The following is a 57,671-nucleotide window of genomic DNA, read 5'->3' as shown; positions in this document are numbered from 1 at the left end:
ATGGTGCTGCTGTAGTACGGCACATAGCTGCCTACCAGGGTCTTGTCCGTGACTTTATACGCGTCCAGGTAGCTTGGCACGATACCGTTCTGCAAGTTCAGCGCATGCCAGATGGGGTTGCCGCCGCCTGGCGTGGGCTTGCCTTGCGAATCGAGGTCGAACCACACGTTGTCGATGCCGGTGGCGCCCGTGCCGCACGTCTTGGTGCCGGCACAGGTGACGGTAGAGCTGATCAGTGGCGTCGTGCCCCACAAGCCGTTGGTGCCGCCCGTCACATCCTTCCAGCCCCGCGTGTAGAACGGCACGCCGATATTGATGCGTCCCGCCTGCATGGCACCACGGTAGTAGCGATAGGCCCAGTCCGTATTCAGGTAGCCGATGTTCTGATACTGGTAAGCATTGCCGGCCCGCAGCTCGCCATCGTTGCCGTCGTCAAACAGCGCCGCGTTCGGCCCCACATACTGGTTCCACGCACCGTGCAAGTCGTAACTCATCAGGCTGGCGTAATCGAGGTATTTCAACCCGGACATGTTTTCCTCGCCACGCAAGACCCAGCCCGAGGCGGAACCGGCGATGGTCAGCAGATAGTATTTATTGTCTTGCACGGCCGCTTCGTCGAGCTTCTGGCGCAGCACTTTCAGCAGCACGTTGTAGCTCGTCATCAAGCCCGCCAGCCGTGGTTTCGAGACGGCGAAGTCGTTCGGATTGCCCGCTTCATTGTTGGTGGTCGGGTGTTCGTAATCGACATCGACGCCATCGAAGAAGTTGTACTGGCGCACGAACGCCACCATGGAATCGGCCAGGGTATTGATGCCGGCCGTGTTGATGCTGCCGTCCGCATTCGTCGTGGCCGTGTAGAAGCCGCCGCTGCCGGCCCAGCCGCCCACGGAAATCATCAGTTTCACGCCCGGATACTTCTTCTTGTATTGCGCCAGCAAGTTGAAGTGGCCCTTGTACGGCAGGGACGGGTCCATGGCGGCGGCCGGCACGTTCGGCCACGTGAGGCCTGTGTCAGGATTAGCCGCACCGCTGCCGATGGCGATTTTTGACGTGGCCGGGTCAACGGAAGCAAACGCATAGTTCAGGTGCGTGATCTTATCCCACGGCAAGTTGTTCACCAGGTAAGTGGGACTGCCATCGACACCCGTGCGCCAGCTGGCGAAATAGCCGACGATGCGCCGGTTCAAGCCATTGCCCAGCACTTCGCGGCCATTCGCGTCATACACCTTGCAATACGGCACATTCGGCACGGCCGAGATCAAGCCGTCGGGACGGCAGGCCGTTGGCGTGGGCGTTGGCGTTGGTGTTGGTGTCGGGGTCGGCGTTGGCGTCGGCGTCGGCGTCGGCGTTGGGGTCGGTGTCGGGGTATCCGTCACGGCCCACGGGCCCCATTGGTCGGTGGCGCTGGGGACATTGCCCTGCGTCCACCATTTGGCCTTGTAGGTGACGCCCTGGTAAAGCACGCACTGGCCGCCCGTGTAGACGGTGGCGGCATCCCAGACGGCGCACGCCTCGACGGCAGCGAGCAAGGTGTTTGGGGTGGCGGTCGTGCCTTCCTGGCCGCCGCCGCAAGCGACGAGCACGCCGCTGAGCAAGGCCATCAATAATGCATTCGATTTCATGTGGTGTCTGTCTCCATTATGGTTATACAGCTTGTACATTGTGAGCTTGTTGCAGGCCCCTCGAGGGGCTCTTGTCAACTGTTATCCCTGGCCGGCTAGTCCTGCATTGACTGCTACTGCAACTTCACATTCCAGTTGGCTTCCACGCATTTCACGTAGTTCCCCGCCTGCAAAGCACTGTACGGGGTTTGATAGCTGACCAGCTGGCATTGATTGTCGCCACCGGCGCTCCAGTTCTTTTCCCAATAGATGTTGTAGGAAGCGGAACTGGCCGGGGTGAAGCGTTGCATATTGGCGCACGACAATTGTTCGGCGGAATAATCCCAGCCCATGTCGGCGGCAAATTGCTTGTAGTAATCGATGCGGTTTTGCGCGGCCTGTTTTTCCGTGCCCTGCCCGCATTCGGCATTGATGATCATGATGGTGGTGGCAAAATTATTGCCCGCGCCGGCCGTCGTATCGGCCGCGTTCGGTACCCAAGTGCCGTCGAGCACATGCAACATCGACGGTTTCGGCGGTTGCGGATAGACAAAGAAAAACGTGGCCGACGCCAGGTTCAGCCAGGTCGATGCCACCAGGTCCGGATTCTTCAGCAGCACGGACTGGTCGCCGTCATGCATGGCTTGCGAGAAGGGACCGTAGTTGTAGTTGTACGACAGTTGCTTGGCGCCGCGGCCGAAATACTTCTTGAAGCTGCCATCGGCGTTCTTGCCGCACGTCCACACCTTGTTGAAGACGGGGTCGGCGCATTCGATGTTATAGCCGCAGCCAGCGCCCGTCTCGTCGCAGCCCAGCTCGCGCAAATACTTCAAGCCCTGGCGCCATTGCGGCAGCGGGCTGCTGGCGTTATGGTCGCCCGTCTCTTGCCCGAAGTGGGCAAACATGGTCGCCAGGCTGTGGCGGCAGATGGCATCCGCATTGCGCCCATCGCCATAGTCATCGCACACGGCGGGGAACTTGGCCACGGCTTGCAGGAAGCGCTGGTAGGTGTAGCTGGCGTCGCGCGCGGCAAAATAGTAATCCCACTTCGCCGCCGGCAACAGGCGCTCGACGCGCTTGACGTTGAGCGGATTGCTGGCCAGGCCAGGCTGCACGGCCTCGACGGCCGTATTGCCCAGGGTTCGGATCGAGGCCTTGACCTTGCGGAAGAAATCATTGTTCGTCAGCGCCGCCTCGTTCGCCTCGGCCTGGGCCTTGGTGGGAATGCCGGGCGTGGGCGTTGGGGTCGGGGTCGGTGTTGGGGTCGGCGTGGGGGTCGGCGTTGGGGTCGGTGTGGTGGTATCCAGGCTCCACGGTCCCCACTGGTCATGGTTCGGCGCCGTACCCTGCACCCACCATTTGGCGCGGTAGACCTTGCCGTCGTAGACGGCGCACTGCCCTGCCGTGTAGACGGCGCTGGCGCTCCAAGCCGCGCAACTGTCGCTTGCGGTGGTCGCGGCCAGCAGGGTCGATGGGGGTTCGGTGGTGGAATTGCCGCCGCAAGCGAGCAGCGCGCTGCCCAGCAGGCCAGCCATGAATGGCGTAGCCAGCCGGCTTGATTGCCGTGTCTTCACATTGTCTCCTGAACGTTATACGAAAACTATCGAAGTAGCTTTTTATGTTGTACGTAAAGAAAGCACAGCGAAGCGTCGGCTTTCTGCACAGAGAATGCGACGCTAAAAATTGGTAGTCAAGTGGTTTTATATAGTGGTGTTTTTAACAATACCAGTGTTGGCGATCACTGCATAGTCAAGCGATGCGGCGGCGAATGAGGGAAGTAAAAAAAAGACCGCTGCAGCATGGCAGCGGGCAATACCGCACAGGGCTCGCGGTGGCAAGTGGTATTACGGGGTTGCCGCATCAGCGACACTGAGCTGGCTGAACCGAGGCATGGGCACGGGCGCTTATTTGCCGACGCCGCCGCTGCGGATGTTGGCTACCACGGCAGCGACACCGTCTTTGCCCTTGTCCCACCGTCAAACGACACGGTCACTTCGCTGATGCCATGGCCGCTGTCGAAGGCGATGCCGCGCAAGCGCTGGTCGCGCCCCGCTTTTACCTGCGCGCCATCTTGCACGCTGGCAATGAAGGAGCGCACGTTGAGGCGGCTGATGGGCGTCGTCTTGCCCACAGGCGCGCCTGGCTCGATGAAACCGGAGCCGGCGTCGGGAATGCGCTAGCCCGTGCTCCGCTGGTCAGCAGGATCAGCGGGCGCTTTTGCGGAAAGGCCACCAGTTCGCGCTCGCCATTTTCAACCGGCAAAGTGATGGAGGCGCTCAGCGCCGACCGGCGGGCAAGAAGATCGTGTCAGACATGTTTGAGCTCCACTTTGGTGTCGGCCGCTTCACCGCCGTTGCGGTCATCGTTGACCAGCTTCTTGATGTAGTACATGACGCTCATGATGACCACGCTCAACAGGCCGAACCAGAACGACACACGCTGTTCCGTATCGGACGACACGCTCATGGCGCCCAGGATCACCAGCATGGCGATGATGGTGAAATACGTCAGGTAGGGGAACAGCCACATGCGCACCTTGATGCGTTCCGGACATTCACATTCCAGGCGGCGGCGCAGGCGCAATTGAGATATCGCAATCAGCAAGTACACAAACAGGATCAGGATGCCGTAGGAATTGACGATGAAGGGGAACACCAGGTCGGCCGACACATACGAGACGGCAATGGCGAAATAGGCGAACAAGGTGCTGAACAAAATGGCGCGAATGGGCACGCCGTTCTTGCTCAACTTGACCAGGCCCGTGGGGGCATCGCCGCGGCGCGTCAGGGCAAAAATCATGCGCGACGAGGCGTACAGGCTGGAATTCAAGGCCGACAGCACGGCCGTCAGGATGATGGCGTTCATGATGTGGGCCGCGTACGGAATGTTCATGACGGTCAAGGCGCTGACGAAAGGCGTGGCGATGGCCGGCGAATCCCAGGGCACGATGCAGACGACGACAAACATGGAACCCACATAAAACATCAGCACGCGCGTGATGACGGAATTGGTGGCGCGGGCAATGGCCTTGGCCGGGTCCGAGGTTTCGGCGGCCGCGATGGTGACGATTTCAGCGCCCGAATAAAAGGCCGTGGCGGCGACGGCGCCACTCAGTACCGGTCCCCAGCCGTGCGGCATGAAGCCGCCGTTGCTGGTCAAGAAACCCAGGGTCGGGATGCTGTTGGGCAAGCTGCCCGTGATGAACAGGGCACCGACAAACAGGAAAACGACGATGGCGACCACCTTGATCGAGGCGAACCAGAATTCGAATTCACCGAAGGCCTTGACGGAGAACAGGTTGAGCACGGTCATGGACACGAGCAGCACCAGGCTGATCGACCACGACGGCACGTCGGGCAGCCAGAAGTTGACCAGCTTGGCGCCGGCGATGGCTTCCAGCGCCACGACGACAACCCAGAAATACCAGTACATCCAGCCGCTCATGAAGCCGAGGAATTTCGATACTTTCGGCTTGTCGTCGAAAGCCAGGCGCGCATATTCGTAAAAGGAGCCGACCACGGGCAGGGATGAAGCCAGCTCGCCCAGCATGCGCATGATCAGAACGACCAGGCCGCCCGTGAGCAAGAAGGAAAGGATGGCTGCCGGGCCGGCGGCCTTGGCGATGACGCCGCTGCCGACAAAGAGGCCGGCGCCGATCACGCCGCCAATGGCGATCATGCTCATGTGGCGTTGCTTCAGCGAGTGCTGCAAGCCGGTACTGTTATGCGATTCGCTAATCATGTTTTGTCTCCTGAAAATCTCTGAAGCTCGGTGCGCCCTGGCCTGCTGCGGCGGGTTTCTGCCGCACGGCTTTGTTTTATTTGGGCAACACCGTCAAGCAGCATCGATACATCATCAAATCAGTCTGGTTGGCTGCAAGCCATAAGTCAATCTGGAAATGCAGCGGCCCGGCGCGGCGGCCATGGGGCAAGCGCGCTGGAGGATACGTACGGGGTATGGCGGTTAAAAAGAGGAGCGGCGGCAACACTTGTGGCACCGGCGCCACTCCCGGGAACGTCTTACACCTTGCCCTTCCATGGCACGAGGGTACGTTCGAGGTAGCGCATCATCAAATCAAACAGGAAAGCAAAGAAGCCGATCACGATGATGCCCATGATCACCACATCGCTGGCCAGGAACTCGGAGGCGCTCAGCACCATGTAGCCGAGGCCGCGCGTGGCCGCCACCATTTCGCCAGCCACCAGGGTGGTCCAGCCCACGCCGATGCCGATGCGCATGCCGGTGAGGATTTCCGGAATCGCGGCGCGCAGAATCACGTGCACAATCACCTGGAAGCGCGTGGCGCCCATCGAATAGGCCGCGTGGATTTGCTCCAGCGACACCGAGCTGACGCCGGCGCGGGCGGCAATCGCCATCGGCGCGAAGATGGCCAGGAAGATCAGGTAGACCTTCGAAAATTCGCCGATGCCGAACCAGATGATGACCAGTGGCAAGTAAGCGAGCGGCGGCAACGGGCGGTAGAACTCGATCAAGGGATCGAAGATGCCGCGTGCCACGCGATTGACGCCCATCATCACGCCGATGGGAATGGCCAACAGGCAGGCCAGGCCAAAGGCGCCGAACACGCGCACCAGGCTGGCCACCGTGTGTTCCCACAGGGTGGCGCCGCCGAAACCGGTCGTGGCCGCCATGATGAATTTCTCGTACACGGCTTGCGGCGACGGCAGGAACAGCGGTTTGACCATGCCGCTGGCCGTCACGGCTAACCACAGCAAGAGCACGGCGATGACGGTGACCGTGGCGATGCGGCTGGAATTGCCCTGTCCCGGCGCGCCGAACGCTTCGCCGGGCATGGCGCAGCGGGGAGCGAACAGGCGCGCAAAAAAGCCGGCGCGCTTGGCGGTGGTGGGAGGAAATCCCACGATGGATGGGCTATGCATGGGACACCTCCAGCTCTTTATTGACTGCGCGCTCTTGGTTCATTGCGCGCTCGTCGCCATAAATGATGTTGAGCACCGTTTCGCGCATCTTGATGAAGTCAGGGCTCGATTTCACGGCGCGCGCATCGCGGCACTCGAGGAAGCGCTTGTTGAAATCGAGTTCATACGTGTGCGTGATGCGGCCCGGACGGGGCGACATGACGATCAGCCGGTTCGCCAGGAACAGCGCCTCGTCGACGCTGTGGGTAATGAAGAAGAACATGGTGCTGGACTTGGCCCAGATATCGAGCAGCAATTCCTGGATGGTTTCGCGGGTCAGCGCATCGAGCGCCGCCATCGGTTCATCCATCAGCAGCATGGCGGGATTGCTGGTCAGGGCACGGGCAATGCCGACCCTTTGCTGCATGCCGCCCGACAATTGATAAATCATATTGTCGTGAAAGTCCTTCAAGCCGACCAGCGCCAGATTCTTGGCCGCCTGTTCGCGCCGCACGGCTTTCGGCACGCCTTGCAGCTTCAAGCCGAATTCCACGTTTTCCATCACGTTTAGCCACGGCAGTAAGGCATGTTTCTGGAACACCACGCCACGGTCGGCGCCCGGCCCTTCCACTTTATTGTCGCCGAGCATGATTTCGCCCTTGGACGGGGCAATAAAGCCCGCCATCAGGCTCAGCAAGGTTGTCTTGCCGCAACCAGAGGCGCCCAGCGCGACGACGAAGTCGCCGCTATTGATGGTCAGGTTGATATTATTTAAGGCATGTACGCGTTCACCGGCCGTCTTGCCCGGATAAATCACGCTGACATCCTTGACGTACAGATTTTCCATGATGTCCCCGCATAGGTAGTACTTCAGTTCAACGCATCTGTTCAGTCAGCGCGCCCGTAGGCGCGCCATCGCACAACGTTTACTTCAGCAGGCCAGCGGCCTGTGCATACCTGGGTGTCACATACTTGGCGTAATCGCTTGCCAGGGTGTCGATCTTGCCTTCGCCCTTTAAAAATTGCGCCGTGGCCAGCAAGGCTTGCGCCACGCCGCCCTTCGCGCCGCCACCGAGCCAGGCCGGCGACGCCTGCTCCTGCAAGGAAGGATAGGCGTACAGGGCCACGGAAGCGGCCACGTCCTTGGCGGCCGCACCCGAATGCTTGACGTTGGCTTTCACTTGCGGCGAATCGACGGTCCAGGCCTTGGGATTGGCGCGGTAGTCGGCGTCGGCAGCGGCCATCACCTTGACGAACTTGGCCATAAAGTCCGCGTTCGCTTCGCCCCAGGCGCGCTCGACGGCCATGCCATCAAACGTGGCCTTGCCCTTCTTGCTCAGTTCACCGGAAGTCACCAGCACCTTGCCGTTTTGCTTGAGTTTGCTCAAGGCCGGGTCCCAAACGAAGGCGGCATCGATATCGCCCCGCTCCCAGGCGGCGGCGATCTGGTTCGGCTGCATGTTCAGCAATTTCACTTCCGTGGGCTTGATGCCCCACGTTTCCAGCGCGAACATGGTGTGGAAGTGCGTGGTGGAAACGAAAGGCACGGCGATCTTCTTGCCGCGCAAGTCGGTGGGCTTGGTGATGCCGGCGCCATTGCGGGCCACCATCGCTTCGGCTTCATTGATGTCGTCGATGATCCAGAACAGCTGCAGGTCGACGCCGCGGCTGACGGCCGCCGTCAGGGGGCTGGACCCGATGACGCCGATCTGCACGTCGCCGGACGCCATGCCGGTGGCCACCTTGGCGCCCGAGTCGAACTTGCGCCAGTTGATTTTATAACCGGTGGTTTTCTCGACTTCGCCGCTGGCAATCGCCACCAGGAAGGGACCGTTGATTTCCTGGTAGGCTATGGTCACTTCCTTGCTTTGCGCAAAAGCCGTAGCGCTGAAGGCCAGGGTAACGCCCAGCACCAGGGTGCCGAGGACGGCGCGGCGCATCGTTGAAAAAACCGCGTTTTTGCTCGGGGTTTTGCTCGTAATTGTGTTCATGTCTCACTCCAAGATTTATTGTTATGTGTGAACGTGCGGGCAGTAACATCCTTGCGGATGGCGCCGCTGGCCGGTCTGATGCCAGCTCATGCGGCGACTTGAACTACAGTGCTGCTTTTAGAAAACTTCATCCTTCAAGTGATACCAGCGGTACAGGAAGCGCTGGCCCAGGCGGCGGAACGGCGCGAACGCTTGTGACTCGACCAGTTCCATCATGTTGGGATACGGCAGTTGCGAATTGAAGATCGGCAAGCCCGTGTCGCTGGCCTTGCCGGCGATGCGCTCGGCCATGCGCCGCCCCGCCTGCGCCGAGTACATGACGCCGTTGCCGCCGTAACCGAGTGAATAAAAAATCGATTGCTTGGGGTCCGGTTGCACGATGCGCGGCATCATGTCGTGGCTGACGTCGACCCAGCCCCACCACGAGTAATCGATGGCGATGCCCGTCAGCGCGGGGAACTTGCGGTGCAGATCGTTGATCAAAGACTGTTTGTATTTGTCTTCCGGTGCGTCGGCGCCCGTGATGGCGCTGCGGCTGCCGATCTGCACGCGCTTATCCGGCATCAAGCGGTAGTAGTGGCGCAGGATGCGCGTATCCGTGATCACCTGATGGGTGCGGAAGTTGCACGCCTCGATTTCCGCCGGGGTCAATGGACGCGTGACAAGCGAGTTCGACAAAATCGGCAGCAGGCGGTTCTTCACTTGCGGATGCAGATGGGGCGAGGTGTAGCCGCCCGTGGCCACGGCCACGGATCGGGCACGCACCACGCCGCCCGGCGTTTGCAGATAATGCACGCCGTTGCGCGTTTCCCAGCCCATCACGGGACTCGATGGATGTACCTTGGCGCCCAGCGCGCGCGCCTTGCGCAGGTAGCCGAAAGCCAGCTTGCCCGCATGGATGCCGATGCCTTCCGGCTCGTGCAGCGCGCCGGCCGCTTCCTTGTCATCGACAAATTCGCGCTTGACGGTGTCGGCGTCGAGGATGCGGGCGTCGTACTGGAAGATCTCGCGCATCACCTTGGCTTCTTTTTCCAGCGCAGGCATGGCTTTCGCCTTGTGAGCGATATACAGGTGGCCGCCCGGCTGCGGGTCGCAATCGATGTCGGCCGTGATCTTCTTGAACGTTTCCATCGCGTCGCACACTTCCGCGTGCAGTTTCAGGGCCGTGTCCAGCCCATAGCGGTCTATCCACTGCGAGCGCTTCAGGCGACCCGTCGTGCATTGGGCCTGGCCGCCGTTGCGCGTGCTGCAGCCCCAGCTGACACGGTTCGCTTCCAGCACGGTGGCCTTGATGCCGTGTTCCTGGGCCAGGAAGATGGCGCAGCTCAGGCCAGTGAAGCCGGAACCGATGATGGCCACGTCGACGTCGATGTCATGCGTGATGGGGCCGTCGTCGGCAGGCGGTTCGCCGGCCGTGCCGATCCAGTAGGTGGGCGCGTAGGCATTGCCGTGGCCGGGACGCTGGGCCACCAGAGGATCGAAGGCGGGATCGTAGGGCGTGCGGGCGGCGGTGCTGTTGCTGCCCATTACGCCAGGCGGGGTGTCGACAGGTTTGTTCATGGTCATTCCTGGTGAACGTGCTGGCTTAGGCGGCTTTGTTGGCGGTAGCTACGGGTGGGCGATCCTTGCGGAAGGCATTCTTCACGGCGATCTTGCCGTCGCGGAAAGTGAAGATGTCGACCATGCGCGCTTCGATGCGCGTGCCGTCCGCCTTGGTGCCAGCAAAGGTCGACTCCGTCACGCCGCGCTCGCCGCTGACAAAATGCACGGGGTTGTGCCAGGCGGCATCGGGGAAGGTTTGCCAGGCCAGCTCGAAACCGGCGCGCACGGCGTCGCGGCCAATAAAACTCTTGCCCAGCAAGTCAGGACCGGCCACGGCGTGGAATTCGCAGTCGTCGGCCATGGCGCCCATCAGGGCCTCGATATCGTGGCGGTTCCAGGCATCGCCGTACGCTTGCAGGAAATCAGTAGTAACGGCGTCGGTGTGCGGTACAGGGTGGTTCATGGTTGTCTCCGTAAATCGTTTTTGATACGCTACGTTCCGTTTTTTGTCTTTTATTGAATTTAAGCCTTAAGCATGGCCTTGTCAAATCAAATAATCCAAAAAACGGGACGCCTTGTATTCTTTAATGAAATTATGATGTTTTCGTGACAATCTGTGAGAATTTGGTCACAGCCCACCCTCACAGGCTGGCTGACTTATACGTAGTCTTTGTACTTGTCCAGGTGACGGATCGGTTTGCTCAGCGCATCGCGGCGGAACGGGTCGCCCAGTTCGCGCGTGCACATGATTTCGATGATGGTGGTCTTGCCTTCATTCATCTGCATGGCTATGGCCTTTTTCAGCGCGGGACCCACATCTTCCAGCTTGTCGACCGTGATGCCTTCGGCGCCCATGGCCCGCGCGATTTCCGCGAAGCTCTGGTTGTCGAGTTCACCGGCCACGAAGCGGCGGTTGTAGAAATCCACCTGGTTTTTCTTTTCCGCGCCCCACTGGCGGTTGTGGAACACCACGGCCGTCACGGGAATGTTGTGGCGCACGCAGGTCATCGTTTCCATCAGGCTCATGCCCCAGGCGCCGTCGCCCGCATACGACACGGCAGGACGGTGTGGTGCGGCCACTTTCGCGCCGATGATGGTCGGAAACGCATAGCCGCAGTTGCCAAAGCTCATCGCCGCAAAGAAGCTGCGCGGTTTTTCAAAGCGCAAGTAGCTGTTTGCCACCGAGTTGATGTTGCCGATGTCGGTCGACACCATCACGTCTTCCGGCATGGCTTTTTCCAGCTCGCGCAAGACCTGGCGCGGGTGCAGATAGCTGCCCGGTTCTTTCTTTTGCTCTTCGATCATGTCCAGGCTGAACGCATCTTTTTCATGGGTCCAGTTCGTCAATTCCTCTTCCCACGCGGTCTTTTCCGCTTGCACGGTGGCATAGCGCTCGTCGCGCGTGGCATCGCAATCGAGCGTCTTGCCATCCAGGCGCGCCAGGATGGCTTTCGCGGCTGCCTTGGCGTCGCCGCAGATGCCCACCGAAATCTTTTTCACCAGGCCCAGCATCTTGTTGTCCGCATCGATCTGGATGATCTTGGCGTTTTTCGGCCAGTAATCCATGCCGTGCTGCGGCAAGGTACCGAACGGTCCCAGGCGCGAACCGAGGGCCACGACGACGTCGGCCTGGGCGATCAGTTTCATGGCCGCTTTCGAACCCTGGTAACCGAGCGGGCCGCACCACAGCGGATGGCTGGCGGGGAAGGAGTCGTTATGCAGGTAGCTGTTGACGACGGGCGCGCCGAGGCGCTCGGCCAGCGCCTTGCACTCGTCGATCGCTTCGCCCATGACGACGCCGCCGCCCGAAATGATCACGGGGAACTTGGCTTTCGCCAGCAACTCGGCCGCATCGTTGAGGCTTTGCTCGCCGCCGGCGCCACGGTCCAGGCGGTTCGGTTTGGGGATTTCCGCCTTGATTTCGCCATAGAAATAGTCGCGCGGAATATTCAATTGCGTCGGTCCCATTTCCGACATGGCACGGTCGAAGCAGCGGCCCGTAAATTCGGCCATGCGGGCTGGATGGGTGACGTGGCCTTGATACTTCGTAAATTCTTCGAACATCGGCAACTGGTTCGCTTCCTGGAAGCCGCCCAGGCCCATGCTCATCGTGCCGGTCTCAGGCGTGATGATCACGACCGGGGTATGCGCCCAGTAGGCGGCGGCGATGGCGGTGACGCAATTGCTGATGCCGGGGCCGTTCTGGCCGATGACCACGCCGTGGCGGCCCGAGACGCGGGCATAGCCGTCGGCCATGTGGCCGGCGCCCTGCTCGTGCACGACGGGAATCAAACGGATGCCGGCGGGCGCAAAGATATCCATCGGGTCCATGAAGGCCGAGCCCATGATGCCGAACATGTCGGTCACGCCATTGGCGGCCAGGGTTTCCACGAACGCTTCGGAAGGCGTCATCTTTTGCGGGCCGGTGGGAATGGCCGCTGCGGCGGCTTTTTGCTCGGTCATGTCATTCATGGGTGTCTCCTGGTCTGTGGTGATGAATTGCTGTGAAATTATCAGAAATCGGTATATTTTGTTCCGAAATTTGATATACAATTCAATTTAAGCGTTCGGGAATCAAAAGTCAAACAGATTTTCAAGGAAACGGTACAATTTGAGTTCGAAAATGAAATAAGCTGAAGTAACACTCATCGCTACCCAACCGAGGCCACCATGGACATGATTTCATCCCCAAAACTTGAGCCGGAAAAACTGGAAGGCGACACGCCCACGATGCGTTTGTTTGCCTTGCTGGAAGTGATTGCCGAGAAAGACCAGTTGCTGTCGCTGCAAGCGCTGGTGGAAGAAACGGGCCTGCCCAAGCCCACTTTGCACCGCATGCTGCAACAACTGGAAAGCGTGGGCGTGCTGCAGCGCGAAAGCGATGGCCGCCACTACAGCACAGGCGTGCGCCTGCGCCGCCTGGCGTCGAACCTGCTGATTAACAACACTTTCCATGGTGCCCGCCGCATGGTCTTGCGCCAGCTGGTCGAGGAAGTGGGCGAAAGCTGCAACCTGACGGCCTTCAGCGGCAGCGAAGTGGTGTACCTGGACCGGGTGGAAACGGCGGCCCCGCTGCGCTTCTATCTGCATCCCGGCTCGCGCGTGCCGGCCCACTGCTCGTCGAGCGGCAAGCTGTTCCTGGCGCAAATGACGCCCGTGCAACGGCGCCGCCTGCTGGGCCACATGGAATTGACGCGCTTTACGGACAAGACGGAGACCGACCCCGTCAAGCTGGAACGCGAACTGGAATTGGTGCGCCGCAACGGCTATGCGCTGGACGACGAGGAATTCCTGCCCGGCCTGCTATGCGTCGCCGTGCTGGTGCCGAACCCGAACGGCCGCTCGAACCTGGCCGTGGCGATCCAGGCGCCCATCATCCGTTTGACGCACGACAAGGCTTTACATTTCTTGCCAGCATTGCAGCGCGCCGCACAAGCCCTGGCCGCCATCGAATCGGAAACCATGCCGACGACGGGCGGGGACGACGACGCAGCATTACAAGCCGCGCATTCAGCCGGTAATTCATAACCACCGTGGCGCCCATGCTGCGGTTTCACAGGAGAACAAGGTGCCAGATTCACGCCAACATCCCCCCGCCGCAGCGGCGCAAACCTTGCAGTCCGTGCGCAGCCTGTTCAATATCGACAGTGACCTGCTCGTGCCCGTCTTCACGGAACGCGACGCGCACGTGCCCGACATCGACCCCGCCTACCGCTTCAACCAGGACGTGACCCTGGCGATACTCGCCGGCTTCACACACAACCGCCGCGTGATGGTGCAAGGCTTGCATGGCACGGGCAAGTCCACACATATCGAGCAGGTGGCGGCACGCCTGAACTGGCCTTGCGTGCGCGTCAACCTCGATGGCCACATCAGCCGCCTGGACCTGGTGGGCAAGGACGCCATCGTGCTGCGCGAACAGCAGCAGGTGACGCAATTCCAGGAAGGCATCGTGCCCTGGTCGCTGCAAAGGCCCGTGGCGCTGATCTTCGACGAGTACGACGCGGGCCGCCCCGACGTGATGTTCGTCATCCAGCGCATCCTCGAGCGCGACGGCAAGTTCACCCTGCTCGACCAGAACCGCGTCATCACGCCGCATCCCCATTTTCGTTTGTTCGCCACCTCGAATACGGTGGGCCTCGGTAACTTGAACGGCATGTACCACGGCACGCAAGTGCTGAATCACGCGCAGATCGACCGCTGGAATATCGTTGCTAGCCTGAACTACTTGCCACAGGCGGAAGAAATGGAAATCGTGCTGGCGCGCGTCCCGGCCATGAACGACGAGGCGGGCCGCCAATTGGCGAGCAGCATGGTGGCCGTGGCCAGCCTCACGCGCCACGGCTATGCGGCGGGCGACCTATCTTGTTTGATGTCGCCACGCACCGTCATCACCTGGGCGGAAAATTGCCAGATCTTCCGCGACCCGGCCTTGGCCTTCCGCCTATCCTTCCTCAACAAATGCGACGAGGCCGAGCGGCCCATGGTGGCCGAATACTACCAGCGCTGTTTCAATGAGGAATTGCTGGCGAGCCAGGCATGAGTACGGAAGCGACCGCGCCAGCCCCCTACACGCGCGAGCAGCAGGAAACGGATGAGCTGTGCGCGGGCGCCATCCGCGCGCTGAGTGGGGTTTCCAGCATCCGTTACCGGGGCCGGCGCCTGCACGACGGCCACCGTCCCCTGTCCATCCACGCAGCCCATCTGCAGCCCGATGCAGCGCTGCAAGACTTGCCATCGCTGCGCGGCGCGGCCGACAGCGTGGCCTTGCGTTTGCTGCACACGGACGCGGCCCTGCACAAGTCGCTGTGTCCGGTCGAGCCCGTGGCGCGTCTGGTGTTCGAGCTGCTGGAGCAATTGCGGGTAGAAACGCTTGCGCCTGATCAACATGCCGGTGTGATCAACAACCTGCGCCACCGCTTTACGGCCTGGTCGCACGCGTTTTACGATTCCGGCCTGGCCGAAGGCGCTTCCGGCTTGCTGCTGTACACGGTATTCCAGATGTGCTGGTCGCGCCTGACGGCCAGGCCCGTGCTGGAAAAGACAGAAGATTTCATCGAAGCCACGCGCTGGTCGGTTTCCTCCGCGCTGAGCGGCGACCTGGCGGGTCTGCGCCGCCACCGATTGGCCCAGGCTGCGTTTGCGCGCCACGCGCTGGCCATCGCCCACGCCGTCGATGGCATGCTGAAAGAGGCGCAGGCGGCGCAGGATGACCAGCAAAACGCGGCCGACGACGCGAAAGCCCAGGCAGTCTTCAAGCTGCTGCTCGATTTCGACAGCGACAACGACCATCTGCCCGATGCGGCTCCCTTGGGCGAAAGCCGCGCCTTCAGCGATGGCGATGGTGCCTACCGGACTTACAGCACGGCGTATGACCGCGAAGAAAACGCGGGCGAACTGGTGCGCCGCGCCCTGCTGCTCGAATACCGTGAGCGCATGGATGCGCGCATCGCCAGCCTGGGCATCAACACGGCCCGCCTGGCGCGGCACTTTACGCAACGGCTGGCCGCGCCACAGCGCGATGGCTGGTCGTTCGGCGAGGAAGAAGGCACTATCGACGGGCGCCGCCTGGCGCAGCTGATCAGCTCGCCTTCCGAGCGCAGGCTGTTTCGCAAGGAACAATTCCTGCCCCAGGCCGATTGCCTGGTCACCTTTCTCGTCGATTGCTCCGGTTCCATGAAGACGCATGCGGAATCCGTGGCCGTGCTGCTCGACATTCTGCTGCGCGCGCTGGACCAGGCGGGCATCACCACGGAGTTGCTGGGTTTTACGACGGGCGCCTGGAATGGGGGAAGAGTCAGACGCGACTGGATGCGCGCACGCTCTCCGGCGCAGCCAGGCCGTTTGAACGAACTCGTGCACATGCTCTTCAAGGATGGCGATACCAGCTGGCGCCGCGCGCGGCCCGACATCGCCGCCCTGCTGAAAGCGGACTTGTACCGCGAAGGCGTCGATAGCGAAGCCGTGGATTGGGCCTGCCAGCGCATGCTGGCGCGCCCGGAACGGCGGCGCATCCTGCTCGTCGTGTCTGACGGTTGCCCGATGGATACGGCCACGAATCTGGCCAACGACGAGTTTTACCTGGCGCAACATCTGAAACAAGTGGTGGCGCGCCGCGAAGCGCAGGGCGCCGTGGAAATCTGCGGGCTGGGACTTGGCCTGGACCTGGGCGCCTACTACAGCCGCAGCCTGGCCACCACCCTGCCCGCCTCGCTGAACAATGCGCTATTCAGCGAGATCGCGCAGCTGCTCGCCGGACGCGGGAACCGCTGATCACACCGTAGACTTGCGGCGGCGCGTCATCACGCCGGCCAGCGCCAGGCCTGTCAGCAGCATCACATAGGTTTCCGGTTCCGGCACGGCGCTGATGTATTCATACGTCACTGCCACGCGGCCGGAAGCGGCCGTCTGGAACTGGGTCAGCAAATTACCGGAACCGCTGCCCGTCGAGGAACCGATGGCGTTCAGGCCCAGCTGGATCAAGCCACCACCCTCCGAGGAAAACAGCGCGAAGTCGCTGGCACTGCCGCTTGTGTAGGAGTTGGCGCCCGTGCTCGACCGGGGTCCCGTATTGGCGCCCGAGGTGCCGGCAAAGTCGATGCTGCCATCGAAGGCGCTCAGAGCAAACGTCTGCGTGAACAGCGGGTTGGCCACCAGCAAGGTGGAATTATCGGGACGGTATAAGGTCAGCAGCGACGCCAGGCTCAGGGTCACGTCGGATGCGCTTGCATCGAGGCTTTCCGCTTTGCCAGCGCCCTGTACGGCGCCTTCCAGGTGGAACTTGATCGACGTCAATGTCCCCAGTTTGCTATCGAACTTTCCTAATCCCAAAGTGTCGGTCCAGTTGGTGGCGCCCAGCGCGCGGTCGGCGCTGAAAGTGATGGTCTGGGTGGCCGCCTGAGCGGAAGACGCAGCGCCAATGCCAAGCAAGGCGGCTGCAGCCAGTGCGATGAGAGATTTTTGCATCGGTGACTCCTATTCATTCAATGAGGAAGAGTGGATCACGCAGTGATTCACACAAGAAACGCGAGGGAGGGCCCTCGCGCCACAGCCTGGCCATTCAGCTACCCAAGCAATTCATTGTAATAAATGAAAGAGTCGCAATATACTCAGTTTGTTGCAATTTTTAAAATAAAAATTATTATTTTGATTGCTTATGCGCGCATAAAAAACAGCGAACAAGCCGCTTTCCACAGTACTTCAATCGACACAGTAACGCACGGCATGCGCTTCCATCGGCAAGGGGATTTCCCAGTTCCACAGCATCGCTTGCAGCTTCTTGTTACTGAGCGAGGTATCGCGCTGGCCGTTGCGCCGGAGTAACTCCTTGCGCGGCTGCTCCAGGTACACGAGTTCCACCTGTGCGTGGTATTTGTACAGCAGGTTGAGCGTCTTTTCGCGCATCAGTTTTGACAGATGCGTGGCGTTCCACACGAATGATTCGCCCTTGCGCAACAGTTCGCGCGCCCGCTCTTCCGCGTAGTCGCCCACCTGCCCCTCGTTCTTGCCATGCTTCAAGCCCAAGGCCGTACGCGCATCGTCGAAGGAGACGACGGGCAGGCGCGGATGGTGCTTGTCCACCCACGTATTCTTGCCCGACGCGGGCAAGCCCGACATGACAATCACGTGCGATCCCGGTTCCTGGAACAGGGAGTAATCGGGATGCGCCTCGGCGCCGCGAAAGTATTTCACGCGCGTGTGATCGTCGACAAAAACCCTGCGCTGGCCATAGCAGCCTTCCTCGCGCGCCAGTTCACGGAACAGCTCGATGGCATCGAGTATGCGCTGCGGGTCCGGGCAGATGCGTCCACGGATGTCGGCCTCGGCCAGCATGGCCAGCAGGCGGATATCGACCTGCCACGACAGTTCGCGCACGGTAAATTCGGGCGTGACGCCGCGCCGCGAGGTTTCCAGCGCGAAGAACGGCACCTGGTGCACATTGATCAGGCGGCAGATTTCCTCGCGCGCGGCAAACGGCACGTCGCAATCCCACAAGGCGATGCGCGCATCGAGCGCACCCTTGCGCGAATGGCCGGGCTGGCCGATGGCGCCCGTTGCCGGGTCGATCACCGTGGTGCTGCACTTGGCCACGTCGTGCAGCAGGGCTGCCAGGAACACAATTTCCTGTTCCGCCCGCGTGGCCTGCTGATAGTCGGGCATGGCCAGCAGGGATGCCACCACCATCATCGTATGCGTCCACACATCGCCTTCCGCGTGGTAAACGGGGTTTTGCGGCGTCGTCTTGGCCAGTTCCAGCTGCGGAAAAGCGGCCAGGCAGGCGCTGAAATCGGGCGACTGGCCCACTTGCGGCACCAGTTGTTGCAGGGTTTTCCAGTGCATCATTTTGTACTCCTTGTTGTGTTCCCTGAGCGTGCTGCCAGTTCATCGAGCGACTCGCAGGTATGCAAGCCCAGGCTTTCCCATGTGACCAGCGGCTGCGGCGCGTACAGGTCGACGCCCTCGGCCAGCTGGTTGGGGATCAGGGGCCGCGTGCTGTGGTGCGAACCGCTGTCGAGGATGGTTTGCGTAAAGTCATGCCGCACCAGCTTGTAGCGGGCCAGCACTTGCTCGTCGTCTTCCACTTTCAGGTACAGGCCTTCCGCGTGGTCGGACTTGTCCGTCTGTTGCCAGCACAGGTCCAGCGGCAAGCGTTCGCGCGCCACCACGCCCTCGAATGCGTCGCGCCACAGCCGGGACTTGGCCAGCGAATGGCGCAGCAGCTGCCACAACAGTTTCGGCGACGTGGGCATCAAACCCGCATACAGCACGGGCACGGACAGCACGGGCGAGCCGGCCAACATGGCGTGGCGGCGCGCCGTCGACAAAAACATTTGGCTGCGGCGGCAATACACGTCGAACTCGTTGAAGTAATGGGGCAGGCGGTCGTAAAACACGGAATGCTTGCTGTAAGACCATTCGCCAAACAGCACAAATTGATCTTCCAGCAGATGCAGCAAGGCGTGTTCATGCGCATGCGCCCACGGTTTGAGCAAGTTGAACTGGCGTTCGCTGCCGCCGCCCGCCAGGTAATGGCCGCGCGACTGCAGCAGCACCTCGCCCGCATCGCTGAACGACACGGCGGAGTTGGCGCCATCGATTTTTTCCTCGATGACGACGTACTGGCCGGCCAGCTTCTTCAGGGGCATCTGGTCGGAACCGTCGTCGCCATCCTGCAGGCGCGAGCCTTCCAGGTGCGGCGTACGCGGGTATTTGAATAAGGGTAAAGATTGTAAAAACATAGCGTCCCACGCCGCGTTCACCGGTGCGTGTCCATACAGGGTCAGGGGTGCTGACGACGTATTCGGGCGTGGACGATCGAGACTAGCGTCACGGATGCGTGTGCGGAAAGAGCAGTGCCGCAGCAATCGGGGGCGTCAACGCGCCGAACGATGCTGCAAAGAGCATTTCGTCAGCGTTAGCAGGTGATGGCGAAGTAGCGAGGCACTTTTGACTCCAATAAGGAAGAGGTTCGAGAAAGAACGGGGAATATAAAGGCTTTTTGCATATTTTGCAAGTGGCGCTGAGGGTGTAAATGACCATGTGGAAGAGGCGTCAACGCTGAACGGTCAATCCTGAGAATCAGCCTCGTTTTGGAGCCGATCGGTGACGCCGTTTAGACATGTAATAAGGGGTTGAAACTCCACATCTTGCAACGCGGTACCAAAACTGACCACAGTATCTAACCGCTGGCTTTTGTATCTTGTTGCGAACTGGATGCGTTCGCCGTTAGCCATCCCAAGCAGAATGTCGTAAGTTTTTACGAGGTCCGCTCCAGCTAGAATATAGCCAGGGGTATCAACAGGGATAATCTTCTGTAGCCTGAGAGCGCTTCCTTCAGCTTCTTTTGCAATCCAGAAGTTAATAGGAGCAGGCTGGACAGCAGTCGGCAGCGATTTGTTCACCAACATTTCTTTTGTAGATGTCTGCATCTTCCCAGCTTTGATTAATCCCACATGCATATTTGCGCGGATATTAATGGAAAAATCATAAACCTCCACACTTTGGCCTTGGATATTGAGTACAACGGCATGGATACCACATGTCGAGTAGCCTTTATCATCTCGACCAATTTGAGGCTGGAGCTTGGCGGAAGCCGCCTGCACAACGATTTGTGCCAGCACAGATTGGCTTACCCCTCCAAGTGAGAAGGCGCAAACCATCAGATAAATTATCTTTTTCATAAAATATTGTATATCGGAATGCCGCTTCTGAGCATCAGCGAAATGCCGATGGCGGTCAGCACGGCAAACGCGATGCGGCGCATGCCGCGCTGTGCGATAGGCGGCGGGTAGCGCTTGCCGGCCATCGTGGCCAGCACGCCGACGGGCAAGGCCAACATGCACAGCAGCAAGACTTTCGCGTCCAGCTGGCCCTGGCTGCCCGCCATCAGCGAGCGTCCACCCGCGCTGATGGCAAACAAAAAGATCAGGCTGTAGCGGATGGTGGTCAGGCTCATTTCCTGGCGGTAAAACTGGTACACGAGCGGTGGCCCGGCCAGTGAAAACAGGCCCGAGAACAGGCCGCCGCATACGCCGCTGATGAAAAAGCTGCGTTTATCGGCCGCGCCCGGTCCCGGCGGCGCCTGCAGCAGGATGCTGACGCCGCCATACACGATGGCCGCGCCCAGCAAGAGTTTCAGGACGGGCGCATACGCCTGGTCCAGATATCCCAATAGCAAGACGCCGGCCGCCATGGCTGGTAGCAAGCCGATGCTGGCGGCGCGGATGGCGCGCCAGTCCAGGTGGTGCAAGGCACCCGGCAAGGCCACCAGGCAATTTGCCAGGGACAGCAAGCTGACGAGGGCCGCCAGCGCAGGCACGGGCGCCAGGCCCAGTCCGCTGGCCACGCCCATGACGATCATGCCCAGGCCAAAGCCCGTGACGGTCTGGAAATACGTGCCCGCCGCCACCACGCCCAGCAGCGCCAGCACGGGCAGGCTGAACAACTCAGCGCCCACCCTGGGCCTGCACGGCCGTGACCGCAATGACGTTGTACACATCCATCGCGCTGCAACCGCGCGACAAATCATTGGCCGGCTTGTTCAAGCCTTGCAGCAGTGGGCCGATAGCGACGGCGCCGCCCATGCGCTCGGCCAATTTATAGCCGATATTGCCCGCATCGAGGTTCGGAAACACCAGCACATTCGCGCGGCCGTTGACGACTGAATCCTTGACCTTGCGCTGCGAAATCTCGGCCACGATGGCCGCGTCGAGCTGCACGTCGCCATCGATGGCCAGCAACGGACGCTGGGCCTTGACCCGGTCCGTGGCCGCATGCACCTTGTCGACGGCCGCGTGATGGGCGCTGCCGCTGGTGGAAAACGACAGCATGGCTACCCGGGGTTCTTCCATCAGCAAGGCTTGCGCGCTGTCGGCGGCTGCCATGGCGATGTCGGCCAGCTCGTCCGCTTTCGGATCGACGACGAGGGCGCAGTCGGAAAAAATGAAGCCGCCCTTCAGGCTGTGGAAAGGTTCGCACAGCATCATCAGGAAAAAACTCGACACCAGCTTGAAGGCGGGATCGACGCCGATGATCTGGATGGCGCTGCGCACCACGTCGGCCGTCGTGTGCACGGCCCCCGCCACGCAGCCGTCGGCGTCGCCCAAACGCACCATCAGGTTGGCGTAGCACAAGGGGTCTTGCACGGCGAGCCTGGCCTGCTCCACCGTCATGCCCTTGGCTTGACGCAGCACAAACAATTGCTGGGCGTAATGTTCCGACTCGCTTGACTCTGCCGGGTCGACCAGGCGCACGGCGTCCAGGTCCAGCGCATGTTCGCGCGCCAGCGCCAGGATGACGACCGGCTTGCCGACGATGATGATGTGCGCCAAACCTTCGCTTGCCGCGCGCGCGGCCGCCTGCAGCACGCGCACATCGTCGCCCTCGCACAAGACGATATTTTTCGGCACGGTGCAGGCTTGCGCAATGATGCGGTGCAGGGCTTTCATGACGACTCCAATTCGGTAAAAAAGTGCCGGAACCATGGAAGCATGCAGATGATTCTGGCACATAAAACCCGGCAAGCCGGGGTCATACAAGGATAGCGCTGACTGATTACACGTAGTCTTTGTACTTGTCCAGATGACGCACAGGCTTGCTCAGCGCATCGCGGCGGAACGGGTCGCCCAGCTCGCGCGTGCACATGATTTCGATGATGGTGGTCTTGCCTTCATTCATCTGCATGGCGATGGCTTTTTTCAAGGCCGGCCCCACGTCTTCCAGCTTGTCGACCGTGATGCCTTCGGCGCCCATGGCGCGCGCAATTTCCGCGAAGCTCTGGTTGTCGAGTTCACCGGCCACGAAGCGGCGGTTATAGAAATCGACCTGGTTTTTCTTTTCCGCGCCCCACTGGCGGTTGTGGAACACCACCGCCGTCACGGGAATGTTGTGGCGCACGCAAGTCATCGTTTCCATCAAGCTCATGCCCCAGGCGCCGTCACCCGCATACGACACGGCCGGACGATGCGGTGCGGCAACCTTGGCGCCGATGATGGTCGGAAACGCATAGCCGCAGTTGCCAAAGCTCATCGCCGCAAAGAAGCTGCGCGGTTTTTCAAAGCGCAAGTAGCTGTTTGCCACCGAGTTGATGTTGCCGATGTCGGTCGACACCATCACGTCTTCCGGCATGGCTTTTTCCAGCTCGCGCAAGACCTGGCGCGGGTGCAGATAGCTGCCCGGCTCTTTCTTTTGCTCTTCAATCATGTCCAGGCTGTACGCATCCTTTTCATGCGTCCAGTTCGTCAGCTCCTCTTCCCACGCCGCCTTCTCCGCTTGCACCGTGGCATAGCGCTCGTCGCGCGTGGCGTCGCAATCGAGGTTCTTGCCGTCCAGGCGGGCCAGGATGGCTTTCGCGGCCGCCTTGGCGTCGCCGCAGATGCCCACCGAGATTTTCTTGACCAGGCCCAACATCTTGTTGTCCGCATCGATCTGGATGATCTTGGCGTTTTTCGGCCAGTAATCCATGCCGTGCTGCGGCAAGGTGCCGAACGGTCCCAAACGCGAACCGAGGGCGACGACAACGTCGGCCTGGGCGATCAGTTTCATGGCCGCTTTCGAACCCTGGTAACCGAGCGGGCCGCACCACAGCGGGTGGCTGGCAGGGAAGGAGTCGTTATGCAGGTAGCTGTTGACGACGGGCGCACCGAGGCGCTCGGCCAGCGCCTTGCACTCGTCGATCGCTTCGCCCATGACGACGCCGCCGCCCGAGATGATGACGGGGAACTTGGCTTTCGCCAGCAGTTCCGCCGCATCGTTGAGGCTTTGCTCGCCGCCGGCGCCACGGTCCAGGCGGTTCGGTTTGGGGATTTCCGCCTTGATTTCGCCATAGAAATAGTCGCGCGGGATATTCAATTGCGTCGGTCCCATTTCCGACATGGCGCGGTCAAAGCAGCGCCCCGTGTATTCGGCCATGCGGGCAGGATGGGTGACGTGGCCTTGATATTTCGTAAATTCTTCGAACATCGGCAACTGGTTCGCTTCCTGGAAACCGCCCAGGCCCATGCTCATGGTGCCGGTCTCAGGCGTGATGATCACGACGGGCGTATGCGCCCAGTAGGCGGCGGCGATGGCGGTGACGCAATTGCTGATGCCGGGGCCGTTCTGGCCGATGACCACGCCGTGGCGTCCCGAGACGCGGGCATAGCCGTCAGCCATGTGGCCGGCGCCCTGCTCGTGCACGACGGGGATCAAACGGATGCCGGCGGGCGCAAAGATATCCATCGGGTCCATGAAGGCCGAGCCCATGATGCCGAACATGTCGGTCACGCCATTGGCGGCCAAGGTTTCCACGAACGCTTCGGAAGGCGTCATCTTTTGCGGGCCTACAGAAGCGGGAGGATTCACTGCGGCAGCGGCGGCGGCTTTTTGGTCGGACAAATCGGTCATGGCTCAGTCTCCTTACGGTTTTATAAAAAATCGGTATATTTTGTTCCGATATTTGAAATACGCATTCAATTTAACGGTTGCGAAATGCGCTGTCAATAAAAATTCATGAAAAATCGGACTGTTTCATTCCTGAATCCGGAATCCGTGACTTTGCGCCATTCCTGAAACAACAATGGCGGGCTATCCGCAACAGACAGCCCGCCATCGATACCTCCTGCGCTGCGTCCTAGAACTTCAGGCGCATGCCGGCCGTGAAGGCGCTCGAGTTATGGCCTGGCAAGGGCACGCTGCCGCCGCTCGATGCGTCGCCGACAAAGTTGGTGCCCGCGCCATCGTTGTTGATGCGCCCGTACGAGGTGTACAGATTCGTGCGCTTGGACAAGGCATAGGTGTAGCCGATGGCAAGCTGGCGACCGCCGCGGCGCGCGTTCGTGCGGTCATCCTTGCGGATGTACGACGCCATCACGCTGCCCGCCGCGCCCACGGGGGCCGATACGCCCAGCATGTAGTCGCGGAAATCCGTGCCCGCATCGTCCTTGTCCGTCTCATAGGCGGCGTGCAACTTGGCGGGGCCGAAGTCGTAGGTGCCACCCAGCAAGGTCACTTTTGCCGTGTTCAGCGGCGTGTCCTTGCGCTTGTCGTGCGCCAGGGTCAGCACCAGCGGGCCGTTGGCGTAATCGATGGAAAAATCGATGGTGCGGCCCAGGGTGTTGCTGTCCGGCTTTTCACCGAGGCCAACCATGACGGCAGCCGACAAGCCGTTCACCTTCGGCGTTTCGTACATGATGGAGTTTTTCGTGCGCAAGCTGGCCACGCTCATCAGGTTGATCGAGGCGCCCGTCATGCCGGTCTCGAAGGGGTCGATATTGTCCAGCGCGGTAAACAGCGGATTGTGTTGCAAGCCCAGGTTCACGGCGCCAAACCCGCCGGACAGGCCCACATACGCCTTGCGCCCGAACAGGGCGCCCTGGCGGTTGGCGCCCGTATCGAGGTCGAGGCCATTTTCCAGCAAGAAGTTGGCCTTTAAATTATTGCCCAGGTCTTCTGTGCCCTTGAAGCCGATGCGGCTGCCCGACTGCACGCCGGTGGCCAGCTTGGTGACGGAACCGTCCGCGCCGCCGTGTTCGGACGTCAGGCCCGCGTCGAGCAAGCCGTACACGGTGACGGACGATTGGGCGCTGGCGCTGCCGGCGAAGAAGGAGGCCAGGATGGCTGCCGCTACGAGTGTGTGTTTCATGTCATCTCCAGGTATTGTGGTTTTTATGGGTGCGTTCTTCAAGAAAAAAATCAACAGAAATAAACAGAAATAAACAGAAATAAACAACGGTGCTGCACATTGCTGCAAATGCGGCGGCTCAGGCGATCAGCCCGGCCATCGGCGACGAGGGCGTAGCGCTCATGGCGCTCGCTCTCCGGGGCATGCGTCCGGCCAGGTAAGCCTCGCGTCCGCCCTGCACTGCCAGTTTCATGGCGCGCGCCATGCGTATCGGTTCGCGCGCCGCCGCGATGGCGGTATTCATCAAGATGCCGTCGCAGCCGAGTTCCATGGCGATGGCCGCGTCCGACGCCGTGCCCACGCCGGCATCGACCAGCACGGGCACCGTGGCTTGCTCGATGATCAGCGACAGATTCCACGGATTCAAAATGCCCATGCCCGAGCCGATCAGTGACGCCAGCGGCATGACGGCGATGCAGCCGATCTCTTCCAGCATGCGCGCCTGGATGGGGTCGTCGCTGCAATACACCATCACCTGGAAGCCGTCGCGCACCAGCTCCCCGGCCGCTTTTAACGTTTCCGGCATGTTCGGGAACAAGGTCTTTTCGTCGCCGAGCACTTCCAGCTTGCATAGCTGGTGCCCGCCCAGCAGCTCGCGCGCCAGTTGCAGGGTGTAGACGGCGTCGCGCGCGTTATAGCAGCCGCCCGTGTTGGGCAGAATCGTGTATTTCGACGGCGGGATGAAGTCGAGCAGATTCGGCTCGCCCTTTTCCTGGCCGATATTCACGCGCCGGATGGTGACCGTGACGATCTCGGCGCCGCTTTCCTCGATGGCCAGGCGCGTTTCCTCGAAATCCTTGTACTTGCCCGTGCCCACCAGCAGGCGCGATTGGTAGGTGGTGCCTGCCAGGGTCAGGCCGGTCGGTGCTTGGCTGGGGGTGGTGGCGTCTCTCATCGTGGTGCTCTCCTAAGTTGAACCAAAGCGGCCTCTTGCCGGGAGGATTCGCCGCAAAACGCAAAATCGACGTCGGGTCGCCGCCCCGACACGAAGTCGGCGATTGCCCGGCCCGCGCCGCAGCCCATGGTCCAGCCCAGGGTGCCGTGGCCTGTGTTCAGATAGAGCTGACGGTAGCGCGTGGCGCCGATGTACGGCACGTTCGAGGGGGTCAGCGGACGCAGGCCGGCCCAGTAGACGGGGTCGCTGTAATCGCAGGCGTGGGGAAACAGGGCTTGCACGCGGCGCGTGATGGCGGCGCAGCGCACGGGGTTCAGTTCGCGCGTATAGCCGTTCAACTCGCACGTACCCGCCACGCGCAGGCGCTCGCCCAGGCGTGAAAACACCAGTTTATGGCCATCGTCCGTCAGTGACACGGAAGGCGCGCTGACGGGGTCGACAATCGGATAGGTGGCCGAATACCCCTTGCCCGGATACAGCATCAGGCGGATGCCCAGCGGCTGCAGCAGCGGTGCCGAAAAGCTGCCCATGGCCACCACCACGGCGTCCGCATGCTCCAGGCGGTGACGGCCCTGCGCATCGATGCATTCCACGCCCGTGATGCGTTCTCCATCCGCCAGCAGACGCGACACCGTCGTGCCAAAGCGAAAATCCACGCCGGCTGCGGCGGCGCGCGCGGCCAGCGCCTTGGTAAACAAATGCACGTCGCCCGACTCGTCGCTGGCCGTGAAGTCGCCGCCCACGATGCGGCTGCGCGCGGAGGCCAGGGCTGGCTCGATGCGGATCACTTCGTCGGCGCTGACCGTGTTGCGCGGGCAGCCCAGTTCGCGCAAGAGCGCGCAGCCCGTTTGCGATTGTTCAAATTCCTGCTGGTCCGTATAGAAATGCAAGATGCCCCGCTCCAGGTGGTCGTAGGCTATGCCCGTCTCGCGGCGCAAGGCTTGCAAGCTCTGCCGGCTGTAGTCGGCCAGCGCAACGATCTGACGCATATTGCGCGACACCCTCGACGGCAAACATTCGCGCAGGTAGTGCAGCACCCATTGCCATTGCAGCGGGTCCAGGCGGGGGCGGAACAGCAGCGGCGCGTCGTCCTTGCCCAGCCACGTGAGCACCTTGCGCAGGGTGGCGGGATTCGCCCACGGCTCCGCGTGCGAGACGGAAATCTGCCCGCCGTTAGCAAAGCTGGTTTCCTGCGCGACGCCCGCCTGGCGCTCAAGTACGCGCACATCGTGGCCAGCCTGGCGCAAGTACCAGGCCGATGCCGTGCCGACCACGCCGGCGCCGAGGACAAGGATCTTCATGGCGGACGATGGCGGCTTAACGCGTCAGCAGCACGGCGATGGCGACGAAGGCGGCGATCCACACCGTTTCCATCACCAGCATGATGACGGGACGCCAGCCCAGCGAGGCCAGCGACTGGAACGACGTTTTCACGCCCAGCGCGGCAATGGCGATGACGAGACAGGCGCGCGAGGCATGGTTGATCCAGCCATTCACTTCCTGCGGAATCAGACCCAGGCTATTGGTAATGACGAGCCAGACAAAGCCAATCAGGAAGAAGGGCACCAGCGGCGGCGCGTCGACCTCGCTCTTGCCATCCTTGCGCTTGAACATGATCGACAGGCCCAGCACGACGGGCACGAGGCAAGCGACACGCGTCAGTTTCACGAAGGTGGCCACGTCACCCGTATGGTTGCTCACCAGATAGCCGGCACCCACCACTTGCGCCACGTCATGGATGGTGCCACCGATGAACACGCCCGCCTCGGTGGGGTCAAAGCCCAGCAGCTTGACCAGCAGCGGGTAGACGATCATGGCCAGGGTCGATAGCGACGTCACGCCCACCACCGTCAGCAGGGTGAATTTTTCGTTTTCCTTGGTTTGCGGCAGTACGGCCGAGATGGCCAGTGCGGCCGAGGCGCCGCAGATGGCCACGGAGCCGCCCGACAAAATGCCTTCCGTGAGGGGCCGCTTGAGCCACCTGGCCAGCAGGTAGCCGAAGCCCAAAGTCGCCACCAGGCCGCCGACGACGATCAGCAGGGGCGTCACGCCAACCGAGGCGATCTGGTTGAAGGTAATGCGCGCCCCCAGCAGCGCCACGCCCATGCGCAGCAACACCTTACTGCAAAACTCGATGCCGGGCTTGCAGGTGGGGTCGGACGCAAGGAAGTGGAAGGCCAGGCCGAAGAACAATGCGTACAGCAGTTGCGGACCGCCGTAATTACTGGAGATAAAGGTGGCCGACAGGGCGATTACCAGCGCGATGGCCACGCCGGGCCAGCTGCGCAGCACGGCGCGGGGGCGCCAGATGGCAACGGCGGATGACAAGTAGGGAATGTTCTTGTCGACAACGCGTGTTATCGCTGAGGAGTTGGTTTTCATGCGGGTCCGCTCATAATGTTTTAAAAACTGGGACATTTCATCTCGTTTTTTAATAATACACGATGAGCTAGCGAAGTCCATGCTTTTCCATTAAAATCGAAACCGGATGTTCCGGAAACTGACGTTTTAAGGTTGATACTGGCGTAAACGATAAGCGGCGCGGCCCTCTGCAGGGACGCGCCGCTCAAGTGACGTTGTAAATATCTATTTCTTGCTGAGGCGAGTGATCAGGCTCGACGTGTCATAACGGTTGCCGCCTGCCTGCTGCACTTCGCCATAGAACTGGTCCGTCAAGGTCGTCACGGGCAAATCGCTGCCGTTGCGCTTGGCTTCGGCGAGGCAGATGCCCAGGTCCTTGCGCATCAGATCGACGGCGAAACCGAAGTCGAACTTGCGCGCTATCATGGTCTTGCCCCGGTTTTCCAGCTGCCACGACTGCGCCGCGCCCTTGGAAATCACGTCGACCACCAGGGCCGCGTCCAGGCCCGCGTTTTCCGCAAAGGCAATGCCTTCGCTGAGCGCTTGCACCAGGCCCGCGATGCAGATCTGGTTGACCATTTTCGTCAGCTGGCCCGAACCGGACGCGCCCATGTAGGTGACGGCGCGCGCGAACAGGGCGATGACAGGTTCGGCGCGTGCATAAGCTTCCGCATCGCCGCCCACCATCACCGTCAGCTTGCCGTTTTCCGCGCCCGCCTGGCCGCCGGACACGGGCGCGTCAAGGAAGAATACGCCCTGCTCTTGCGCCGCTGCGTGGATGGTGCGCGCCGCTTCGGCGGAAGCTGTCGTATGGTCGATCAGGATGCTGCCCGGTGCCATGGCGGACAGCAAGCCGCCCTCTTCCAGGATGACTTGATACAGGTCGTTATCGTTGCCGATGCAGGTGAAGACGAACTCGGCGCCCGCAGCCGCGGCGGCTGGCGTGGCGGCGCTGCTGCCCTTGTATTGTTCCAGCCAGGCAGCCGCGCGGGCCGGGTTGCGGTTGTACACGGTGACGTCGTGCCCGCCCGCCGCCAGGTGACCTGCCATGGGGAAACCCATGACGCCCAAACCGATGAATGCCACTTTTGCCATATTGTCCGTCCTGTCGATGAATGAATCCAATTATTGTTGCACAAATGGCCCATGGTGGCGGCATGGCGCTGCCCTGGGCGACGTTTGGCGCACAAGGAGTGGCGATTGGGAAACATCCGCATTTCAACTATACATGACAGAAATTATCATAAAGAACTTTATATTGCATTTTTTTCTAGTTAATATTATATTCAATTGGCATTATAAATAAGTAAACTTTTTGCCACATCCTTTTCCCAACCCTTGTTAAGGAGTCGATCTTGCAAACTACTTTCTCCCGCCTGAAAATCATCAGCGCCGCCGCCCTGCTGCTCGCCGCCAGCGCCGCACACGCAGACATCACGCTCTTTACGAGCCAGTCCGCCTATCTGGCAGCGGCCGGTAATACGGGCGTCGATACCTTTGATGATTTGCCCATCGACGCGCTCGACGGCCCGCTGAACCGTAACGCCGGCAGCTACGCCTACACGGTGAGCAGCGTTGGTACCTCGCCCATCCTGTATGGCGCCGGCACGGGCAGCGACAACTGGCTGAGTACGAACAACCGCAACGACAGCGTGGTGTTCTCCAACTTTTCCAGTGTCGTACGCGGGGTGGGGGGCTTCTTCTTCGGCTCGAACTTTGCTGGTGAATATGCCGACGGCCAGACCATCACCTTGACAGCGCGCAATGCACTGGGTGAACTGCTCACCTACGAACTGGCTCTGCCGACGCAGGCATCATTTATCGGCTTCCTGTCGACGGGCGCTTTCTCCGACCTGTCCGTCAGCACCGCCGGACAGATCGGTATCTGGCCCACCATCAATAACCTGTCCGTGTCGGCCGTACCGGAGCCAGCCACTTATGGCATGCTGTTGGGCGGCCTGGGCTTGCTCGGCTTCATGTCGCGCCGCCGCCGGGCCAGCCCGCAGTAAACAAACTGGCGCCTGGTACGGCTGCCGCCAGTCGTACCAGGCTTTCCATCACGACAATATCTCGCGCAATGCGGCCATCAAGGCTGCACACTCGGCCGGGTTGCCTATGCTGATGCGCAAATACTGGCTGATGCGCGGCACATTAAAATGGCGCACGATCACGGAACGGGCGCGCAAGCCGGCCGCCAGTTGCGCCGCGTCATGCTGCGGGTGGCGGGCGAAGATAAAATTGGCCACCGAGGGCAGCACCTCGAAGCCCAGCGCCGTCAAATCCGCCGTCAGCTGTTCGCGGCTGGCGATGACGGCCTGGCGCGTCTGCTGGAAATACGCTTCGTCGTGCAGCGAGGCAACGGCGCCGGCCAGCGCCAGCCGGTCCAGCGGATAGGAATTGAAACTGTTCTTCACTCTTTCCAGCGCCTCGATCAAGTCTGCATGCCCGAAGGCGCAACCCACGCGCAAGCCCGCCAGCGAGCGCGATTTCGAGAACGTCTGCACCACCAGCAAGTTCGGATAACGGTCGACCAGGGCCACGGCACTTTCCCCGCCGAAATCCACATACGCTTCATCGACCACCACCACGGCGTCTGGATGGTCGCGCAGCAGGGTTTCCACGCCGGCCAGCGGCAAGTTCACGCCTGTCGGCGCATTGGGATTCGGGAAGATGATGGCGCCGCATGGCCCCTGGTAGTCTTGCGGACGGATGCGCATGGACTCGTCGAGGGGCACGGTACGGTAATCGATGCCATACAGCTTGCAATACACGGGATAAAAGCTGTAGCTGATGTCGGGGAACAGCAGCGGCGCATCGTGCTTGAGCAAGGCCATGAAGGCCAGCGCCAGCACTTCGTCGGAACCATTGCCGACGAACACTTGCGCGCTGTTCAAACCGTGGTAGTCGGCCAGGGTTTGCTTGAGTTCGCTGGCCGAAGGATCAGGGTAGAGGCGCAGGCTGTCGTTGGCTGCTTCGTGCAGCGCGGCCAGGACGTGCGGCGACGGGCCGTAGGGATTTTCGTTGGTGTTGAGTTTGACCAGGTCGGGCAGTTTGGGCTGCTCGCCGGGGATGTAGGGGGTCAGCTCGCTGACGATGTTGCTCCAGAATCGGCTCATTGCTTTGCTCATTACTTTGGTATGGGGGCAGGATAGTGATCGGGTAGATTACCATGGCTGAGGGAGATCAAGGTGGCGGGGGCGCTGGCCATTAGAGCTTGAATGGAGGAAAAACTGCCTTGCGCTGCGCGCTTTGGGCGATTTTTCTACCTGGCCTTGATGCGCTGGTGATTTTCTGGCATTGCAGGAATAAAAAAAGCTCCCTTGCGGGAGCTTCTCTTATGTATTCTGGCGGAGAGGGTGGGATTCGAACCCACGGTACGATTTAACGTACGCTTGATTTCGAGTCAAGTACATTCGACCACTCTGCCACCTCTCCGTTTACTGCGGTCTATTCGTTCAAACTGGCATGCCGGTTTGAACGAGGCGCTATTTTAGCATGGGTGTTGTTGGGTTGGGTAGGGGGTTATTGGTGATTTGCAACTGAAAGCTGGTAATTAAAGCCAAAACCTATTGGACGATTCGGGGAGCCTCGCGCGAGTACGCGCTCGTCTTCGAACCTGCCGCCTTGGCGCACGCGTCAAAACCAATTTGACGATTCGGAAAGCTCCGCGCAAATATGCGCGGAGCTTCGAATCCCACTCGCAAGGCGCGCAGGCGCCTTGCTCCTCTTCGCCGCCACAAATAAAAAAAGCTCCCTTGCGGGAGCTTTCTCTATTTGTTCTGGCGGAGAGGGTGGGATTCGAACCCACGGTACGATTTAACGTACGCTTGATTTCGAGTCAAGTACATTCGACCACTCTGCCACCTCTCCATTTACTGCGGTCTTTCCCCGCATTGCTGCGAGAAGGCAAGATTATAGCAGCCGCTTGAAAAAATGGAAGGACTATTTTACGCCTTCAGATGCGTCAAGCCACCCATGTATGGGCGCAGCACTGGCGGGATTTCGACGCTGCCGTCCGCTTGCTGGTAGTTTTCCAGCACGGCCACCAGGGTGCGGCCCACTGCCAGGCCGGAGCCGTTCAGGGTGTGCGCCAGTTCCGGCTTGCCGGCGGCGTTGCGGAAACGCGCTTGCATGCGGCGGGCCTGGAAGGCTTCGCAGTTCGACAGGGACGAAATCTCACGGTAAGTGTTTTGCGCCGGCAACCACACTTCCAGGTCGAAGGTCTTGGTGGCGCCAAAACCCATGTCGCCCGTGCACAGCGACATCACGCGGTATGGCAAGCCCAGGCGTCGCAGGATGCTTTCCGCGTGGCCGACCATTTCATCGAGCACTTGGTACGAAGTGTCCGGGTGCACCACTTGCACCATTTCCACCTTGTCGAATTGGTGCTGGCGGATCATGCCGCGCGTGTCGCGGCCGTAGCTGCCCGCTTCCGAGCGGAAGCATGGCGTGTGGGCCGTCATTTTCAGGGGCAGTTGATCGAGCGCCAGAATTTCATCGCGGGCGATGTTGGTCAGCGACACTTCCGAGGTGGGGATCAGGTAGAAGGTCTCGCCCTCGCCTTCCGCGCCGCCTTTTTTCACCGAAAACAAATCGGCTTCGAATTTCGGCAACTGGCCCGTGCCGCGCAGCGAATCGGCATTGACCATGTACGGGGTATAGCATTCCGTGTAGCCATGCTCGTCCACGTGCGTGTTGAGCATGAATTGCGCCAGCGCGCGGTGCAGGCGGGCGATGCCACCTTTCATGACGGAGAAACGCGAACCGGTCAGCTTGGTGGCCACTTCGAAATCGAGGCCCAGCGGAGCGCCCACGTCGACGTGATCCTTGACTTCAAAGTCAAAAGTGCGTGGCGTGCCAACCTTGCGCACTTCCACGTTGCCCGACTCGTCCGTACCCACGGGCGACGATTCGTGCGGCAAGTTCGGCACGGCCATGATGAAGTCGCTCAGCTTGGCTTGCACCAGGGTCAGGGCCGCTTCATCAGCTTTCAGTTCATCGCCCAGGCCGGCCACTTGCGCCATCACGGCCGAGGTGTCTTCCCCCTTGCCTTTCAACATGCCGATTTGCTTGGACAGCGCATTGCGCTTGCCCTGCAGCTCTTCGGTGCGCGTCTGGATCGCCTTGCGTTCGGCTTCGAGGGCATTGAAACCTGCCACGTCGAGCTGGAATTTGCGCGTCGCCAGGCGTTCTGCGACGGTGGCGATGTCTTTACGGAGAAGTTGGATATCTATCATGGGTGGATGGCGGTGCCGATGTATCGAAAGCACTCATTGTACCAAGACCCGTTCAGTTCATTCGGAGTTTTGCACATGGCTGGCCATCGTCATGGCAGCTTGGCTGGGCACTCGCGCCCGCTTTACATTTGTTGCTTAGCTTAGTGCTTAAATAAAGGCGGCTTTTTCGGCAGCACTCAGGCGGCGGGCGCTGACGGTGACGACAGGCATCGTGCTGTCGGCAGCCTGGGCGATCACCGTGCTGCTGGCGCTCACTTCCACCGTATTCGCGCCGGCGCTGGCAAAGCTGGCGCCGATGGCGATAATGGCGGCGGCGACAAAGGTGATTTCCATGTTTTTCAGTGCGCTCATGATGTGACTCCTGGTTAGTTTGCGTCGTTGACTGCTGCTGGTATGGTGGTACTTTAGCCAACGGCGACAAACAACGCCACCGGCTTGCGACCAGCGGCGAAAAACAGGGAGCGAACGGTGAAAAACGGGGGCTGAAGCGAAAAGAGGTATTACAGGGAATCCTTGACCAGGCGGCCCAGGCGGCCGATCGCTTGCTCGATGCGCGGCGTCCAGGCATTGCCGCAATTGAGGCGCAGATAATTGCTGAACTTGCCCGACGCCGAGAACAGCTGGCCCGGCATATACGCCACGCCATCGGCGATCGCCTGGCCATGCAGGGCCAGCGCATCGATTTGCGGCGGCATCTGTACCCACAACACGAAACCGCCCTGCGGCTCGGACAGCATGCAGTCCGCCGGAAAGCTGGCCGCCACGGCGTCGGACATGCGGGCGATGCGCTGCACCAGGGTGCGCCGCATCTTGCGCAGCTGCTGGTCGTAGCTACTGCCTTCCAAAAAGTCGGCCAGCACCGCCTGGAAGAAATGACTGGTGGCACCGCTCGACACGGTTTTCAGCAAGGCCACTTCCTGCGCGAAACGCCCGGCCAGCACATAGCCCACGCGCGACGCGGGCGTGATGGCCTTGGAAAACGAGGAGCACAGCAAGACGTTGCCGCTCGTGTCGTAGGCCTTCACGGGCCAAGGCCGCTGCGGGGCAAAGCACAGGTCGCCATATACATCGTCTTCCACCAGCGGAATATTGAATTCCGACAGCAACCCCGCCAGCCGCTTCTTGTTTGCTTCCGGCATGACGCAACCGAGCGGGTTGTTAGCGTTCGGCACGAACAAGCAAGCTTGCACGAGGCCGGCGCGCAGGGCCAGCTCGAGCGCATCGAGCGACGGTCCCGTCTTCGGGTCGGTGGGAATTTCCAGCGCCTTCATGCCCAGACTTTCTATCATCTGCAGCAACACGAAATACGTGGCCGACTCGATGGCGATGGTGTCGCCCGGCTTGGCGACGGCGCGCAGGCACAGGCTGATCGCCTCCGTGCAGGAATTCGTCACGACGATCTCGTGCGGGTCCAGCTTGCCCCAGTCCAGCGCCCGGCGCGTGACCTGGCGCAAGAAATTGCCTTCGCTGACGTCGTAGCAACTCACCTTGCTCAATAAAGCGGGCTCGCGCCGCGCCACCGCGCTGATGGTGCGCTGCATGCGCTTGACGGGCAATATCTCATCGGGCGGCCAGGCCGTGCCCAGCTGCACGATATTCGCCGTCTCGTTATCCTTCAGCACGCGCATCAAGAGATTATTGATGCCGACAAAGGCCGGCTCCTTCAAATGCTGGGCGTCGGCACTGCACGGGCGGCGCGGCGCCCGGTGGCGCACAAAGTAACCGGACTGGGGCCGCGCATCGACTTGCCCCCGGTCTTCCATCAGGCGCAAGGCTTGCATCACCGTGCTGACGGAGATGCGTTTTTGCTGCGCCAGGTGGCGGATCGACGGCAGGCGGTCGCCGGGAGCAAACACGCGCGAGTCGATCAAAGCGCCCAGCTCGTTGGCCAGGTGCTCATACAGATTCAAATGCGCGCTCATGTTCATCCCTTCAGTATGCGGCTGCCGCGCGCGGCCCGCACAGATACAGTTGCCCGATTTTTTGACAAGCACAGTCTACGACGAAATGTACTGTATTCATGACAATTTCGTTTTCCTGCATCTGTCATGGTTCACCGCAAGCACCTAAGCTGTTCCTGTCAGCACAACAGGAGCGATGCCATGCATACCGACCATGAATTACGCAGCGAACGGCCTTTACGCCTGGAAAAAGCGCACGCCAGGGTCATCGAATGCCTGTCCGGCATGGCGTGGATCACGGCCTATGCCCAGTTCGAGGATTGCGTACTGCGCAGCGGCGAACGCTACACGATACCGAATGACGGCCTGGTGCTGGTCGAAGCCGTGGGTAGCGGACACATCCGCGTGCATGGGACCACAGCACCCCGCCCCGCCCTGCTGCGCTGGCTGAACCTGGCACTGCCTCACATAGTGGATACAAGGAATACATGATTCAAACATCACTGCGTCAAGCAACACTGAGTCAAGCAGCCACACCATTGCGCGTCCTCGTCACGGGCGCCGCCGGCATCATCGGCACCGCTTTCTGGAAACGCCGGCACGGGGAATTCTCCCTGCGCCTGGCCGACCTGCACACGGACGGCATGGCGCCAGCGCCCTGCCCGGTTATCGCGCTGGACGTCAGCGACTATGCCGCCTGCCTGGCCGCCTGCGCCGACATCGACGTGGTGCTGCACCTGGCCGGCGTACCGCACGCCAGCGCCGATTTCGATGCGCAATTGCTGCAACCGAACATCATCGGCACGCACAACATCTTCCGCGCGGCACAGGCACAAGGTGTGAAAAGAGTCGTGTTTGCCAGCAGCGCGCAAGCCGTGGAAGGCTATCCGCTGGACGTGCAAGTGCAGGAAAACATGCCGGCCCGGCCCGCCAACATGTATGGCGCCAGCAAGGCCTTCGGCGAAGGCGTGGCCTCGGCCTTCGCGCACCAACACGGCATGACGGCGATAGCCGTGCGCATCGCCAACGTGGCCAACTTTGCGCCAGGTCAACAGCACAGCGCACGCGACATCGCTGCCTTCATCAGCGAGCGCGATGTGGTGCAATTGCTGGCCCGCAGCGTGAGTGCACAGCTGCCGACCGGCTACCACGTCGTGCATGGGGTGTCCGACAACCGCTATAAACGCCTGTCGATAGCAGCGACGCGCCAGCTGGTCGGCTACGCGCCGCAGGATGACGGTTTTAGTTTGCTGGGCTTGTAGCCTCAGCCCTTGCCGGCTGATTTTCCTGCTTTTCTGTCCAGCTCGCGCAACCAGGCCAATTTATCGGCTATTTTACTTTCCAGGCCGCGCGGCACGGGCTGGTACCAGCCCGGTTCCGCCATGCCGTCCGGGAAATAGGTTTCGCCGGCCGCATACGCATCGGGCTCATCATGCGCGTAGCGGTAGGCGTGACCGTAGCCCAGTTCCTTCATCAGCTTCGTCGGCGCATTGCGCAAGTGCACGGGCACTTCCTTCGATTTATCCTTCTTGACGAAAGCCATGGCCGTGTTGAAGGCGTTGTAGCCGGCATTGCTTTTTGCAGCAATCGCCAGGTAAATCACCGCCTGCCCCAGGGCCAGCTCGCCTTCGGGCGACCCCAGGCGCTCATACGTTTCCGCCGCGTCATTGACCATGGTCAAGGCGCGGGGGTCGGCCAGGCCGATGTCTTCCCAGGCCATGCGCACGATGCGCCTCGACAAATAGCGCGGGTCGGCGCCGCCATCGATCATGCGGCAAAACCAGTACAGGGCCGCGTCCGGGTTCGAACCACGCACGGACTTGTGCAGGGCGGAAATCTGGTCATAGAAATTGTCGCCGCCCTTGTCGAAGCGGCGCGAATTCAGGGTCAGCGCATTGTCGACAAAAGCCGCGTCGATCTTGGTCGTCCCTGTCGAGCTGGCGGCCGTCTCGGCCTGCTCCAGCAAGTTCAAAAAGCGCCTTGCATCGCCATCCGCGTAACCGATCAGGGTGTCGGCGGCAGCATCGTCGAAGCTCAAATGCGTCAGCGCCGTCGACTGTGCCTTGACCAGCAGCAGCTTCATTTCGTCTTCGTTGAGCGACTTGAGCACATACACTTGCGCGCGCGACAGCAATGCCGAATTGACTTCGAAGCTGGGGTTTTCCGTCGTCGCGCCGATGAAGGTCACGAGGCCCGATTCGACAAAAGGCAGCAAGGCGTCCTGCTGCGATTTATTAAACCTGTGGATTTCGTCAACGAACAATAAAGTGTGCTTGCCAAACTGATCCAGGCTGTGACGCGCCTGGTCCATGGCTGCGCGGATATCTTTCACGCCAGCAAACACGGCCGACAGGGCGATGAATTCGCTGTCGAAGGCATTCGCCATCAAGCGCGCCAGCGTGGTCTTGCCCACGCCGGGCGGGCCCCATAAAATCATCGAATGGGCCTTGCCCGCTTCGAACGCCAGGCGCAGCGGCTTGCCCACGCCCAACAAATGCGTCTGGCCGATGACTTCGTTGAGGGTAGCAGGCCGCAAGGCTTCGGCCAGCGGCTGGCGCGGTGCGGTGGAAAAGAGATCCGCCATAATATTTACCGGGTAAGAATGCAAAGGCCCCGCATCGCTGCGAGGCCGGTCAACAACAAGACGTCAAGAATCAATTATTGATGACATCCGCGCCCTTGGGCATGACAAATTTAAAGTGATTGGCAGACAAGGCTGGATTTTTCTGGAAGTTCTTGAACGCCAGTACCGAGGTCTGGCCGAACGAGTCGCGCAATTCCATCGCTTCCGGCACGCCGTTGCGCAGGCCGATGGTGATTTCATCGAAGGTCGTGTCCTTGGCCTTCGGTGTAGCCTTCAGCCATTCCAGGCCGTCGCGCGTGCCTGCTTCGGCCAGGGTGAAATTCTTTTCCAGGTCATTGCTGCCAAACAAGATGGCGGCCGGCGAGGAACCGAGGGCGTCGCCCAGTTTCTTCACCGTCACCTGGCTCAAGTCCTTGTCGTAGATATACAACTTGTCACCGTCGGCTTGCAGCAGCTGTTCGTACGGTTTCAGATAGGTCCAGATGAACTTGCCTGGACGGGCAAATTCAAACGTGCCGCTGGCCGGCGTCGACACTTTCGCCTTGCCGCTGGCGTCCGCCTTCTTGACCTGGCGCTGCACGAACTCGCCCTTGGCCGACTTGGTGCCGGCCGCAAAGCTCTTGAATTGCTCGAGCGCGCTGGCCGAGGCGCTGGCCGCAAACAGCAGGCTGCAAACGACACTGGTCGCGCCGATCATCATTTTTGTTGCGAAAGTCTTGTTCTTCATTCTGTTTACCCTTGTTCGCTACTTGCCGCCGGCACCAGGATTTCCCGGTTGCCATTGGATTGCATGGTTGATACCACCCCGCTCTGCTCCATCTGCTCGAGCAGACGGGCGGCGCGGTTGTAGCCGATGCGCAAATGACGCTGCACCAGCGAAATCGAGGCGCGGCGGTTTTTCAGCACCACCGCTACCGCTTGGTCGTACAAGGCATCGGCCTCGCCGCCGCCCTCGCCCGGCGCGCCGCCTTCAGCGCCGTCGCCTTCCAGGGTGCCGCCTTCGAGGATGCCCTCGATGTAATTCGGTTCGCCCTGCAGCTTCAAATAACTGACGACTCTGTGGACTTCCTCATCGGAAACAAACGCGCCGTGCACGCGCATCGGCAAGCCGGTGCCAGGCGGCATGTACAACATGTCGCCCATGCCCAGCAGCGCTTCCGCACCCATCTGGTCCAGAATCGTGCGCGAGTCAATCTTCGACGACACTTGGAAGGCGATACGCGTGGGAATGTTGGCCTTGATCAAACCCGTGATCACGTCTACAGATGGGCGCTGCGTGGCCAGAATCAAGTGCAAACCAGCGGCACGCGCCTTTTGCGCGATACGCGCGATCAATTCCTCGACTTTTTTGCCCACCACCATCATCAAATCGGCCAGCTCGTCGATGATGATGACGATGGTCGGCAATTTTTCCAGCGGTTCCGGCGAATCCGGCGTCAGGCTGAACGGATTCGGGATGTGTTCTTCGCGTTTTTTCGCGTCAGCAATCTTTGCGTTATAGCCGGCCAGGTTACGCACGCCCATCTTGCTCATCAGCTTGTAGCGACGCTCCATCTCGTTCACGGCCCAGTTCAGCGCGTGGCCGGCCTGGCGCATGTCGGTGACGACGGGCGCGAGCAAATGCGGAATGCCTTCGTAGACAGACATTTCCAGCATCTTCGGATCGATCAGGATCAAACGCACGTCGAGCGGGTCGGATTTGTACAGCAGCGACAGAATCGTCGCATTGATGCCCACGGATTTACCGGAACCCGTGGTACCGGCCACCAGCAAGTGGGGCATCTTGGCCAGGTCGGCCACGACGGGCTTGCCGGCGATATCCTTGCCCAGCGCGATCGTCAGGCTGGACACGCCATCGTTGTAGACCTTGGAGCCGAGGATTTCCGTCAGGCGCACGATCTGGCGCTTGCTGTTCGGCAGTTCCAGCGCCATGTAATTCTTGCCGGGAATGGTTTCCACCACGCGGATCGACGTCAAGGACAGCGAACGGGCCAGGTCGCGCGCCAGGCCCACGATCTGGCTGCCCTTGACGCCCGTGGCCGGCTCGATTTCGTAACGCGTGACGACAGGGCCGGGGTAAGCGACCACTACCTTGGCATCCACGCCAAAGTCGGACAATTTCTTTTCGATCAGGCGGCTCGTAAATTCCAAGGTTTCCACGGAGACCGTTTCCACCACGGGCGGCGCTTCATCGAGCAGCGACAGCGGCGGCAACTTGCCATCGCCCAGGCCTTCGAACAAATGCGCCTGGCGCTCCTTTTCCACGCGCTCCGATTTCACCACCGTCACCACTTGCGGCTCGATCTTCATCGGCGGCGCGGCCACGTGTTTCTCCACATGCTTGGCCCGTTCGATCACCACCACCTCGTCGCGGCGCACGGCAGCCACTTCGCCCTGGCGGCGGTCTTCGCGGTCCTGGTAGCGCAGCACGAACCAGTTGAATGCGTCTTCGATGGCGCCGCCGATGCGTTCGGCCACTTGCAGCCAGGACACATGGAAGAACAAGCTAAAACCCAGGCCGAACAGCAACAGCAGCAGCAAAGTGGCGCCCGTGAAACCAAAAGCCACGTGGGCCGAATGCCCCACCAGCTGGCCCAGCACGCCACCCGGCTCGCGCGGCAGTTGCACGTGCAGGCTTTTTGCCATGCGCAGGTACTCCAGGCCCATGCTGCCGATCAGCATGATGGAGAAGCCGACGATACGGATCAGCATCTCGACATGGTGCTCGCGCTCCACCTCTTCCTCTTCCAGCAAGAAGCGGCGGCTCAACCGGCGATAGCCATTCCACACCGTGCGCAGCAGCCAGACGCACCACCACCAGGCGGAAAAGCCGAAGATATACAGCAACAAATCGGAGAAGGTCGCACCCAGCTTGCCGCCGAGGTTGGCCACCTTGTCGACGGAGGTCGCATGCGACCAGCCCGGGTCGAGCTTGTTGAAGCTGGCCAGGATCAGCACGAAATACAGGGCAAACGCGGCCAGCGCGAACCAGCGCGCCTCGGACAACAGCCGTACCAGCCGGTTTGGCAGGGGCCGGCGTTCGACCGGTTTACGGGTATAGCTATTTTGATTGGCCTGGGCTGGTTTAGTCATTCTGGGAAGCGCTGCAAGGTGAAAATGTTTCTGAAAGGGAATTTCCCATAATAAGGAAGTATTCTAAGCCATATATGCCCCGGACGGCCCCACGATTCGTCGCCACAGGCGGCTTGGTCTATAATCGTGGATTGCTTGCGCAAGCGCAATACGCCCTTGTTCTTCGCGCGTACGCCCCCAATTCGGATAGACCCCACTCATAGAGAAGCCTCCCATGACCACTACCAAACACGCCCGCGTTTTGATCCTCGGCTCCGGCCCAGCCGGCTACAGCGCCGCCGTCTACGCCGCCCGCGCCAACCTGAACCCGATGCTGGTCACCGGCGTGGAACAAGGCGGTCAGCTGATGACCACCACCGACGTGGAAAACTGGCCCGGCGACCCGATGGGCGTGCAAGGTCCGGACTTGATGCAGCGTTTGCTGCAGCACGCCGAGCGTTTCAATACGGAAATCGTGTTTGACCACATCCACACCACCTTCCTCAACGAAAAACCGATCCGCCTGAAGGGCGACAGCCACGAATACACGTGCGACACGCTGATCATCGCCACGGGCGCATCCGCGCAATACCTGGGCCTGCCATCGGAAGCACAATTCATGGGCAAGGGCGTGTCCGCCTGCGCCACCTGCGATGGATTTTTCTACCGCAACCAGGAAGTAGCCGTCGTCGGCGGCGGCAATACGGCCGTGGAAGAAGCGTTGTACCTGTCGAACATCGCCAATAAAGTCACGCTGATCCACCGCCGCGACAAGTTCCGCGCCGAAGCCATCCTGATCGACCGCCTGAACGCCAAGGTTGCCGAAGGCAAGATCGTGTTGAAATATAACCACACTCTGGACGAAGTGACGGGCAACGAAGGTGGCGTGACGGGCCTGAACATCAAGTCGACCATCGACGGCAAGGTCGAAGCGCTCTCCGTGCATGGCGTGTTTATCGCCATCGGCCACAAGCCGAACACGGGCATCTTCGAAGGCCAGCTGGAAATGCACAACGGCTACATCAAGACCAAGACGGGCCTGGAAGGCATGGCCACCTCCACCAGCGCACCGGGCGTGTTCGCCGCCGGCGACGTGCAAGACCATATCTACCGCCAGGCTATCACCAGCGCCGGCACGGGTTGCATGGCAGCACTGGACGCCCAGCGCTACCTGGAAGGCCAGGAGTAAGCGTCGCATGGCATCGATGAAAGACTTTGCCGACCTGAAAGCGGTCAGCAAGCAGCTCAAGGAGCAGGCGGACGCGCGCGCACAAGCCGCGGCTGAGCGCGCCCAGCAGGTCAAGGTGCAAGCCGTGGAAAGCAATCTGTTCAAGGCCAGCATCGGCGGCGTCAAGCGCCTGCCCGAATCGGACCGCTACGTGCCCAGCCTGCCCAAGGCGGGTACGACAGGCACCCAGCAGCCGGCGCGCAAGCTCACGCCGGACGAGGACGATGCGGCCGTGCTGCGCGAGTCGCTGTCGGACTTGTTCGAGGTCGACCATTACCTGGAAAACGATCCTGCGCTGAACTACGCCCGCCCCGGCGTGGGACCGGACGTGGTGAAGAAGATGCGCAAGGGCCACTGGCCCATCCAGGATGAGCTGGACTTGCACGGCTTGCGCCGCGACGAGGCGCGCGACGGCATCGGCGCCTTTTTGAACCAGGCGACGCGGCGCAAGCTGCGCTGCGTGCGCGTGATCCACGGCAAGGGTTTCGGCTCGAAAGGCCAGGAACCGGTCTTGAAATCGATGGTGCATAGCTGGCTGGTGCAAAAGGATGAAGTCATCGCCTTTTGCCAGGCGCGCCGCTCCGAAGGGGGCGATGGCGCGCTGGTAGTCTTACTTTCAGCGGCCCTGCAGCCCATCCGCTAGCCTTGACAGCAAGATATTACAATTCAGTAACAAGTTAGCCCCCGCACACGGCCCCGTTTGTCACCATTCGGGGCCGTGTCATGTTAACCTGTGACAATTATTTCCTGTCCTAGCGCTCCGCCCATGATGCCACCCCAATTGCCGCCTGGCTCGCTGATCAAGATCATTGAGGTCATCGCCATCCTGGTGGGCGCGTTTTCCGGCTTCATCGAAGCGCGCCGCAAGCGCATGGATCTGGTCGGCGTGTTCGTCGTGGCGTTCATTACGGCGTTTGGCGGCGGCACCTTGCGCGACATCCTGCTCGACAAGCGGCCCCTGTTCTGGGTCTCGCACCAGGAATACGCCATTCTCATCTTCGTGCTGGCCCTGACGGCCGCGCCCTTGATCCAGCATTTGCGGCAAATCGTCTCCGAACGCCTGATCGTCATTGCCGACGCCATCGGCCTGGGCATGTTCGCCATCGCGGGCGTGGCCGAAGCGACGCGCGCCGGCATGCCGCTCTTCATCGCCTCGATGATGGGGGTGATTACGGGGATTTTTGGCGGCGTGATGCGCGACATCGTCTGCAATGAAGTGCCGATGGTGTTTCGTGACGGCAAACCCTACGCCATCTGCGCGTTTTTCGGCTGCTGGGCCTACCTGCTGCAAATGCACTTCGGCGCCGAGCACGACTTCGCGCTGTGGACCAGCGCCAGCGGCATCACGATCTTGCGCCTGATATGCTGGAAATTCGACATGCGGCTGGGGCGCTGACGGCTAGCCGCCCCCGCAAGAAAACTTAGACTGCGTCCGGACCGGTCTCACCTGTGCGAATGCGGATGACCTGCTCCACGTCGCGCACGAAGATCTTGCCGTCGCCGATCTTGCCCGTGCGGGCCGCCTTGATGATGGCGTCGACCACCAGTTCCGACACACTGTCATCCACCACCACTTCGACTTTGACTTTCGGCAAGAAGTCGACCACGTACTCGGCGCCACGGTACAGCTCGGTATGGCCTTTCTGGCGGCCAAAGCCCTTCACTTCAGTCACGGTCAAGCCCGTCACATTCACATCGGCCAGGGCCTCGCGTACTTCGTCGAGCTTGAATGGTTTGATGATGGCGGTAATCTGTTTCATGGCTACTCCTTAAAATTGTTGGATTGTGGACAGATGGCTGCTTATTCGTAAAACTTCGACGTGATGGGGTAGCGCCAGTCGCGGCCGAAGCCACGGTGCGTGACGCGGATGCCCACCGGCGACTGGCGCCGCTTGTATTCATTGATCTTGATCAGGCGCGTGACCCGGGCCACATCGGCCGGCGGATAGCCAGCCTCGACAATCTCGGCGATCGGCCGGTTTTCTTCCATGTACAGCTGCATGATGCCGTCGAGTACCTCATATGGCGGCAGCGAATCCTGGTCCAGCTGGTCGGCGCGCAGCTCGGCCGACGGTCCGCGCGTCAGGATGCGCTCGGGAATCACGTCCGACACACTGTTGCGCCAGGCGCACAGGCGGTACACCAGGGTCTTGGCGATATCCTTGATGACGGCAAAGCCGCCCGCCATGTCGCCATACAGGGTGCAGTAACCAACGGCCATCTCGCTCTTGTTACCGGTCGTCAGCACGATGCTGCCATGCTTGTTCGACAGGGCCATCAGCAAGGTGCCGCGGATGCGCGCCTGGATGTTTTCTTCCGTCGCGTCTTCCGCCAGTCCGGCGAACTCGTCAGCCAGGGTGGCGCGGAAGGCATCGAAGGTTTGCTTGATCGGAATTTCATCGTAGCGCACATTGAGGCGTTTTACCATGTCGCGCGAATCGATCCACGAGATATCGGCCGTAAATTGCGATGGCATCATGACGGCGCGCACCTTCTCGGCGCCCAGCGCATCGACGGCGATGGCCAGGGTCAGGGCGGAATCGACGCCGCCCGACATGCCGATCAGCACGCCCGGGAAGCCGTTCTTGCCTATGTAGTCGCGCACGCCCAGCACCAGCGCCTGGTACACCTGCGCCTCCGTCGTCAACGGCGCGGCCAGCGGCTGCGGCACGGGCGTGGCGCCGTCGAACTCGACCAGCTGCAAGTCTTCCTCGAAATGGCGCAGCTGGGCGCACATCGTGCCGGCCGCATCCATCACGAATGAGTCGCCGTCGAAAATCAGCTCATCCTGGCCACCGACCAGGTTGGCGTACACCAGGGCCAGGCCTTGCGCGCTGACATTCTTGCGCATGGTTTCATAGCGCAGATGCTGCTTGTTCATGTGGTACGGCGAGCCGTTCGGCACCAGCAGCACTTGCGCGCCGGCCGCGCGGGCACGCATCGGTGCATGCTCGAACCACGTGTCTTCACAGATATTGATGCCGAAGCGCACACCCTTCACGCCAAACACGAAAGCCTGGTCCGACGACGTGAAGTAACGCTTTTCATCGAAAACGGTCGTGTTCGGCAAGTCATGCTTGCGGTAGGTACCCAGCACTTCGCCGTTCAGCAGCACGGAGGCGGCATTGTGGCGCACGCCCTTCTCGTCTTGCAGCGGCAAGCCCACCACCACGTGCAAATCCTTGAACTGGGCCAGTTCCAAGGCCAGCCCCGCAAACGCTTCCTGCGTTTTTGCGTAGAATGCATTGCGCAGCAACAGGTCCTCGGGTGGATAGCCAACCAGCGACAGTTCCGGCGTGAGCACGATATCGGCGCCCGCCTCGAACGCGCGGCGGGAAAGGTCGAAGATCTTGGCACGGTTGCCGGCCAGATCGCCGACCGTACTATTCATTTGAGCAATTGCGACTTTGACTGTCATGATGATGATGGATATTTCGTTCTATTAAACAAGACAGGGGCGCGCAGACCGACGGTGGCGCCCCGAGAGTGATGAATGCACACTACAACAATGAATTATCGCACGGCTATCGTCTCTACTCTGGCTGATATTGGCGAAGCGGCCTGGTCTGAACTCTTGGCAAGCCAGGCGGACGCGAATCCCTTCCTTTCCTACGCCTTTCTGCACGCACTGCACGAGTCCGGTTGCGCCAGCGCGGACACGGGCTGGCAGCCGAATTACCTGGTGCTATGGCAAGGCGAGACCCTGGCCGCCGCCCTGCCCCTGTACCTGAAGCTGCACTCGTATGGCGAATACGTGTTCGACTGGGCCTGGGCCGAGGCGTATCAGCAGCATGGCCTTGAATATTACCCGAAACTGTTGTCCGCGATACCGTTTACGCCCGTCAGCGGCGCGCGCTTGCTGGCACGCGATGGCGAGGCGCGCGCCGCCCTGCTGGCCTTCCTGCAGGCACAGCAGCAAGCCAGCACCGTCTCGTCCTGCCACATCCTGTTCCCGCCGGAAAGCGAAGCGCGCCAGCTGGAGCAAGCCGGCTACCTGATGCGTAGTGGCGTGCAGTTTCACTGGCTCAATCCCGGCTACACGAATTTCGAGCAATTCCTCGCCACCCTGGAACACAAGAAGCGCAAGAATATCCGCGCCGAGCGGCGCAAGGTACAGGAAGCGGGCGTGACGCTGCGCCAGGTGCGCGGCGTGGAGGCGACGTACGCCGACTGGCAACTGTTCCATCGCTGCTACAGCAATACCTATGCGGAACACCGCTCGTCGCCCTATCTATCGCTGGACTTCTTCCGGCGCATCGGTGCCAGCATGCCGCAGAACATCCTGCTGGTGATCGCCGAACGCGAAGGCCGGGCCATTGCCGCCTCGCTGGTGATCCACACGTCCCACACCCTGTATGGCCGCTACTGGGGCGCGCTCGAACACGTGCCCTGTTTGCATTTCGAGACGGCGTACTACCAGCCGCTGGAATTTTGCATCGCCAACGGCATCGCCACCTTCGAAGGGGGCGCGCAGGGCGAGCACAAGATGGCGCGGGGCTTCCTGCCGCAAAAGACCTGGTCCGCCCACTGGCTGGCCCACCCGGCCTTTGCCGACGCCGTGCAACGCTTCCTTGAGCGCGAGCGGGGCGGCATCGATGCCTACCTTGATGAATTGAATGAACACAGTCCGTTTCGCGCATAAAAAAACGCTCCCGGCCATGGCTGGCGGGGAGCGTTTTTTTACTGGGTGCTCTTATGCTTTTTCAGCATCTTTCTTGAACGCGGCAACGCCGTTCAGAATTTCTTCCTTGGCCACGTCAGGACCATACCAGCCGTCGATCTTGACCCATTTGCCTTTTTCCAGATCTTTGTAGTGCTCAAAGAAATGCTGGATCTGGCGCAAGCGCAGTTCGTTCAAGTCTTCCGGCTTTTGCCAGTGGCTGTAGATCGACAGGACCTTGTCGACTGGCACGGCCAGCACTTTAGCGTCTTCGCCCGACTCATCGGTCATTTTCAGCACGCCGATAGGGCGGCAGCGCACGACCACGCCTGGAATCAGCGGAAACGGGGTGATGACCAGCACGTCGACCGGGTCGCCGTCCGGCGACAGGGTGTTAGGCACATAGCCATAGTTGCACGGGTAATGCATGGCGGTACCCATGAAGCGATCGACGAAAATCGCGCCGCTTTCCTTGTCGACTTCGTACTTGATCGGATCGGCATTCATCGGGATTTCGATGACGACGTTGAAATCGTTCGGCAGGTCGCGGCCGGAAGAGACGTTATTCAAACTCATGGGGTTCCTCATTAGCGGATTGTGTTTTAACCGCGTAATTATAGCGAAGTACAGGCAGTTTGTGCGATGCAGCAGCGGCCCGCCTGCGTTTTGTGCCTCACGCCAACAACAATGCCATGCACGGCCCGCACTATGCAGATCGCGAGACAAGCATCGCAAAGTTTGGTCGTTCAGAAGGCTTGCTGCTTCTTTTCACACATTCCTATTTATGGCAGTACGGAGTGCATAAGAGACGTTACGTAGTTTGCTTGCCGTCAACCTTGTATTCGCAATCGAGTACGCGACAGGTCATCATCGTTGTTCAACGCGGCAATGGTTGGGCTTGTGTCTGAATGGCGGACCTGACCCTGCCACCCTGCCACCTCCACATAATCCGTGGTGCCATGGTTCAACTCACGGGAGGCCCACCAGAATTTGCAGCAATAGATCAAGCCCCGGCGGGTGACTTGCCGGGGCTTTTTTCGTGGTACGCCTGGCATGGACGCAGCACGAAAAAAGCCGTTCAGTCTGCACTGAACGGCTTTTTTACGTCTGGAGAAACAGCTTACTAACTGGCTTACAGGATGGTGGCCAGCGCGCACTGCCGGTAATGCGCGGCGGCCTGTTCCGTCTGCTGCAAGGCATCGTGCATCTGCGCCAGCTTCAGGTGGGCATCGCGCACCATTTGCGGCTCGTTCGCGTCGGACAAAGCTTGCTCCAGGTGACGCTGGGCCTTGCCCCAGAGTTTTTGCTTGAGGCACAAGGTACCCAGGGTCAGGGCCAGTTCCGCGTCCAGCGGACGCTGTTTCATCCATTGCTCGCAATGCTCGATCTGCAGCAACAGGGCCGGCGTGCCACTTGGGGCCGCCGCTTCGCGGTAGGCGCGCACGACGCGGTCGTCCCAGTCGGCGGCCAGCGATTCTTCGCACACGAGGCGCGCTTCGTCATGCAGGCCGCGCGCATTCAGGGCCGTGGCGGCGCGGCAGGCGATGTACGGCTTCACCCGGTCGCTGCTTGGCACGGTAGACCACACGCGCATCAAGGATTCAGCGTCATGCGATGGGTCGGACAGCAAATGCTCGTAGGCCAGTTCGCGCAGGCGCGACGACAGGGCCGGATGCAGGGCGCGGTGCTTGTCGAGCGAACGCACGAGGCGCAGCACTTCCGGCCAGTTCTTCGCCTGCTGCTCGGCTTTCAACGACCATTGCAGGGCGTGGATATGGCGCGTGCCGCTGGCATTGAGTTCGCGCACGGCGGCCAGGGCCGCTTCCGGCTGGTGGTCGTCGACCAGCAATTCCGTCACCGTCATCAGACGGGCCGTCTTCAGACTGGCATCGCCTTCGACACGGGCCAGCCAGCTGTCGCGGCGCTCGGACTGGCGCATGCGGTGCGCGGCGCGCGCGCCGATCAGCGCGGCCAGGCCGGCGTTTTCTTCCAGTTCAGCGGCGCGCAAGGCGGCCTTCTCGGCATGGCCGAAACGGCCTTCGAACAGGGCTTTCAAGGCTTCGCGCAAGCCCTTGTTGCCATCGCGCTCACGCTTGCGCTGGCGGTAGGCCGCCACTTGCGCCGGCATGCGCACGGTGGCGCGCACGGCGCGCACCAGCAGGTACAGCAGCACGAACAGCACCACCTGCAGCAACAGGAAGAAGTTCAGCGACAAGTCGATGCGGTAAGGTGGATAGAACAGCACCACGTTGCCGGGGTTGAAACGGGCCGTCACGGCGATACCGATCGCTGCGGCCATCAGGGCGAGTAACCAGAGAAATAGACGCATGGGCTCAGGACTTCGCTTTGTAGTTGCGCACAGCCGTCAGACTGTCGGACAAGGTTGGCATTTCGATGGCCAGGTTGCTGCCCTGCACTTGACGCAGCAAGGCTTGCGCCGTCTGCGTGCTCTTGGCGCGGGTGTCGAAATACTTGGCCAGCGCATCCTGCGCGGCGATCAGATCATTCCTAAAGGCGGTTTCATTGCGCGATAACAAAGCCATGCGGGCATTGAGCAGGCGCAGCTTGACGTTTTCACGCAAGAAATACGATTGCGTCGGCGACAGCATCAGCGCTTCCGGCGTATCGACACGGCGGATGCGGATCAACTGACGCACGTCGGCCCACATGTCGCCGCTCCAGGTATTGAAGCCGTCGCGCACTTTTTGCAGCAGCGGTTCCGGTGCCGGTGGACCCACCAACTTGCCGCTAGCATCGCGCACTGGCTTGGCCTTGCCCGGTTTTTCCGGCGCGGCCGGCAAGGCCGGCGTTTCGTCGGACAGCATCGGCAGGGCGTCGACCTGAGCGATCACGGCATCGAGGCGCAAGGCCACGCCCGTCGAATCGACGCTGGGCAAAGCCTTGAGTTTTTCCATGTCGCGCCCGATGGCGCGGCGGATGGTGATGAATTGCGGCTTGTCCGAGCGCGACAGGCTGCGGTCCGCATTTTGCAGCGCGATCAGCGCGCCGGGCACGTTGCCGGCCAGTTGCAGCTGCTGGCTGGCCGTCGACAGTACTTGCTCGATTTCCGTCAGCGCCCACTCGTCGCGGTTCTTCGACAAGTCGTTATACAGTTGTTCCAGGGCCAGCTGCTGGCTTTGCGTTTCGCTCTGGCGGTTTTCCAGCGCGCCCACCTTGATTTCCAGCTCTTTCGTGCCTTCTTGCACGTTGCGCGCCAGCACGCCCGTTTCGGCGTTGCTGACATCGCCCTTTTGCAGACGCTTGGCCACTTCTTCGCGCAGGTTGCGGATTTGCTTGCTGGTCGACCAGCTTTGCGCAGCCAGCAGCACAGCCAGCACGATGACGGCAATGCTCATGGGCTTTTGCAGCTGTTCGAGCAGGCTAGTCGCGCGGCCAGCGGGTTGGTCGGCCGCCTGCGGCGCCGTCTTCACGGCGCTGCCAGGCGTTGCATTCGGTTCGGAGAGTGTAGGCATTTCGTTCATGATCGTGATTGTAACGCGGCAAGCACTCCTGCGTCGCCTGATCCTGTCAAGGTGACACGGGCAAAACCCAGGGCCGCCGCCGTTTGTGCAATGCGGGCGTGCAGCACGATCAGATGCTGCTGTTGCATTTTCACAACAGCTATCTTTTTGCCATCCAGTTCCTCGAGCAGCGCCAGTAAACCGCGCAGCGCTTCCGAGCTGGTGATGATCCAGTCATTATTATGCTGCAACAACTTTTCCAGGGTCGCCCGCAAGGCCGGCGTCAGCGTTGGTACCTTGCGGCGGTAGGCTGTGACGAACTCGACTTCGGCACCGGCGGCGCGCAAGCCGTCGGCCAGGTAATCGCGTCCGCCATCGCCGCGCACGATCAGCACGCGCTTGCCGCGCAGGGCCGGCAAGTCCAGTGCCAGCAGCAAATGTTCGGAATCGCTGCGCGCCGTGTCGAGCGGACTGGTGATGGTCGCGTTGGCATCCGTGACGCCATGCACTCCCAATGCCAGGCGGCTGCCCTCGCCCACCACGGCCAGCGGCAGGCCGGAGGGCCAGGCGGGCAGGTGCGCAAAGACGCAGTCGATGGCATTGGGCGAGACAAACGCCACCAGGTTGTACTCCCCCAGGCGCGCCAGCACGGCTTGCAACTGCGCGCATTCCTCTTCGCCGTCAAGCGCGTGGATTTCCAGCAACGGCAGCAAGGTCACGGGCCAGCCCAGCGCCGCGATTTTGGCGGCCAGCGGCCCCGCTTGCGCCGCGGGCCGCGTGATCACCACGGTGTCAGGCATGCGGCGCCAAGCCTTCATGGTTGTCGGGCGTGACGGCACACGAGGCGAGGATGCCGGCAGCGTCTTGTCCACGCAGCAGTTCGGCCACCTGTTCGCCCAGCTGTTCCGGCGCAACGGCCGGGCCACTGACATCGGCGCTGGCCATGCGCGCGCCGTCGGGCGTGGCGACCATGGCGCGCAAACGCATCTGTTCGCCATCGATTGTTGCGAACGCGGCCAGTGGAATCTGGCAGCTGCCGCCGAAGATCTTCGACACCTTGCGTTCGGCCGTCACGGCTTGGGCCGTGGCCATGTGATTCAACGGCGCCAGCAGGCGTACCAGGTCGGCGCCATCGACGCGCCCGCTGCGGATCTCGATCGCCATGGCGCCTTGCCCGGCGGCCGGCAAGCTGTCTTCCGGCGCCAGCACGGCGCGGATGCGCGACGCCAGGCCCAGGCGTTTCAAGCCGGCGGCAGCCAGGATGATGGCGGCGTAATCACCACGGTCCAGCTTGCCCAAACGCGTATCGAGGTTGCCGCGCAGGGGCAAAATCGTCAGGTGCGGATAGCGCGCGGCGATCAGCGACTGGCGGCGCAAGCTGCTGGTGCCGACAACGGCGCCATGCGGCAACTCGGCCAGGCTGGCGTAATCGTTCGAGACGAACGCGTCGCGCGGGTCTTCGCGCTCGAGGATGGCGGCCAGGGCAAAGCCATCCGGCAACTCCATCGGCACGTCTTTCAACGAATGCACGGCCAGGTCGGCGCGGCCTTCTTCCATTGCCACCTCCAGTTCCTTGACGAACAGGCCCTTGCCGCCTACCTTGGACAGGGCGCGGTCCAGAATCTGGTCGCCGCGTGTGGTCATGCCGAGAATTTCAACGCTACACTGCGGATACAGGGCGGCCAGGCGTGCGCGCACGTGTTCAGCTTGCCACATGGCAAGACGGCTCTCGCGCGTGGCGATCACCAGTCGGGCGGGAATCTTGAGCTTCAATTCGTTCGGCGTCAATTCGTTCGAGGTCAATTCGGATGCTTTCAAAACAAGTTCTTTCGCTGTCATTGTCATTGTGGTTGCGATTGTCATTGCGATTATCATTGCGATTGGCGTTGCCAATTCGCCCGTCCGATATCATTTTGTATCGAAATGGCGCCAAGCGTCGCTATAATCGTTATCCCTTTGCCTAGAAGGCCAAGTCAGGCTAGCGTCCATGTTGAAGACTACAAATTTTATCATGCGCCCCCTCCCCTCTGCGGCCAAACGCCCGGTGCGATCCACATTCCCTTGCTTTTACACTTACTTTGGTTCTTTATTATGCTCAATGACGCAGTAGCACCAGAAATAGTTACAGCGGCCGGCTCCGACAAGGACGCGCCGCTGAAAGAAGATATCCGCCTGCTGGGCCGCCTGCTGGGCGACGTGCTGCGCGAACAGGAAGGCGACGCCGTCTTCAATGTGGTGGAAACCATACGTCAGACGTCCGTGCGCTTCCGCCGCGAAGCGGACGCGGGCGCCGCGCTGGAACTCGACGCCATGCTCAAGGAACTGAGCCGCGAACAGACGATTTCCGTGGTGCGCGCCTTTTCCTACTTTTCGCACCTGGCCAACATTGCGGAAGATCAACACCACATCCGCCGCCGCCGCGCCCACCTGCTGGCCGGCTCGCCGGCGCAAAAGGGCAGCGTCAGCTTCGCGCTGAAAAAACTGCGCGCCGCCGGCGTGCCCCGCAAGACCGTCGACACCTTCTTCCAGGACGCGCTGATCGCCCCCGTGCTGACGGCCCACCCGACGGAAGTGCAGCGCAAGAGCATACTCGACGCCGAGCACGACATCGCCCGCCTGCTGGCCGAGCGCGACTTGCCACAGACGCCGAAAGAACGGCAAGCCAACATGCAACTGCTGCGCTCACGCGTCTCCACCCTGTGGCAGACGCGCATGCTGCGCTACTCGAAGCTGACGGTGGCCGACGAGATCGAAAACGCCCTGTCCTACTACCGCATCACCTTCCTGCGCGAACTGCCGGGCCTGTATGACGATATCGAAGACGATATCGCCGCCGAATACCCGAATGGCGACGGCACCATCGAACCGATCAACGCCGCCTACGTACAGATGGGCAGCTGGATCGGCGGCGACCGCGACGGCAACCCCAACGTCAACGCCGGCACCATGCAGCATGCGCTGGCGCGCCACGCCACCACCATCCTCGACTTTTACCTCGACGAAGTGCACACGCTTGGTGCGGAATTGTCCGTCTCGACCCTGATGGTGGGCGTGAGCGCCGAACTGCAAGCGCTGGCCGACCAGTCGCCGGACGCCTCGCCACACCGCAGCGACGAACCGTACCGCCGTGCCCTGATCGGCATCTATGCGCGCCTGGCCGCCACGGCGCGCGCGCTGGGCGCCACCAACATCCTGCGCAAGGAAGTGGGGCCGGCCGCCGCCTATCCCGACGCGGCCGCGTTTGTCGCCGACTTGCGCACCATCGTCGCCTCGCTCGAATCGCACCACGGCGCGGCGCTCGTGCGCCCGCGTCTGGCCACCCTGGCGCGCGCGGCCGACATCTTCGGCTTCCACCTGGCGTCGCTGGACATGCGCCAGACGTCCGACGTGCACGAAAGAGTGCTGGCCGACTTGTTCGCGAAAAGCGGCGTGGCCGCCGACTACACGGGCCTGTCCGAGGAAGACAAGCAAGCGCTGCTGCTGAACGAACTGGCACAGCCGCGCCTGCTGTACTCGCCCTACATCGGCTACGCCACGGAAACCGATTCCGAGCTGGCGATCCTGCGCGCGGCGCGCGACATCCGCCAGCGCTACGGCGCGCGGGCCATCCGCAACTACATCATTTCGCACACGGAAACCGTGTCCGATTTGCTGGAAGTGTTGCTGCTGCAAAAGGAAACGGGCTTGCTGCGCACCGATTGGAAGGTAGGCGGCGAAGGCGACAGCACCTGCGAGCTGATGGTCATCCCCCTGTTCGAGACCATCCCCGACCTGCAGCGCGCGGCCGGCATCATGAGCCAGGTCATGGCCTTGCCGTTGGTCAAGCAATTGATCGCCAAGCAGGGACAGTTGCAGGAAGTCATGCTCGGCTATTCCGATTCAAACAAGGATGGCGGCTTCCTGACCTCGAACTGGGAACTGTACAAGGCGGAACTGGCGCTGGTGTCCGACTTCCAGAAGGCCGGCGTCAAGCTGCGCCTGTTCCATGGCCGTGGCGGCACTGTGGGCCGCGGCGGCGGACCCAGCTACGAAGCCATCCTGGCGCAGCCGCCGGGCACCGTCAACGGCCAGATCCGCCTGACGGAACAGGGCGAAATCATCGCCTCGAAGTTTTCCAACGCAGAAATCGGCCGGCGCAACCTGGAATTGCTGGTGGCCGCCACCCTGGAAGCGAGCCTGGCGCCGCAGGCGGCCAATCCCGCGCACGCGAGCCAACTGGCGCAGTTCGAAGACGTGATGGCGCAGCTGTCGGACCTCGCCTACCACGCCTACCGCCACCTGGTGTATGAAACGCCGGGTTTTACCGAGTATTTCTTCTCGGCCACGCCGATTGCGGAAATCGCCGAACTCAACCTCGGTTCACGCCCCGCCTCGCGCAAGGCCAACCAGCGCATCGAAGACTTGCGCGCCATTCCCTGGGGCTTTTCCTGGGGCCAGTGCCGCTTGCTGCTGCCGGGCTGGTTCGGCTTCGGCAGCGCCATCGAGGCGTGGATCAACGATGACGCGGGCGCCGCGAAAGATGACAAGATCGCCACCCTGCGCGCCATGTACGCCGAATGGCCCTTCTTTGCCACGCTGCTGTCGAACATGGACATGGTGCTGGCCAAGACGGACCTGGCGATTGCCTCGCGCTATGCGGAACTGGTGGCAGACCAGGACTTGCGCGAACGCATCTACAAAAGCATCACAGACGAGCATGGCAACACCTTGCGCTGCCTGGAGCTGATCACTGGCAACACCGAGCGCCTGGCGGGCAATCCGCTGCTGGCCCGTTCGATCCAGAACCGCTTCGCCTATCTCGATCCGCTGAACCACTTGCAGGTGGAATTGATCAAGCGCAACCGCGCCCTGTCGGCGGAAAGCAAGATCGACGAAAGGGTCCACCGCGGCATCCAGCTGTCCATCAATGGCGTGGCGGCGGGCCTGCGCAACACGGGCTGATCGCGTCAGGCTACCTTTGGCAGGCAGGGGCCGGCACCGCAAGGGCCGGCCCTTTTGCTTGCTCGATGGCAAAATATTCTCAAGAAAGCAACAATTGGTATTACACTAGCGGTTGACACCTTTCCCACTGCGGCCTCATGCGCACCGCAGCGGCCAACCATGACGCCAGGGACGCGGATGAGCAAATGGTCGATTGAAACACTGGGCGCGGCATGCGCCGCCCTTATCCTGATCATGCTGGGCTGGGTGGCCGGCGTGGCCTGGCAAGAGCTCGACTTCTGGGAGCATGTCTGGCTGGCCTTGCTGCTGGCCGCTGCCGCCGGCGCGGTCATCTGGCTCATGCGCAAGCTGCGCAGCCACCTCGCCATGACGCGCGCGCAGCTCGACGAAAGCCTCATGCGCTACCAGCACCTGAGCGAAACGGCGCAGGACGGCATGTGGCAAACGGATGCGCACGGCCGCATCCTGTACGTCAACCAGCGCCTGTGCGACATGCTGGGCGTTCCCGCCGAACATCTGCTGGACCACTCCATGGACGAATTCCACGACGAGGCCACCTTGCTGCGCCTGTGTCCGCTGCGCCAAACGGTGAAGGATAGCTGCATGGGCGAACTGCAGTACCGGCATGGCGACGGCACGGAGCGCTGGGCAATGCTCAGCGGACGCCGCCTGTACGACCGGCACGGCAGCTTGACAGGCGCACTGGTCATGGCCAGCGACATCACGGAACATAAGCGGGCCGAGCACGCGTTGAGCCTGGCCCATGCGGAGCTGGAAAGCCGCGTGGCCCTGCGCACGGCCCAGCTGCTCGATGTCAATCTCCAGTTGTCCGCGGAAATCGCCATGCGCGCGCAAACGGAAGCGGCCCTGGCGCGTAGCGAAGAGCGGCTGCAGGACATCATTTCCATGATGCCCCTGTCGCTGTTCCTGAAAGATGCCGATTCGCGCATGCTGCTGATGAACCAGGCCTGCGAGCAGCAATGGGGCGTGCAATTCCAGGATATCGCCGAAGGACGCGACGTGCAGCACTTTCCTGCGGACCAGACGCAGGGATTCCACGCGGCGGACCAGGAGGCGTTTGCCAGCCGCAAGGTGGTGATCCGCGAAGAACTGGTGTGGAATGCGCGGCTGCAGGAAAACCGTCTGCTGCAGACGCATAAAAAACCCATCTTCGATGCACAAGGCCGGCCGCAGATGATCATCGCCATGGGCATCGACATCACGGAAAGCAAGCGCAACGAGGAAAACCTGCAGCGCACCCTGGCCCAGCTGCGCGAACTGACCGACCACCAGCAGACCATCAAGGAAGAGGAAAGGCGCCGCATCGCGCTCGACATTCATGACGACCTGGGCCAAAACCTGATGGTGCTGCGCATCGACGTGTCGCTGCTGCACGCGCGCACGGCTAAGACCCACCCGCGCCTGCACCGTCATGCGCAGCGCGTGCTCGACACCATCGACGCCACCATCCGCTCGGTGCGCACCATCATCAATGACTTGCATCCCAGCGCGCTGGCGCTGGGACTGGGCCCGGCAGCCGAATGGCTGATCCGCCAGATGGAGGGCCGTGGCGCCATCCGCTACCGGCTCACGCTCGACAGCGAGGCGCCCGACCTGGGCCTGGACCAGCGCCAGACGTCGGCCATCTTCCGCGTGCTGCAGGAATCGCTGTCGAACATCGTGCGCCACGCCCAGGCCAGCGAAGTGGAAGTGGCGCTGGCGCAAGATACGGACGCCATCGTGCTGCGCATCAGCGACAACGGCATCGGCATGCAGCCGGGCGACCACGGCAAGCGGACCGCCTTCGGCCTGAAAAGCATACGCGAACGTGTCCACGCGCTGGGCGGGGAACTGCGCATCGACAGCCAGGCGGGCCGGGGCACGGCGCTGGCCATCCACCTGCCGCAGCAGGCAGCCGCGCCAGCCAATAATGACGAAATACAAAAATTACTAAAAAAAGTAGTAAATTAGGTATGTATTTATGCCATAAAAAAGTATAGTAAGTTTTTTCTTTGAGGAAACTATCATGCCGCCACGGTTCGCCTGCTTTCCCGCTCCACTGCTCGGCCTGCTCCTGCTAGCCGCCGTTCCCAGCTCCAGCGCCACCATCAATGCCGAACGCGGCTTTGGTGAAAAAGATGGCAATGGCAGCATCGC

The 57,671-nt window shown here is 61.3% G+C and carries 49 protein-coding genes and 2 tRNA genes (2 of these 51 only partly in view); 13 read left to right on the top strand and 38 right to left on the bottom strand.

Translation table 11 applies throughout. From position 1 onward, the window contains the following. The 10 genes from ACQ4W7_RS12955 to xsc (ACQ4W7_RS12910) form a co-directional block, all read right to left on the bottom strand. Positions 1-1,622, bottom strand: partial view of a chitinase C-terminal domain-containing protein gene (locus ACQ4W7_RS12955; RefSeq protein WP_436530928.1) — the 5' portion only. Its footprint begins 691 nt before the window's first position; the window shows 1,622 of its 2,313 coding nt (coding positions 1-1,622); the start codon lies at positions 1,620-1,622; its stop codon lies beyond the left edge, outside the window. Positions 1,623-1,735: 113 nt separating this feature from the next. Further along, positions 1,736-3,175: a glycoside hydrolase family 19 protein gene (locus tag ACQ4W7_RS12950; protein WP_436530926.1), complete on the bottom strand. Its 1,440-nt coding sequence runs from the start codon at positions 3,173-3,175 to the stop codon at positions 1,736-1,738. A gap of 362 nt (positions 3,176-3,537) precedes the next feature. Then, positions 3,538-3,732, bottom strand: coding sequence for a hypothetical protein (locus ACQ4W7_RS12945; RefSeq protein WP_436530925.1), 195 nt, complete (start codon positions 3,730-3,732; stop codon positions 3,538-3,540). 176 nt (positions 3,733-3,908) lie between these two features. Next, on the bottom strand, positions 3,909-5,342 hold the full coding sequence (locus tag ACQ4W7_RS12940; RefSeq protein ID WP_436530923.1) for an amino acid permease: 1,434 nt from the start codon (positions 5,340-5,342) through the stop codon (positions 3,909-3,911). A 278-nt stretch (positions 5,343-5,620) separates the two neighbouring features. Next, positions 5,621-6,415, bottom strand: coding sequence for an ABC transporter permease subunit (locus ACQ4W7_RS12935; protein ID WP_426072549.1), 795 nt, complete (start codon positions 6,413-6,415; stop codon positions 5,621-5,623). 79 nt (positions 6,416-6,494) lie between these two features. After that, positions 6,495-7,328, bottom strand: coding sequence for a taurine ABC transporter ATP-binding protein (locus ACQ4W7_RS12930; protein WP_436530920.1), 834 nt, complete (start codon positions 7,326-7,328; stop codon positions 6,495-6,497). Positions 7,329-7,407: 79 nt separating this feature from the next. Next, the gene (tauA, locus tag ACQ4W7_RS12925; RefSeq protein WP_426072361.1) at positions 7,408-8,472 is read right to left on the bottom strand and encodes a taurine ABC transporter substrate-binding protein; all 1,065 of its coding nucleotides are present in this window, start codon (positions 8,470-8,472) and stop codon (positions 7,408-7,410) included. Between the two features lie 117 nt (positions 8,473-8,589). Beyond that, on the bottom strand, positions 8,590-9,999 hold the full coding sequence (locus ACQ4W7_RS12920) for an NAD(P)/FAD-dependent oxidoreductase (protein ID WP_426072550.1): 1,410 nt from the start codon (positions 9,997-9,999) through the stop codon (positions 8,590-8,592). Positions 10,000-10,057: 58 nt separating this feature from the next. Continuing rightward, the gene (locus ACQ4W7_RS12915) at positions 10,058-10,477 is read right to left on the bottom strand and encodes a nuclear transport factor 2 family protein (RefSeq protein WP_436530918.1); all 420 of its coding nucleotides are present in this window, start codon (positions 10,475-10,477) and stop codon (positions 10,058-10,060) included. A gap of 194 nt (positions 10,478-10,671) precedes the next feature. After that, positions 10,672-12,477 (bottom strand): sulfoacetaldehyde acetyltransferase, encoded by a 1,806-nt coding sequence (gene xsc, locus ACQ4W7_RS12910; RefSeq protein WP_436531023.1) that lies wholly within the window; start codon positions 12,475-12,477, stop codon positions 10,672-10,674. Positions 12,478-12,690: 213 nt separating this feature from the next. On the opposite strand from xsc (ACQ4W7_RS12910), the gene ACQ4W7_RS12905 reads away from it, so the two are divergent. From ACQ4W7_RS12905 to ACQ4W7_RS12895, 3 genes are read left to right on the top strand one after another with little or no spacing between them, the layout of a single operon-like run. Beyond that, positions 12,691-13,542, top strand: a complete 852-nt coding sequence (locus ACQ4W7_RS12905; RefSeq protein ID WP_436505154.1) for an IclR family transcriptional regulator — start codon at positions 12,691-12,693, stop codon at positions 13,540-13,542. Positions 13,543-13,582: 40 nt separating this feature from the next. Beyond that, positions 13,583-14,557 carry an AAA family ATPase gene (locus ACQ4W7_RS12900; protein WP_436530916.1) on the top strand — a complete coding sequence of 325 codons (975 nt, stop codon included), beginning with the start codon at positions 13,583-13,585 and terminating at the stop codon, positions 14,555-14,557. Further along, complete coding sequence (locus ACQ4W7_RS12895) at positions 14,554-16,287, top strand: cobaltochelatase CobT-related protein (protein ID WP_436530914.1); 1,734 nt, start codon at positions 14,554-14,556, stop codon at positions 16,285-16,287. Before ACQ4W7_RS12900 ends, ACQ4W7_RS12895 begins: the two co-directional genes overlap by 4 nt. Here ACQ4W7_RS12895 and ACQ4W7_RS12890 read toward each other — a convergent pair whose 3' ends face one another. The 12 genes from ACQ4W7_RS12890 to ACQ4W7_RS12835 form a co-directional block, all read right to left on the bottom strand. Next, complete coding sequence (locus tag ACQ4W7_RS12890) at positions 16,288-16,980, bottom strand: choice-of-anchor E domain-containing protein (RefSeq protein WP_436530912.1); 693 nt, start codon at positions 16,978-16,980, stop codon at positions 16,288-16,290. A gap of 234 nt (positions 16,981-17,214) precedes the next feature. Further along, entirely contained in the window at positions 17,215-18,357 is a 1,143-nt protein-coding gene (locus ACQ4W7_RS12885) for an AAA family ATPase (protein ID WP_436530910.1), read from the bottom strand. Continuing rightward, complete coding sequence (locus ACQ4W7_RS12880; protein ID WP_436530908.1) at positions 18,354-19,253, bottom strand: RNA ligase family protein; 900 nt, start codon at positions 19,251-19,253, stop codon at positions 18,354-18,356. The genes ACQ4W7_RS12885 and ACQ4W7_RS12880 overlap by 4 nt, the downstream gene beginning before the upstream one ends. A gap of 327 nt (positions 19,254-19,580) precedes the next feature. Further along, complete coding sequence (locus ACQ4W7_RS12875; RefSeq protein ID WP_436530906.1) at positions 19,581-20,195, bottom strand: hypothetical protein; 615 nt, start codon at positions 20,193-20,195, stop codon at positions 19,581-19,583. Further along, complete coding sequence (locus ACQ4W7_RS12870; protein WP_436530904.1) at positions 20,192-20,971, bottom strand: TSUP family transporter; 780 nt, start codon at positions 20,969-20,971, stop codon at positions 20,192-20,194. The genes ACQ4W7_RS12875 and ACQ4W7_RS12870 overlap by 4 nt, the downstream gene beginning before the upstream one ends. Beyond that, positions 20,961-21,962 (bottom strand): phosphate acetyltransferase, encoded by a 1,002-nt coding sequence (gene pta, locus ACQ4W7_RS12865; RefSeq protein ID WP_436530902.1) that lies wholly within the window; start codon positions 21,960-21,962, stop codon positions 20,961-20,963. The genes ACQ4W7_RS12870 and pta overlap by 11 nt, the downstream gene beginning before the upstream one ends. Positions 21,963-22,068: 106 nt before the next feature. After that, positions 22,069-23,898 (bottom strand): sulfoacetaldehyde acetyltransferase, encoded by a 1,830-nt coding sequence (gene xsc / locus ACQ4W7_RS12860; protein WP_436530900.1) that lies wholly within the window; start codon positions 23,896-23,898, stop codon positions 22,069-22,071. Positions 23,899-24,124: 226 nt separating this feature from the next. Then, positions 24,125-25,135, bottom strand: coding sequence for a porin (locus tag ACQ4W7_RS12855; protein WP_436530898.1), 1,011 nt, complete (start codon positions 25,133-25,135; stop codon positions 24,125-24,127). A 118-nt stretch (positions 25,136-25,253) separates the two neighbouring features. After that, entirely contained in the window at positions 25,254-26,069 is an 816-nt protein-coding gene (locus ACQ4W7_RS12850) for a thiazole synthase (RefSeq protein ID WP_436530896.1), read from the bottom strand. Further along, positions 26,066-27,370 carry a D-amino acid dehydrogenase gene (locus ACQ4W7_RS12845; RefSeq protein WP_436530894.1) on the bottom strand — a complete coding sequence of 435 codons (1,305 nt, stop codon included), beginning with the start codon at positions 27,368-27,370 and terminating at the stop codon, positions 26,066-26,068. Before ACQ4W7_RS12845 ends, ACQ4W7_RS12850 begins: the two co-directional genes overlap by 4 nt. Before the next feature lie 16 nt (positions 27,371-27,386). Continuing rightward, on the bottom strand, positions 27,387-28,451 hold the full coding sequence (locus tag ACQ4W7_RS12840) for a YeiH family protein (RefSeq protein WP_426072376.1): 1,065 nt from the start codon (positions 28,449-28,451) through the stop codon (positions 27,387-27,389). Positions 28,452-28,655: 204 nt separating this feature from the next. Next, positions 28,656-29,525, bottom strand: coding sequence for an NAD(P)-dependent oxidoreductase (locus ACQ4W7_RS12835; RefSeq protein WP_426072377.1), 870 nt, complete (start codon positions 29,523-29,525; stop codon positions 28,656-28,658). Positions 29,526-29,785: 260 nt separating this feature from the next. Between ACQ4W7_RS12835 and ACQ4W7_RS12830 the strand changes: the two genes are divergently transcribed. Continuing rightward, positions 29,786-30,439: a PEP-CTERM sorting domain-containing protein gene (locus ACQ4W7_RS12830; protein WP_436530891.1), complete on the top strand. Its 654-nt coding sequence runs from the start codon at positions 29,786-29,788 to the stop codon at positions 30,437-30,439. Positions 30,440-30,487: 48 nt separating this feature from the next. Here the strand turns inward: ACQ4W7_RS12830 and hisC are convergent, their stop codons facing one another. From hisC to ACQ4W7_RS12800, 6 genes are all read right to left on the bottom strand, one after another. Continuing rightward, positions 30,488-31,546: a histidinol-phosphate transaminase gene (hisC, locus tag ACQ4W7_RS12825; RefSeq protein ID WP_436530889.1), complete on the bottom strand. Its 1,059-nt coding sequence runs from the start codon at positions 31,544-31,546 to the stop codon at positions 30,488-30,490. Between the two features lie 229 nt (positions 31,547-31,775). Next, positions 31,776-31,865, bottom strand: a tRNA-Ser gene (locus tag ACQ4W7_RS12820). Between the two features lie 345 nt (positions 31,866-32,210). Continuing rightward, positions 32,211-32,300 (bottom strand) — tRNA-Ser (locus ACQ4W7_RS12815). 77 nt (positions 32,301-32,377) lie between these two features. Next, on the bottom strand, positions 32,378-33,667 hold the full coding sequence (serS, locus tag ACQ4W7_RS12810; RefSeq protein WP_436530887.1) for a serine--tRNA ligase: 1,290 nt from the start codon (positions 33,665-33,667) through the stop codon (positions 32,378-32,380). A gap of 147 nt (positions 33,668-33,814) precedes the next feature. Further along, positions 33,815-34,018: a hypothetical protein gene (locus ACQ4W7_RS12805; RefSeq protein ID WP_436530885.1), complete on the bottom strand. Its 204-nt coding sequence runs from the start codon at positions 34,016-34,018 to the stop codon at positions 33,815-33,817. A 149-nt stretch (positions 34,019-34,167) separates the two neighbouring features. Then, positions 34,168-35,589 (bottom strand): aminotransferase-like domain-containing protein, encoded by a 1,422-nt coding sequence (locus ACQ4W7_RS12800; protein WP_436530883.1) that lies wholly within the window; start codon positions 35,587-35,589, stop codon positions 34,168-34,170. 180 nt (positions 35,590-35,769) lie between these two features. Between ACQ4W7_RS12800 and ACQ4W7_RS12795 the strand changes: the two genes are divergently transcribed. Together ACQ4W7_RS12795 and ACQ4W7_RS12790 are read left to right on the top strand one after the other, a co-directional pair. Further along, a complete protein-coding gene (locus tag ACQ4W7_RS12795; RefSeq protein ID WP_426072382.1) occupies positions 35,770-36,060 on the top strand; it encodes a DUF2917 domain-containing protein in 291 nt (96 codons plus the stop codon). Next, a complete protein-coding gene (locus ACQ4W7_RS12790; RefSeq protein ID WP_436530881.1) occupies positions 36,057-36,830 on the top strand; it encodes an NAD-dependent epimerase/dehydratase family protein in 774 nt (257 codons plus the stop codon). The genes ACQ4W7_RS12795 and ACQ4W7_RS12790 overlap by 4 nt, the downstream gene beginning before the upstream one ends. Positions 36,831-36,832: 2 nt before the next feature. Here the strand turns inward: ACQ4W7_RS12790 and ACQ4W7_RS12785 are convergent, their stop codons facing one another. From ACQ4W7_RS12785 to ACQ4W7_RS12775, 3 genes are all read right to left on the bottom strand, one after another. After that, positions 36,833-38,152 carry a replication-associated recombination protein A gene (locus ACQ4W7_RS12785; protein WP_426072384.1) on the bottom strand — a complete coding sequence of 440 codons (1,320 nt, stop codon included), beginning with the start codon at positions 38,150-38,152 and terminating at the stop codon, positions 36,833-36,835. Positions 38,153-38,222: 70 nt separating this feature from the next. After that, positions 38,223-38,879 (bottom strand): outer membrane lipoprotein chaperone LolA, encoded by a 657-nt coding sequence (gene lolA, locus ACQ4W7_RS12780; protein ID WP_436530878.1) that lies wholly within the window; start codon positions 38,877-38,879, stop codon positions 38,223-38,225. Positions 38,880-38,884: 5 nt separating this feature from the next. Beyond that, the gene (locus tag ACQ4W7_RS12775) at positions 38,885-41,245 is read right to left on the bottom strand and encodes a DNA translocase FtsK (protein ID WP_426072386.1); all 2,361 of its coding nucleotides are present in this window, start codon (positions 41,243-41,245) and stop codon (positions 38,885-38,887) included. A 214-nt stretch (positions 41,246-41,459) separates the two neighbouring features. Here ACQ4W7_RS12775 and trxB point away from each other — a divergent pair, with 214 nt between their 5' ends. The 3 genes from trxB (at position 41,460) to ACQ4W7_RS12760 (ending at position 43,848) form a co-directional block, all read left to right on the top strand. Beyond that, the gene (trxB, locus tag ACQ4W7_RS12770; protein ID WP_436530876.1) at positions 41,460-42,413 is read left to right on the top strand and encodes a thioredoxin-disulfide reductase; all 954 of its coding nucleotides are present in this window, start codon (positions 41,460-41,462) and stop codon (positions 42,411-42,413) included. 7 nt (positions 42,414-42,420) lie between these two features. Continuing rightward, positions 42,421-43,095, top strand: coding sequence for a Smr/MutS family protein (locus tag ACQ4W7_RS12765; protein ID WP_436530874.1), 675 nt, complete (start codon positions 42,421-42,423; stop codon positions 43,093-43,095). 123 nt (positions 43,096-43,218) lie between these two features. After that, positions 43,219-43,848: a trimeric intracellular cation channel family protein gene (locus ACQ4W7_RS12760; RefSeq protein WP_034758680.1), complete on the top strand. Its 630-nt coding sequence runs from the start codon at positions 43,219-43,221 to the stop codon at positions 43,846-43,848. A 25-nt stretch (positions 43,849-43,873) separates the two neighbouring features. Here the strand turns inward: ACQ4W7_RS12760 and ACQ4W7_RS12755 are convergent, their stop codons facing one another. Beyond that, positions 43,874-44,212 (bottom strand): P-II family nitrogen regulator, encoded by a 339-nt coding sequence (locus ACQ4W7_RS12755; protein ID WP_034758685.1) that lies wholly within the window; start codon positions 44,210-44,212, stop codon positions 43,874-43,876. Positions 44,213-44,253: 41 nt separating this feature from the next. Further along, the gene (locus ACQ4W7_RS12750) at positions 44,254-45,870 is read right to left on the bottom strand and encodes an NAD+ synthase (RefSeq protein ID WP_436530872.1); all 1,617 of its coding nucleotides are present in this window, start codon (positions 45,868-45,870) and stop codon (positions 44,254-44,256) included. A gap of 90 nt (positions 45,871-45,960) precedes the next feature. Between ACQ4W7_RS12750 and ACQ4W7_RS12745 the strand changes: the two genes are divergently transcribed. Next, positions 45,961-47,094 carry a GNAT family N-acetyltransferase gene (locus ACQ4W7_RS12745; RefSeq protein WP_436531021.1) on the top strand — a complete coding sequence of 378 codons (1,134 nt, stop codon included), beginning with the start codon at positions 45,961-45,963 and terminating at the stop codon, positions 47,092-47,094. A gap of 51 nt (positions 47,095-47,145) precedes the next feature. Here ACQ4W7_RS12745 and ppa read toward each other — a convergent pair whose 3' ends face one another. The 5 genes from ppa to hemC form a co-directional block, all read right to left on the bottom strand. Next, positions 47,146-47,688, bottom strand: a complete 543-nt coding sequence (gene ppa, locus ACQ4W7_RS12740) for an inorganic diphosphatase (RefSeq protein WP_101480430.1) — start codon at positions 47,686-47,688, stop codon at positions 47,146-47,148. A 556-nt stretch (positions 47,689-48,244) separates the two neighbouring features. After that, entirely contained in the window at positions 48,245-49,441 is a 1,197-nt protein-coding gene (locus tag ACQ4W7_RS12735; RefSeq protein ID WP_436530869.1) for a heme biosynthesis protein HemY, read from the bottom strand. Positions 49,442-49,445: 4 nt separating this feature from the next. Next, positions 49,446-50,594: a uroporphyrinogen-III C-methyltransferase gene (locus ACQ4W7_RS12730; protein WP_426072390.1), complete on the bottom strand. Its 1,149-nt coding sequence runs from the start codon at positions 50,592-50,594 to the stop codon at positions 49,446-49,448. Further along, on the bottom strand, positions 50,591-51,373 hold the full coding sequence (locus ACQ4W7_RS12725; protein ID WP_436530867.1) for a uroporphyrinogen-III synthase: 783 nt from the start codon (positions 51,371-51,373) through the stop codon (positions 50,591-50,593). The genes ACQ4W7_RS12730 and ACQ4W7_RS12725 overlap by 4 nt, the downstream gene beginning before the upstream one ends. Then, a complete protein-coding gene (gene hemC / locus ACQ4W7_RS12720) occupies positions 51,366-52,346 on the bottom strand; it encodes a hydroxymethylbilane synthase (protein WP_426072553.1) in 981 nt (326 codons plus the stop codon). Before hemC ends, ACQ4W7_RS12725 begins: the two co-directional genes overlap by 8 nt. A 318-nt stretch (positions 52,347-52,664) precedes the next feature. On the opposite strand from hemC, the gene ppc reads away from it, so the two are divergent. From ppc to ACQ4W7_RS12705, 3 genes are all read left to right on the top strand, one after another. After that, on the top strand, positions 52,665-55,514 hold the full coding sequence (gene ppc / locus ACQ4W7_RS12715; protein ID WP_426072392.1) for a phosphoenolpyruvate carboxylase: 2,850 nt from the start codon (positions 52,665-52,667) through the stop codon (positions 55,512-55,514). A 177-nt stretch (positions 55,515-55,691) separates the two neighbouring features. Then, complete coding sequence (locus ACQ4W7_RS12710; protein WP_436530864.1) at positions 55,692-57,485, top strand: PAS domain-containing sensor histidine kinase; 1,794 nt, start codon at positions 55,692-55,694, stop codon at positions 57,483-57,485. Between the two features lie 55 nt (positions 57,486-57,540). Beyond that, on the top strand, positions 57,541-57,671 hold the 5' portion of the coding sequence (locus tag ACQ4W7_RS12705; RefSeq protein WP_436530862.1) for an HAF repeat-containing protein. 1,009 nt of this gene lie beyond the right edge of the window; 131 of the gene's 1,140 nt are visible here — the first part of the coding sequence; the start codon lies at positions 57,541-57,543; its stop codon lies off the right edge, out of view.

This window comes from Janthinobacterium algoris (assembly GCF_051380935.1).
In the GTDB taxonomy this organism is placed as follows: domain Bacteria; phylum Pseudomonadota; class Gammaproteobacteria; order Burkholderiales; family Burkholderiaceae_D; genus Janthinobacterium.
This window is presented reverse-complemented; position numbering and strand designations above follow the sequence as displayed.

What these genes read in the sequence shown, in the direction of transcription:
- ACQ4W7_RS12835 (WP_426072377.1), bottom strand. Translation starts at nt 29,525, where the DNA reads ATGGCAAAAGTGGCATTCATCGGTTTGGGCGTCATGGGTTTCCCCATG.
- hisC (WP_436530889.1), bottom strand. Translation starts at nt 31,546, where the DNA reads ATGAGCCGATTCTGGAGCAACATCGTCAGCGAGCTGACCCCCTACATC.
- ACQ4W7_RS12765 (WP_436530874.1), top strand. Translation starts at nt 42,421, where the DNA reads ATGGCATCGATGAAAGACTTTGCCGACCTGAAAGCGGTCAGCAAGCAG.
- ACQ4W7_RS12710 (WP_436530864.1), top strand. Translation starts at nt 55,692, where the DNA reads ATGAGCAAATGGTCGATTGAAACACTGGGCGCGGCATGCGCCGCCCTT.
- ACQ4W7_RS12915 (WP_436530918.1), bottom strand. Translation starts at nt 10,477, where the DNA reads ATGAACCACCCTGTACCGCACACCGACGCCGTTACTACTGATTTCCTG.
- ACQ4W7_RS12725 (WP_436530867.1), bottom strand. Translation starts at nt 51,373, where the DNA reads ATGCCTGACACCGTGGTGATCACGCGGCCCGCGGCGCAAGCGGGGCCG.
- ACQ4W7_RS12875 (WP_436530906.1), bottom strand. Translation starts at nt 20,195, where the DNA reads ATGAAAAAGATAATTTATCTGATGGTTTGCGCCTTCTCACTTGGAGGG.
- trxB (WP_436530876.1), top strand. Translation starts at nt 41,460, where the DNA reads ATGACCACTACCAAACACGCCCGCGTTTTGATCCTCGGCTCCGGCCCA.
- ACQ4W7_RS12750 (WP_436530872.1), bottom strand. Translation starts at nt 45,870, where the DNA reads ATGACAGTCAAAGTCGCAATTGCTCAAATGAATAGTACGGTCGGCGAT.
- ACQ4W7_RS12920 (WP_426072550.1), bottom strand. Translation starts at nt 9,999, where the DNA reads ATGGGCAGCAACAGCACCGCCGCCCGCACGCCCTACGATCCCGCCTTC.
- xsc (WP_436530900.1), bottom strand. Translation starts at nt 23,898, where the DNA reads ATGACCGATTTGTCCGACCAAAAAGCCGCCGCCGCTGCCGCAGTGAAT.
- ppa (WP_101480430.1), bottom strand. Translation starts at nt 47,688, where the DNA reads ATGAGTTTGAATAACGTCTCTTCCGGCCGCGACCTGCCGAACGATTTC.
- lolA (WP_436530878.1), bottom strand. Translation starts at nt 38,879, where the DNA reads ATGAAGAACAAGACTTTCGCAACAAAAATGATGATCGGCGCGACCAGT.
- ACQ4W7_RS12735 (WP_436530869.1), bottom strand. Translation starts at nt 49,441, where the DNA reads ATGCGTCTATTTCTCTGGTTACTCGCCCTGATGGCCGCAGCGATCGGT.
- ACQ4W7_RS12935 (WP_426072549.1), bottom strand. Translation starts at nt 6,415, where the DNA reads ATGCCCGGCGAAGCGTTCGGCGCGCCGGGACAGGGCAATTCCAGCCGC.
- ACQ4W7_RS12840 (WP_426072376.1), bottom strand. Translation starts at nt 28,451, where the DNA reads ATGAAAACCAACTCCTCAGCGATAACACGCGTTGTCGACAAGAACATT.
- ACQ4W7_RS12760 (WP_034758680.1), top strand. Translation starts at nt 43,219, where the DNA reads ATGATGCCACCCCAATTGCCGCCTGGCTCGCTGATCAAGATCATTGAG.
- ACQ4W7_RS12885 (WP_436530910.1), bottom strand. Translation starts at nt 18,357, where the DNA reads ATGATGCACTGGAAAACCCTGCAACAACTGGTGCCGCAAGTGGGCCAG.
- ACQ4W7_RS12805 (WP_436530885.1), bottom strand. Translation starts at nt 34,018, where the DNA reads ATGAGCGCACTGAAAAACATGGAAATCACCTTTGTCGCCGCCGCCATT.
- ACQ4W7_RS12895 (WP_436530914.1), top strand. Translation starts at nt 14,554, where the DNA reads ATGAGTACGGAAGCGACCGCGCCAGCCCCCTACACGCGCGAGCAGCAG.
- ACQ4W7_RS12785 (WP_426072384.1), bottom strand. Translation starts at nt 38,152, where the DNA reads ATGGCGGATCTCTTTTCCACCGCACCGCGCCAGCCGCTGGCCGAAGCC.
- ACQ4W7_RS12800 (WP_436530883.1), bottom strand. Translation starts at nt 35,589, where the DNA reads ATGAGCGCGCATTTGAATCTGTATGAGCACCTGGCCAACGAGCTGGGC.
- xsc (WP_436531023.1), bottom strand. Translation starts at nt 12,477, where the DNA reads ATGACCGAGCAAAAAGCCGCCGCAGCGGCCATTCCCACCGGCCCGCAA.
- ACQ4W7_RS12880 (WP_436530908.1), bottom strand. Translation starts at nt 19,253, where the DNA reads ATGTTTTTACAATCTTTACCCTTATTCAAATACCCGCGTACGCCGCAC.
- ACQ4W7_RS12940 (WP_436530923.1), bottom strand. Translation starts at nt 5,342, where the DNA reads ATGATTAGCGAATCGCATAACAGTACCGGCTTGCAGCACTCGCTGAAG.
- ACQ4W7_RS12730 (WP_426072390.1), bottom strand. Translation starts at nt 50,594, where the DNA reads ATGAACGAAATGCCTACACTCTCCGAACCGAATGCAACGCCTGGCAGC.
- ACQ4W7_RS12850 (WP_436530896.1), bottom strand. Translation starts at nt 26,069, where the DNA reads ATGAGAGACGCCACCACCCCCAGCCAAGCACCGACCGGCCTGACCCTG.
- tauA (WP_426072361.1), bottom strand. Translation starts at nt 8,472, where the DNA reads ATGAACACAATTACGAGCAAAACCCCGAGCAAAAACGCGGTTTTTTCA.
- ACQ4W7_RS12795 (WP_426072382.1), top strand. Translation starts at nt 35,770, where the DNA reads ATGCATACCGACCATGAATTACGCAGCGAACGGCCTTTACGCCTGGAA.
- ACQ4W7_RS12855 (WP_436530898.1), bottom strand. Translation starts at nt 25,135, where the DNA reads ATGAAACACACACTCGTAGCGGCAGCCATCCTGGCCTCCTTCTTCGCC.
- ACQ4W7_RS12930 (WP_436530920.1), bottom strand. Translation starts at nt 7,328, where the DNA reads ATGGAAAATCTGTACGTCAAGGATGTCAGCGTGATTTATCCGGGCAAG.
- ACQ4W7_RS12845 (WP_436530894.1), bottom strand. Translation starts at nt 27,370, where the DNA reads ATGAAGATCCTTGTCCTCGGCGCCGGCGTGGTCGGCACGGCATCGGCC.
- ACQ4W7_RS12905 (WP_436505154.1), top strand. Translation starts at nt 12,691, where the DNA reads ATGATTTCATCCCCAAAACTTGAGCCGGAAAAACTGGAAGGCGACACG.
- pta (WP_436530902.1), bottom strand. Translation starts at nt 21,962, where the DNA reads ATGAAAGCCCTGCACCGCATCATTGCGCAAGCCTGCACCGTGCCGAAA.
- ACQ4W7_RS12755 (WP_034758685.1), bottom strand. Translation starts at nt 44,212, where the DNA reads ATGAAACAGATTACCGCCATCATCAAACCATTCAAGCTCGACGAAGTA.
- ACQ4W7_RS12890 (WP_436530912.1), bottom strand. Translation starts at nt 16,980, where the DNA reads ATGCAAAAATCTCTCATCGCACTGGCTGCAGCCGCCTTGCTTGGCATT.
- ACQ4W7_RS12775 (WP_426072386.1), bottom strand. Translation starts at nt 41,245, where the DNA reads ATGACTAAACCAGCCCAGGCCAATCAAAATAGCTATACCCGTAAACCG.
- ACQ4W7_RS12790 (WP_436530881.1), top strand. Translation starts at nt 36,057, where the DNA reads ATGATTCAAACATCACTGCGTCAAGCAACACTGAGTCAAGCAGCCACA.
- serS (WP_436530887.1), bottom strand. Translation starts at nt 33,667, where the DNA reads ATGATAGATATCCAACTTCTCCGTAAAGACATCGCCACCGTCGCAGAA.
- ACQ4W7_RS12745 (WP_436531021.1), top strand. Translation starts at nt 45,961, where the DNA reads ATGAATTATCGCACGGCTATCGTCTCTACTCTGGCTGATATTGGCGAA.
- ppc (WP_426072392.1), top strand. Translation starts at nt 52,665, where the DNA reads ATGCTCAATGACGCAGTAGCACCAGAAATAGTTACAGCGGCCGGCTCC.